Annotated in this window: 40 protein-coding genes and 1 pseudogene; 18 read left to right on the top strand and 23 right to left on the bottom strand. The window is 67.0% G+C overall.

Annotated elements, in window-relative coordinates:
• Positions 1–3: 3 nt before the first annotated feature.
• From minE to AC5P76_RS15395, 4 genes are read right to left on the bottom strand one after another with little or no spacing between them, the layout of a single operon-like run.
• Positions 4–264, bottom strand: coding sequence for a cell division topological specificity factor MinE (gene minE, locus AC5P76_RS15380; protein ID WP_053516176.1), 261 nt, complete (start codon positions 262–264; stop codon positions 4–6).
• 2 nt (positions 265–266) lie between these two features.
• Positions 267–1,076: a septum site-determining protein MinD gene (gene minD / locus AC5P76_RS15385; protein ID WP_053516174.1), complete on the bottom strand. Its 810-nt coding sequence runs from the start codon at positions 1,074–1,076 to the stop codon at positions 267–269.
• Between the two features lie 37 nt (positions 1,077–1,113).
• Positions 1,114–1,962, bottom strand: coding sequence for a septum site-determining protein MinC (gene minC / locus AC5P76_RS15390; protein WP_053516171.1), 849 nt, complete (start codon positions 1,960–1,962; stop codon positions 1,114–1,116).
• Positions 1,908–2,504, bottom strand: a complete 597-nt coding sequence (locus AC5P76_RS15395) for a GNAT family N-acetyltransferase (protein ID WP_053516169.1) — start codon at positions 2,502–2,504, stop codon at positions 1,908–1,910. Before AC5P76_RS15395 ends, minC begins: the two co-directional genes overlap by 55 nt.
• A gap of 138 nt (positions 2,505–2,642) precedes the next feature.
• Between AC5P76_RS15395 and AC5P76_RS15400 the strand changes: the two genes are divergently transcribed.
• From AC5P76_RS15400 to AC5P76_RS15415, 4 genes are all read left to right on the top strand, one after another.
• Complete coding sequence (locus AC5P76_RS15400) at positions 2,643–3,845, top strand: sensor histidine kinase (protein ID WP_053516166.1); 1,203 nt, start codon at positions 2,643–2,645, stop codon at positions 3,843–3,845.
• Positions 3,845–4,486, top strand: a complete 642-nt coding sequence (locus AC5P76_RS15405) for a response regulator (RefSeq protein ID WP_053516165.1) — start codon at positions 3,845–3,847, stop codon at positions 4,484–4,486. The genes AC5P76_RS15400 and AC5P76_RS15405 overlap by 1 nt, the downstream gene beginning before the upstream one ends.
• A 233-nt stretch (positions 4,487–4,719) precedes the next feature.
• On the top strand, positions 4,720–5,793 hold the full coding sequence (locus AC5P76_RS15410; protein WP_053516163.1) for a polyketide cyclase: 1,074 nt from the start codon (positions 4,720–4,722) through the stop codon (positions 5,791–5,793).
• A 108-nt stretch (positions 5,794–5,901) separates the two neighbouring features.
• On the top strand, positions 5,902–6,273 hold the full coding sequence (locus AC5P76_RS15415; RefSeq protein WP_253120459.1) for a DUF423 domain-containing protein: 372 nt from the start codon (positions 5,902–5,904) through the stop codon (positions 6,271–6,273).
• Positions 6,274–6,292: 19 nt separating this feature from the next.
• On the opposite strand, the gene AC5P76_RS15420 is transcribed toward AC5P76_RS15415, so the two are convergent.
• From AC5P76_RS15420 to AC5P76_RS15445, 6 genes are read right to left on the bottom strand one after another with little or no spacing between them, the layout of a single operon-like run.
• Positions 6,293–7,102, bottom strand: a complete 810-nt coding sequence (locus tag AC5P76_RS15420; protein WP_253120462.1) for a M15 family metallopeptidase — start codon at positions 7,100–7,102, stop codon at positions 6,293–6,295.
• A 9-nt stretch (positions 7,103–7,111) separates the two neighbouring features.
• Positions 7,112–7,705: a PH domain-containing protein gene (locus AC5P76_RS15425; protein ID WP_253120465.1), complete on the bottom strand. Its 594-nt coding sequence runs from the start codon at positions 7,703–7,705 to the stop codon at positions 7,112–7,114.
• A complete protein-coding gene (locus AC5P76_RS15430; protein WP_065174601.1) occupies positions 7,702–8,991 on the bottom strand; it encodes an alpha/beta hydrolase in 1,290 nt (429 codons plus the stop codon). The genes AC5P76_RS15425 and AC5P76_RS15430 overlap by 4 nt, the downstream gene beginning before the upstream one ends.
• Positions 8,992–8,993: 2 nt before the next feature.
• Positions 8,994–9,173, bottom strand: a complete 180-nt coding sequence (locus AC5P76_RS15435; protein WP_053516154.1) for a DUF4177 domain-containing protein — start codon at positions 9,171–9,173, stop codon at positions 8,994–8,996.
• Positions 9,170–9,349, bottom strand: coding sequence for a type II toxin-antitoxin system antitoxin (locus AC5P76_RS15440; RefSeq protein ID WP_053516152.1), 180 nt, complete (start codon positions 9,347–9,349; stop codon positions 9,170–9,172). The genes AC5P76_RS15435 and AC5P76_RS15440 overlap by 4 nt, the downstream gene beginning before the upstream one ends.
• Positions 9,350–9,394: 45 nt before the next feature.
• The gene (locus AC5P76_RS15445) at positions 9,395–10,276 is read right to left on the bottom strand and encodes an SPFH domain-containing protein (protein ID WP_053516150.1); all 882 of its coding nucleotides are present in this window, start codon (positions 10,274–10,276) and stop codon (positions 9,395–9,397) included.
• A 130-nt stretch (positions 10,277–10,406) separates the two neighbouring features.
• Between AC5P76_RS15445 and purT the strand changes: the two genes are divergently transcribed.
• Complete coding sequence (gene purT / locus AC5P76_RS15450; protein ID WP_065182365.1) at positions 10,407–11,594, top strand: formate-dependent phosphoribosylglycinamide formyltransferase; 1,188 nt, start codon at positions 10,407–10,409, stop codon at positions 11,592–11,594.
• Positions 11,595–11,660: 66 nt separating this feature from the next.
• On the opposite strand, the gene AC5P76_RS15455 is transcribed toward purT, so the two are convergent.
• Positions 11,661–12,866, bottom strand: a complete 1,206-nt coding sequence (locus tag AC5P76_RS15455; RefSeq protein WP_253120468.1) for an endonuclease/exonuclease/phosphatase family protein — start codon at positions 12,864–12,866, stop codon at positions 11,661–11,663.
• Positions 12,867–12,904: 38 nt separating this feature from the next.
• Positions 12,905–13,660, bottom strand: coding sequence for an arginyltransferase (locus AC5P76_RS15460; protein ID WP_053516144.1), 756 nt, complete (start codon positions 13,658–13,660; stop codon positions 12,905–12,907).
• Between the two features lie 155 nt (positions 13,661–13,815).
• Between AC5P76_RS15460 and AC5P76_RS15465 the strand changes: the two genes are divergently transcribed.
• Positions 13,816–14,379, top strand: a complete 564-nt coding sequence (locus AC5P76_RS15465; protein ID WP_253120472.1) for an EF-hand domain-containing protein — start codon at positions 13,816–13,818, stop codon at positions 14,377–14,379.
• 50 nt (positions 14,380–14,429) lie between these two features.
• On the opposite strand, the gene AC5P76_RS15470 is transcribed toward AC5P76_RS15465, so the two are convergent.
• The 4 genes from AC5P76_RS15470 to AC5P76_RS15485 form a co-directional block, all read right to left on the bottom strand.
• A complete protein-coding gene (locus AC5P76_RS15470) occupies positions 14,430–15,647 on the bottom strand; it encodes an RNA polymerase sigma factor (protein WP_253120475.1) in 1,218 nt (405 codons plus the stop codon).
• A gap of 144 nt (positions 15,648–15,791) precedes the next feature.
• Entirely contained in the window at positions 15,792–16,301 is a 510-nt protein-coding gene (locus AC5P76_RS15475; RefSeq protein ID WP_253120401.1) for a pathogenicity-like protein, read from the bottom strand.
• 4 nt (positions 16,302–16,305) lie between these two features.
• Complete coding sequence (tesB, locus tag AC5P76_RS15480) at positions 16,306–17,226, bottom strand: acyl-CoA thioesterase II (protein ID WP_428993211.1); 921 nt, start codon at positions 17,224–17,226, stop codon at positions 16,306–16,308.
• Between the two features lie 87 nt (positions 17,227–17,313).
• Positions 17,314–18,090: an enoyl-CoA hydratase/isomerase family protein gene (locus tag AC5P76_RS15485; protein ID WP_053516135.1), complete on the bottom strand. Its 777-nt coding sequence runs from the start codon at positions 18,088–18,090 to the stop codon at positions 17,314–17,316.
• Between the two features lie 34 nt (positions 18,091–18,124).
• On the opposite strand from AC5P76_RS15485, the gene AC5P76_RS15490 reads away from it, so the two are divergent.
• Complete coding sequence (locus AC5P76_RS15490; protein WP_053516133.1) at positions 18,125–18,565, top strand: copper chaperone PCu(A)C; 441 nt, start codon at positions 18,125–18,127, stop codon at positions 18,563–18,565.
• Between the two features lie 105 nt (positions 18,566–18,670).
• Here AC5P76_RS15490 and AC5P76_RS15495 read toward each other — a convergent pair whose 3' ends face one another.
• Both AC5P76_RS15495 and uvrA read right to left on the bottom strand, forming a co-directional pair.
• Positions 18,671–19,078 carry an acyl-CoA thioesterase gene (locus AC5P76_RS15495; RefSeq protein WP_053516131.1) on the bottom strand — a complete coding sequence of 136 codons (408 nt, stop codon included), beginning with the start codon at positions 19,076–19,078 and terminating at the stop codon, positions 18,671–18,673.
• Positions 19,078–22,062 (bottom strand): excinuclease ABC subunit UvrA, encoded by a 2,985-nt coding sequence (gene uvrA, locus AC5P76_RS15500; RefSeq protein WP_053516129.1) that lies wholly within the window; start codon positions 22,060–22,062, stop codon positions 19,078–19,080. Before uvrA ends, AC5P76_RS15495 begins: the two co-directional genes overlap by 1 nt.
• 318 nt (positions 22,063–22,380) lie before the next feature.
• Here uvrA and rplU point away from each other — a divergent pair, with 318 nt between their 5' ends.
• The 3 genes from rplU (at position 22,381) to cgtA (ending at position 24,202) form a co-directional block, all read left to right on the top strand.
• Positions 22,381–22,689, top strand: coding sequence for a 50S ribosomal protein L21 (rplU, locus tag AC5P76_RS15505; RefSeq protein WP_006424709.1), 309 nt, complete (start codon positions 22,381–22,383; stop codon positions 22,687–22,689).
• 18 nt (positions 22,690–22,707) lie between these two features.
• A complete protein-coding gene (rpmA, locus tag AC5P76_RS15510) occupies positions 22,708–22,971 on the top strand; it encodes a 50S ribosomal protein L27 (protein ID WP_053516127.1) in 264 nt (87 codons plus the stop codon).
• 178 nt (positions 22,972–23,149) lie between these two features.
• Positions 23,150–24,202 (top strand): Obg family GTPase CgtA, encoded by a 1,053-nt coding sequence (cgtA, locus tag AC5P76_RS15515; RefSeq protein WP_065181115.1) that lies wholly within the window; start codon positions 23,150–23,152, stop codon positions 24,200–24,202.
• A gap of 190 nt (positions 24,203–24,392) precedes the next feature.
• Here cgtA and rpsT read toward each other — a convergent pair whose 3' ends face one another.
• Positions 24,393–24,662: a 30S ribosomal protein S20 gene (gene rpsT, locus AC5P76_RS15520; RefSeq protein ID WP_005408560.1), complete on the bottom strand. Its 270-nt coding sequence runs from the start codon at positions 24,660–24,662 to the stop codon at positions 24,393–24,395.
• A gap of 117 nt (positions 24,663–24,779) precedes the next feature.
• On the opposite strand from rpsT, the gene murJ reads away from it, so the two are divergent.
• The 7 genes from murJ (at position 24,780) to AC5P76_RS15555 (ending at position 34,506) form a co-directional block, all read left to right on the top strand.
• The gene (gene murJ / locus AC5P76_RS15525) at positions 24,780–26,384 is read left to right on the top strand and encodes a murein biosynthesis integral membrane protein MurJ (RefSeq protein WP_197572075.1); all 1,605 of its coding nucleotides are present in this window, start codon (positions 24,780–24,782) and stop codon (positions 26,382–26,384) included.
• A gap of 75 nt (positions 26,385–26,459) precedes the next feature.
• Positions 26,460–27,407, top strand: coding sequence for a bifunctional riboflavin kinase/FAD synthetase (locus AC5P76_RS15530; RefSeq protein ID WP_053516122.1), 948 nt, complete (start codon positions 26,460–26,462; stop codon positions 27,405–27,407).
• Positions 27,404–30,235: an isoleucine--tRNA ligase gene (ileS, locus tag AC5P76_RS15535; protein WP_065181117.1), complete on the top strand. Its 2,832-nt coding sequence runs from the start codon at positions 27,404–27,406 to the stop codon at positions 30,233–30,235. Before AC5P76_RS15530 ends, ileS begins: the two co-directional genes overlap by 4 nt.
• On the top strand, positions 30,235–30,759 hold the full coding sequence (gene lspA / locus AC5P76_RS15540) for a signal peptidase II (RefSeq protein WP_065174616.1): 525 nt from the start codon (positions 30,235–30,237) through the stop codon (positions 30,757–30,759). The genes ileS and lspA overlap by 1 nt, the downstream gene beginning before the upstream one ends.
• 27 nt (positions 30,760–30,786) lie before the next feature.
• On the top strand, positions 30,787–31,737 hold the full coding sequence (gene ispH, locus AC5P76_RS15545) for a 4-hydroxy-3-methylbut-2-enyl diphosphate reductase (RefSeq protein ID WP_065174617.1): 951 nt from the start codon (positions 30,787–30,789) through the stop codon (positions 31,735–31,737).
• A 223-nt stretch (positions 31,738–31,960) separates the two neighbouring features.
• Entirely contained in the window at positions 31,961–33,844 is a 1,884-nt protein-coding gene (locus AC5P76_RS15550) for a M61 family metallopeptidase (protein ID WP_253120403.1), read from the top strand.
• A complete protein-coding gene (locus tag AC5P76_RS15555; RefSeq protein WP_253120406.1) occupies positions 33,841–34,506 on the top strand; it encodes a lysoplasmalogenase in 666 nt (221 codons plus the stop codon). Before AC5P76_RS15550 ends, AC5P76_RS15555 begins: the two co-directional genes overlap by 4 nt.
• Here AC5P76_RS15555 and treA read toward each other — a convergent pair whose 3' ends face one another.
• The 4 genes from treA to AC5P76_RS15575 form a co-directional block, all read right to left on the bottom strand.
• Complete coding sequence (treA, locus tag AC5P76_RS15560) at positions 34,507–36,126, bottom strand: alpha,alpha-trehalase TreA (protein WP_253120409.1); 1,620 nt, start codon at positions 36,124–36,126, stop codon at positions 34,507–34,509.
• A gap of 73 nt (positions 36,127–36,199) precedes the next feature.
• A complete protein-coding gene (locus AC5P76_RS15565; RefSeq protein WP_253120412.1) occupies positions 36,200–38,989 on the bottom strand; it encodes a TonB-dependent receptor plug domain-containing protein in 2,790 nt (929 codons plus the stop codon).
• Between the two features lie 14 nt (positions 38,990–39,003).
• The gene (locus AC5P76_RS15570; RefSeq protein ID WP_253120415.1) at positions 39,004–39,972 is read right to left on the bottom strand and encodes a FecR family protein; all 969 of its coding nucleotides are present in this window, start codon (positions 39,970–39,972) and stop codon (positions 39,004–39,006) included.
• Complete coding sequence (locus tag AC5P76_RS15575) at positions 39,969–40,448, bottom strand: RNA polymerase sigma factor (RefSeq protein ID WP_229765781.1); 480 nt, start codon at positions 40,446–40,448, stop codon at positions 39,969–39,971. Before AC5P76_RS15575 ends, AC5P76_RS15570 begins: the two co-directional genes overlap by 4 nt.
• A 430-nt stretch (positions 40,449–40,878) precedes the next feature.
• Between AC5P76_RS15575 and AC5P76_RS15580 the strand changes: the two are divergent.
• A pseudogene (locus tag AC5P76_RS15580) lies at positions 40,879–42,745 on the top strand (autotransporter outer membrane beta-barrel domain-containing protein); the annotation flags it as partial.

Here is a 42,745-nt window from a genome sequence, read left to right on the forward strand (position 1 = left end):
GGGTCAGGGCTTTTCCGGGCCTTCCGGCAGCGCCACGGAGATGTCCAGCACGTCGTGCTGGCCATCCTTGACCAGGTCGACCTTCACCGCGTCGACGTCGATGTTGACGTACTTCTTGATCACTTCCAGCAGCTCGCGCTGCAGCAGCGGCAGGTAGTCCGGACCACCGCGATGGCTGCGCTCCTGCGCGATGATGATCTGCAGGCGGTTCTTGGCGGTTTCGGCGGTGGTCTTCTTCGCTTTGAGGAAATCAAACAGGCCCATGCTTACCCTCCGAACAGCTTGCTGAAGAAGCCCTTCTTCTCCACGGTGGTGAAGCGCATCGGCCGCTCCTCGCCCAGGATGCGGCTCACCGCATCGTCATACGCCTGGCCAGCGATCGATTCGCCATCGAGGATCACCGGCTCGCCCTTGTTGGAGGCGTTCAGCACGTCACCCGATTCGGGGATCACGCCGATCGCCTTCAGGCCCAGCACTTCCTCCACGTCGACGATGCTCAGCATCTCGCCGGTTTCCACGCGCGACGGGCTGTAGCGGGTCAGCAGCAGGAAGGCCGGCACGTCCTGGCCGGATTCGGCCTTGTGTGTCTTCGAGTCCAGCAGGCCGATGATGCGGTCGGAGTCGCGCACCGAGGACACTTCCGGGTTCACCACCACCACCGCGCGGTCGGCGAAGTACATCGCCAGGAAGGCACCCTTCTCGATACCGGCCGGGGAGTCGCAGATCACGAAGTCGAAACCGTCGGCGGCCAGGTCCTTCAGCACCTTGCCCACGCCCTCCTGGGTCAGCGCGTCCTTGTCGCGGGTCTGCGAGGCAGCCAGCACGTACAGGTTGTCGAAGCGCTTGTCCTTGATCAGGGCCTGCTTGAGGGTAGCCTCGCCGTGCACGACGTTGACGAAGTCGTACACCACGCGGCGTTCGCAGCCCATGATCAGGTCGAGGTTGCGCAGGCCGACGTCGAAGTCGATCACCGCCACCTTCTTGCCGCGCCGTGCCAGGCCGCAGGCCAGGCTCGCGCTGGTAGTGGTCTTGCCGACGCCGCCCTTGCCGGAGGTGACTACGATGATTTCAGCCAAAGGACTTCTCCTGGTTCTGCATGATGTTGGGGCTGCGTCAGTCCAGCGCAGCGATCTTGACCTGGTCCTGTTCCAGCCACACCTGCACGGCCTTGCCGCGCAGGTTGTCCGGGACATCGTCCAGTACCTTGTAGTGGCCGGCAATGGCCACCAGTTCCGCATGGAAATCACGGCAGAAGATGCGTGCCGCGGTGTTGCCCTGGGCACCCGCCAGCGCGCGGCCGCGCAGGGTGCCGTAGATATGGATGCTGCCGTCGGCGATGACCTCGGCACCGGCGCCGACGGTCGCCATGACCGTCAGGTCGCAGTTCTCCGCGTACAGCTGCTGGCCGGAACGTACATTGCCGAGCTGCATGCGGCCCGGTTGCGGTGCCGAGCCCTCGGCCACCCTGGCCACCGGAGCGGCCGGGGCCGGCTTCGGTTCAGCGCGGGCGGCGCGGCGCGGCTCCGGCGCAGGCGCAGGCGGCGGGGCCGGCTCGGTCTCGACACGCTCGTATTGGGCGCGGAACTTGGCCAGCAGCGGCAGGCCGAGCTGCTGCGAGAGCTGGTCGACCGCACTGGTGCCATAGGCCAGCGCCACCGGCAGCACGCCGGCGCTGCGCAGGCCATCGACCAGCGCCTGGGCGGTGGCCACGTCCGGTACCTGGCTGAGGCCGCCGAAGTCCAGGATCACCGCGGCACGGCCGAACAGTTTCGGGGCGCGGGTCACCCGTTCGCGCATTTCCTGCACGAGTCGTTCGACATCGAGGGTCCGCACTCGCAGGTTGGCGATGCCGACCTGGCCGATCTTCAGTTCACCTGCCTGTTCGTAATCGAAATTCACCGCCACGCTCAGGTCCCCGTCGGCCGCTGTGCCTGCGCCGGCAGCTGCCGGTCGCGTGTCCATGCCACATCCGGCAGCTTGCCGCCGTAGGTCTCCTGTACCCACGGGTAGCTGCACAGTTCCTTGGCCAGCATGCTGGCGCGCACATCGACCTGCGGCATGGTGTTCTGGCCCAGCTCGCGGAAGCCGAAGCTGCCGTGGAACAGCAGGGCGGCATCGGCACCATGGTCGAGGAAGACTTCGCAGGTCATCTGCGGGTAGCGCAGCTCGGCGAAGCTCTGCGCATCGGCGTAGAACGCCCGGCCGACGCCACCACCGCGGCGGCGGCTGGCGACCACGATGCGGTCGATATAGAAGAACGGGGTGTCCAGCTGCTGCTTGAACCAGGCGAAGTTGCTGCTGTCGTGCTGGCTGTCGCTGCCGAAGCCGATCAGGAACCCGGCCAGGTTGCCGTCGCGCTCGGCGACGCGGAAGTACTCAGCGGTTTCATAGAACAGGCGCAGGCGTGCGGCATCCAGCGGAAGGATGGCCAGGCCAGCGTTGTTGTTCAAAGCCAGGACGGAATCGAGCTCGTGCTCGCGCACGTCGCGGATGACAATCGACATTGTGACTCCGTGGGGTAACGCGGTTGGTCCTGCAACGGACCCTGCGCACGATTATTGCATGGGTGGCTGGCGGGGGCACGCCCGTCGCCATGACTTCTGCCCGGGGGCAGGAGCGCTGGTTCAGCCTAAGATGCCTCCATGTTGGGATATCTCAGCCAAATCCGAGTCCTGCGCCTGGCCGGCCTGTTCACCTGGGTCATGGTCGGCCTGCCCGTGGTGTATTCCCAGTACGAGTCGATGCTGCGGCACGGCGGCAGCGGTATCGACAGCTGGTCCCTGTGGCTGTTTGCCGCCTACCTGTTCTTCGGCGCCGGCTACTTCTGGCTGACCCGTGGCCTGCGCGACAGCAGCCAGGCCGCCTGGTACGACCGGGTGGTGCTGGTGGTACTGACCGGCTCGGCCCTGGGCGTCAGCTACCTGAGCGGTTCGGGCCTGGGCAGCATCCTGATGATGGTGGCCGCCGGGGTGATCCCGTGGATGCTGCCCGTGCGCAGTGGCGTGATCTGGTTGCTGCTCAGCCAGCTGGCGGTGCTGCCGGTCTACTATCTGATTCTCGACATGCCGTTGTTCGAGGCACTCATGCAGTCGCTGCTGTATGGCGGCTTCTCCATGTTCATGTTCGTGACCAGCCTGGTCGCACGGCAGCAGACCGACGCCCGCGACGAGCAGCGCCGGCTGAATGCGGAGCTGAGGGCAACCCGCGCCCTGCTGGCCGAGAGCGCACGGGTCAACGAGCGCACCCGCATCTCGCGCGAGCTGCATGACCTGCTGGGGCATCAGTTGACCGCGCTGACCCTGAACCTGGAAGTGGCCGGCCATCTCGCCGAAGGCAAGGCGCTGGACCACGTGAAACGGTCGCACACGCTGGCCAAGCTGCTGCTGGGCAATGTGCGCGAAGTGGTCAGCCAACTGCGCGAGACCAGCGCCATCGACCTGGCTGCCGCGCTGCGTCCGCTGACCGAGAATGTGCCCTCGCTGGACATCCAGCTGGACATCGAGGACCCCCTGAACGTGGAGGATCCGCAGCGGGCCCACGTGCTGCTGCGCTGCACCCAGGAGATCATCACCAATACGGTGCGCCACTCCGGGGCCCGCCATCTGTGGATCCGGGTGTACCGTGAGGCGCCGGACCGGGTGGTGGTCGAGGCGCGCGACGACGGTGTCGGCGCGGAAATGGTCAATGTGGGCAATGGCTTGCGCGGGATGCGCGAGCGCCTGCAACAATGCGGTGGCCAGCTGCAGGTGGAAACCCGCCCCGGCGAAGGCTTCTGCCTGCGTGCGACGGTGCCGGCAACCGTGCTGGTGGCCGCCCTTACCAAGGTTCCTGAAGGAGTGCGTTGATGATTCGCGTCTGCCTGGTCGACGACCAAACCCTGGTGCGGCAGGGAATCCGCTCGCTGCTGGCGCTGGACGACGGCATCGAGGTGGTGGCCGAGGCCGGCGACGGCCGGCAGGCGGTCGAACTGGTGCCCCAGGTCCGTCCGGATGTGGTCCTGATGGACATGCGCATGCCGGTGATGTCCGGGCTGGAGGCGCTGCAGGTCCTGTCGCGGCTGGAACAGCTGCCGCCGACCATCATCCTGACCACCTTCGACGACGACCAGCTGGTGCTGGCGGGCCTCAAGGCCGGCGCCAAGGGGTATCTGCTCAAGGACGTGACCCTGGACCAGCTGGTGGGCGCCATCCGCACCGTGGCTGACGGCGGATCGCTGGTGCAGCCGGCGGTGACCCAGCGGCTGCTGTCCGGGCTGGAACACATGCGCAATGATTTTGTCAGCCTGGACCGGCCGGACCCGCTGACCGACCGCGAGACGGAGATCCTGCGGCTGATGGCCAGCGGCTTCTCCAACAAGGAGATCGCCAATTCGCTGGGCGTGGCCGAGGGCACCATCAAGAACCATGTGTCCAACATCCTGTCCAAGCTGGGCGTGCGCGACCGTACGCGGGCCGTCCTGAAGGCGTTCGAACTGCAGCTGGTCTGACGAAAAGCCTTTTGCGGCAAAGGTTTGGCCGGCATTCCCGGGCCCCGGGGCGGGTTGCCCCCTACATGCGGGGCGGCCGGATGCGCTACCCTGCCAATCCTTTGTCCATACAAATACGCAGCCGGCAGGGAAACCGGTGCGCCAATCGCGATAAACAATGCCCGCGAAGCCTGCTAGGATTGGCGCTTCGCTTCAATCAACCCGGCCGTGGGATCGGCCCCGGAGACTCCTGAATGACCCGTATTATCGAGTTCCTGATCGCCTTGGGGATCGTGGCTGGCCTGTTCGTCATCATTGGCGTATGTCTGCCGGGCGAGCGCCACATCACCGAAAGCATCGAGACCAACCGCAAGATGACGATCGTGTACGACACGGTCAGCAGCCTGCGCCGCTTCAAGGACTGGAACCCGCTGGTACTGCGCGATCCCGCCGTTGAACTGAAGCTGTCCGGCCCGGCCTCCGGCGTCGGTGCCACCCTCGACTTCTCCTCCAAGGACCTGGGCAACGGTTCCTGGAAGGTGACCGAGGCCGAAGAGAACAAGCGTGTTGTGATCGCCATCGAAGACCCGACCAAGGGTCACGACAAGGTCACCACCTTCAATCTGGAGCCGACCGGCAAGGGCGGTCGCAACGTCAAGATCACCCAGGACTACTCGGTGAAGTACGGCTTCGACCTGTTCGGTCGCTACGCCGGCCTGTATGTCAGCCGCCAGATCGGCGACGACATCAAGCTGGGCCTGTCGCGCATGGCGAACATGCTGGCCACCGTGCCGAACGTCGACTACCGCACCCCGGAAGCGCCGCTGACCGATCTGGGTATCGTGCAGGTGCCGGCCGAAGACCTGCTGGTCGTCAACGCCGGCAACGTCGACCGCGGCCAGGACACCATCACCAAGTCCATCAAGGACAACCAGGAGTGGATCAAGCGCGTGATGGAGGCCAATGGCCTTGAAGCCGCCGGTCCGTTCCGCATCATCACCACCGATTTCGGTGCCGAGAAGTACGCCTTCGACATCGCACAGCCGGTGAAGAAGAAGGGTACCGAAGGTGCCACCGGTGAGGAGCTGACCGTCAAGATCGACGGTGGTGCCCCGGTCAAGTACGTGCATGTCGCCCCGCACCGTTCGGCGCATGCGGCCTACACCGGTCACATGGCCGGCCTGGACGTGGCCCGCAACGGCCTGCGTGCGTGGGCAGTGACCTCGGGCAACGAAGTCATCGACCGTCCGTACGAATCGTGGAAGGACGGCGTGGACAAGTCGTTCACCCAGGAAGGCACCTACGACATCTACTGGGCCGTCAAGTAAGCGCTGGCTGACCCATGTAGTGTTGGACACGAAAACGCGCCGCTTCCTGCGGCGCGTTTTTTTTCATCCCGCGTCCGCCGCCGGGCGGGCGCCGCGCAAGGAGCAGTCATGTTCAATCTGGAACGACGTGCGCGTAAGCCCTCGCTGCTGGCCTGCATCGGTGCGCTGTTGGCGGCCGCTTCGATCGGCCTGTCGGCCTATGCCTCGCATGGCGTGTCCGATCCGCAGGCGCAGCAGCATCTGAACATGGCGGCGCTGTATGCGTTCGCCCATGGTGCCGTGCTGGTTGCAGTGGGACGGCGCGCGCAGGGCGTGATCGCACATCTGGCGCTGTACGTGCTGCTGCTGGGCGTCGGGCTGTTCTCCGGCAGCCTGGTGGGCAGCGCGCTCTGGCAGTGGCCTACCCGGCTGGCGCCTGTGGGCGGCACCAGCCTGATGATGGGATGGGTGCTGCTGGCGATCGACGCCCTGCGGCGGTGAGGGCAGTGCGGGGAGGGGCTCAGCCGTTGGCCGGTCTCCAGCACCAGTGCCAGGGCTCGTAGACGATCCCGTGCGGGTTGCCGCGCGGGTAGCTCAGGTGGAATCCATGCCCGCGGGCGTGCGCCTGCAGCCACGCGAACGCATCGGTACGCTCGAACGATTCCTCTGCAGGTGCATCGCCCGGGGTGCCGATATCCAGTGCGTGCCCGCTGTGGTGTTCGCTGAAGCCCGGCGCGGCGTTGACCTTCAGGATCTCCGCCACGCTCAGGCCGCGGCCGCGCTTCCGCTCGAAGATTCCCAACTGGTACGCATGGCTGCGGAAGCCGGAAATGGCATCCAGGGCAACGCCATCGCGGGCCGCGTGCAGGCGCATCCGCCGCCACCCCTGCGCCGCGTCGCGGCGTAACCACAGGGGCCGCGAAAAGCGATCGCGGCCGGCGAAATGCAGCAGGCACGGCTCGGCTTCCAGCGGCAGCCCGGTGTCATCCGCGTAACCCTGCGCATCCAGGCCAAGGTGCTGCAGGCGTTGCTGCAAGCGCGCCAGGGGCAGCCATCGCTGCTCCAGTGCCGCAGCGAAAGGGCGTGACGCGCGGGCATCCAGCAGTGCCAGCGCCTCCTCCACGCCAGGCTCGTGCGGCAGGCGCGGCACCAGCGAATGAACGCCCTGCGTCAGCACGGCGGCCAGATAGCGGCCATCGCGCTTGCGCCGCAGCACCCAGCGGGCCCGCGCCAGCAGGCGTGCATCGAGGTTGCTGCGCGCGCGCAGCAGATCGGCCGGCCACAGTTCGATGGCCTCGGTGTTCAGCAGCAGCAGCGGTCGGCGATGCATGTCCGCAGCTTACTGCCGTGGCGCGGCTGCGGCCACCTTGCGCAGGGCGTCAAGCAATGCCTGTGGGCGTTCCATGCTCAGCAGCAGGGTGCTGCCGCCGCGCACCGGGATCGCCAGCGTGCGGTGACGGTCGGTGACCAGGGCGAAGCCCTTGCCGCCGCCGTGCAGCCGCATATGCCCGGAATAGAAGCCGGGCATCGAGTAGCCGTTGGTCTTGAAGCGGATGCCATAGCGGCGGTCCTGCGCCAGGTCCACCACCTCGGCCTGGTCCAGCAGCATGTCGCGCACCGGTGTACGCCGCCGGTACAGCGTCGAGCGCACATCCAGCACGCCACCCACCAGCTCCACGCGGCGGCGGAAGAACGAAGTGCCCAGGCCCAGGCCGATCAGCACCAGCACGGCGATGCTCCATGCCGCGCTGCCGTTCATCAGGAAGAACGGCGGCGACAGGGTGACTTCCATCCATGGTGCAGGCGCACGCGTGCGGCTGAACTGCACGTACACGCTGATGACCAGCACGGCCAGCACCGGCAACAGCACCCACAGCACGCGCAGGGGTGAACTGCCAGCCAGCTCGAACGGACGGGCTTCATTGGGGCTCATCGTTGTGCCTCCACCCATCGGGCGATGTCATCGATCAACCCCGCATCGACATGGCCGGGCCGGGTGTACTCCTTCAACGAACTCGGGCCGCTGCCAGCGATGCCGATGTGGTTCAGCGCCGGATAGGTCCGCCACTGCACATCGTCGCGCCGGGCGAGGGCCTTCTGCCAGAGTGCCCAGTCGGCATCGGGAACCTGGAAATCGCGCCCTCCATGCAGCATCAGCAGCGGTGCGCGCAGCCGCTGTGCATCGGCGCGGGCATCTACGGCTTCGATGCTCTTCCAGAAGGACTGCGGAACGCCGAGTGGCAGTTCGCTGGCGGGTACCGGCGTGCTGCCACGTGCTGCGGCGATCTGGCTGTCCAGTTTGTCCAGCAGCGCCTGACCGGCCGCGCTGATGTCGCCGTCCAGGCTCAGCAGGTAGCGGTTCTGTTCCGGCAGCAGGTCCAGCAGCGTGCGCGCGGGAGCGGCCCACAGGATGGCGCCACGCGCCTGTGGCCAGCGGCTGGCGATGCGTGGCGCAAGCATGCCGCCCTGGCTGTGGCCGAGCACGAACACGCGGCGGCCGTCGATGCGCGGGTCGCTGGCGACGGCCTCCAGTGCCGCCACCGCATCGTCGGTGGATTCGTCATCGACAGTGAAGGTGCCGCTCTGGAAATCCTGGGGCCGGGCGAGAGTGCGCTTGTCGTAGCGCAGTACCGCGATTCCGTGCGCGGCGAGGCCACGGGCGATATCGAGGAAGGGACGGTTGCCGCCGATGGTTTCGTCACGGTCCTGCGGGCCCGAGCCGTGCACCAGCACCACTGCCGGGAACGGGCCTTTGCCCTTGGGCAGCGCCAGCGTGCCGGGCAGCGCACCGCGTGTCTGCGGCACACTGAAATCAACTTCGCTGTAGGTCGCATCGGCCGGCGGCGGCGGTGCCTTGGCCGCGGGGGCGGGGCGCAGCAGCAGGCCGGCGACCTTGTCCTGTGCATCCACGGCCACCTGCGCGATCACCGCGCCACCGGTGAACTGCAGCGGCACTTCCACCAGGTGCAGGCCCTGCTGCTCGCTGCTGCGGGCCTGGCCCCGCTGCTGCAGTTCGCCCAGGGACCGCCACACGCTGTCGAGCTTCTCGGCGGGAACGGCACGGGCCATCTGCGGGGTCAGCATCGCCTCTGCATCGGCGATGCGGCCGGCCTGCAGGTGGTCCAGCAAGCGGGCGGCAACCTGCTGCGGTTCGGCGGCGAATGCGCCACCGCTCAGCAGCGCCAGTGACAGGGCGAACAGCGAACGGCGGGTCTTCATGGTCAGAGCTCCTTCTTGAAGACCAGCACCGCTGCGCTCATCGGCGCGGGGATCACGATGTTGACCAGCTCCCAGCCAAGCTGGCCCTGCTTGTTCAACGCCTCCTGCACGGCTTCGGTCTTCATGCTGCCCATCAGCGTCGAGGGCACTTCCAGGGTCTGGTACGTCCAGCGCTTGCTCATTCCTTCTCCTCCTGAGGTGGCTTGGGATGCGGCAGCCTGCCGGCCTTGCGCAGCGCGTCGCGCAGCAGGTACTCGATCTGCGCGTTGAGGCTGCGCAGTTCGTCGTCGGCCCAGCGCTGCGCCGCGGCCAGGACGTCGGCGTTGATGCGCAGTGGATAGGCTTTCTTCTCGCTCATGGATGCTCCTGGCGGGGCGGTGGGGCGCCCCGTTGCGAGGGTGATTCAGTACAGCGAACCGGCGTTGACGATCGGCTGCGTGCCCCGGTCCGAACACAGCACGGTCAACAGGTTGCTGACCATGTGCGCCTTGCGTTCCTCGTCCAGCTGCACCACGCCGTTCTTCTGCAGTTCGCCCAGGGCCATCTCGACCATGCCGACCGCACCGGCAACGATGCGCGTGCGTGCCGCGATCACCGCGTTGGCCTGCTGGCGCTGCAGCATGGCCTGGGCGATTTCGGCAGCATAGGCCAGGTGGCTGATGCGTGCGTCGATCACCTGCACGCCGGCGTCGGCCAGGCGCTCGGCCAACTCGTTCTTCAGGTGCTGGGAGATCTCGCTGGCGTGGCTGCGCAGCGCCAGCTGGCCCTCTTCATGCTGGTCGTAGGGATAGCTGGTGGCCATCGCGCGCAGCGCCGATTCGGACTGGATGTGCACGAAGCTCTCGTAGTCGTCCACGTTGTAGACCGCTTCGGAGGCATCGACCACCTGCCAGACGATCACTGCGGCGATCTCGATCGGGCTGCCATCGAGCTCGTTGACCTTCAGCTTGCCGCTTTCGAAATTGCGCACGCGCTGGCTGACGTGGCGCTTGCTGTAGAAGGGGTTGTTCCAGCGCAGGCCATTGTCTTTCACGGTGCCGACGTACTTGCCGAACAGGCTCACCACCGCGGCCTGGTTCGGCTGCACGGTGTACAGGCCCGCCAGCGCGAACAGCGCCACCACCGCGACCAGCGCGCCAACCAGCATCATCAGCAGGTTGGGGGAGCCGGTCGACGCCTTGGCGGCGATGCCCAGCACGAACAGCACACCGCCGAAGACGGCGACGAGCAATGCGCCCGCCAGAGTGCCCAGGCCGTTGAGGGAGGACAGCGACTTCTCTTTCATGGCAGTACGTCCTTGAGGGTTCGAGGCGACGATATCAAATTGATATCAGATGGCGACTACCGTTCGTCGGGAACCGCCGCTGGACCGGCTAGAATGCCCACCCGCCTTCACATCACTGCCGGACCCTTCCATGGCCAAGCTCGGAACCCCCCTCTCGCCCTCCGCCACCCGTGTGCTGCTGCTGGGCTCGGGCGAACTCGGCAAGGAAGTGGCCATCGAGCTGCAGCGGCTGGGCGTGGAGGTGATCGCCGCCGACCGCTACGCCGATGCGCCCGCCATGCAGGTCGCGCATCGTTCGCACGTGATCGACATGCTGGATGCGATGGCGCTGCGTGCGCTGATCGCCCAGGAACAGCCTCATCTGGTGGTGCCGGAGATCGAGGCGATCCACACCGAGACGCTGGTACAGCTGGAACAGGAGCAGGGCCTGCGGGTGATCCCCACCGCGCGTGCCGCACGCCTGACCATGGACCGTGAGGGCATCCGCCGCCTGGCCGCCGAGACGCTGGGCCTGCCAACCTCGCCCTACCGCTTTGTCGATACCGAGGCGGAGTACCGCGCCGCCGTGGCCGCCATCGGCCTGCCGTGCGTGGTCAAGCCGGTGATGTCCTCCTCGGGCAAGGGACAGAGCACGCTGCGCAGCGAAGCGGACATCGCGCCGGCCTGGGAGTATGCGCAGACCGGCGGCCGCGCGGGCGCCGGCCGCTGCATCGTCGAGGGATTCATCGATTTCGACTACGAGATCACTCTGCTGACCGTGCGCCACGCGGCAGGCACCTCGTTCTGCGCGCCGATCGGTCATCTGCAGAAGGACGGCGATTACCGCGAGAGCTGGCAGCCGCAGCCGATGTCGGACAAGGCGCTGGCGCGCGCGGAGGAGATCTCGCGTGCGATCACCGATGACCTGGGTGGCTGGGGCCTGTTCGGCGTGGAGCTGTTCGTGAAGGGCGATGAAGTGTGGTTCAGCGAAGTGTCGCCGCGCCCGCACGACACCGGCCTGGTGACGCTGGTATCGCAGGAGCTGAGCGAGTTCGCGCTGCACGCACGCGCCATCCTGGGCCTGCCGGTTCCGGTGATCCGCCAGAGTGGTCCGTCGGCATCCTGTGCATTGCTGGCGCAGGGCGAAGGCGTGCCGTACTTCAACAACGTCGCGGCCGCACTGCAGGTGCCGGATACGGCCGTGCGCCTGTTCGGCAAGCCGAGCGTGCACGGTCAGCGCCGTGTCGGCGTCACCCTGGCGCGCGCCGACACCGTCGACGAGGCGCGCTCGATCGCCCGTGATGCCGCCGACGCCATCGGCGTCGAACTGCGCCCGTAAGCCGGTAGCGCCGGGCCGCGCCCGGCGGCTATCTTCAAGGCAGAGCAGCGCGCCTGGCGCCTGGGGTCACTTCACATCCACCCACACCAGGTGATGGTCGCTGCCGTCGGCAATCTTCGCTTCAGGGCTGTTGCTGGCTGGCCAGAACACGCCGCTGCCCACGTACTCGAACCCGGTGGAAGGCAGCACGTAATCCAGTCGCAGGGTGCCGGACTTCGGGCCAAAGTCGCCGGTGGCGTGGGAGGGCGCACCCTTGCGCACGATGCCCTTGGCGGTATAGGCGAGGCTGGTTTGCTCACCCCCCGCGCTGCGCGGGGTGGGGTAGCGCAATACGCGTGCGTTCTCGATCAGTTCGACGATCGCCTCGTGGCGGCCATCGCCGTCGACCGGGTCGTTGTTGAGATCGCCGAGGATCACGAAGCGTGCATCCTGCGCCAGACCTCCGCACTGGCCCTTGTCGTCGCACAGCCAGGGCTTGTCACCCGCGGTGAGATACTCCTGCCACAGGCGCAGTTCGTCGTGGTTGCGCGCCGCGTTGCGCTTTTCCGGGCCGTCGAACACCGGCGGCGTCGGGTGCGAGACCAGCGCATGCACCACGCCTGCCGGGGTCTGCACCGGTACATCCCAGTGCGACTTCGACGACAGGCGCAGCTGCGACCACACGGCGTCGCTGTAGAAGCTCTGCCCGCTGCGCGGATCGACCGGACGGATCGCGCCCGGCATCGTGCTCCACTTCAGCAACTGGAAGCTGCGTACCCTGGCTTCATCGATCGGGTAGCGCGACAGCACCAGCATGCCGTACTGGCCCGGGTGCAGGCCGTAGCCCCAGGCATCGTTGCCACGGCTGCGACCTTCGCCGCCGACCACGCCGTTGTTGTCCAGGTCCAGGCCACTGGGCACGCCGGTGTTGACCGGGGCCAGGTAGCGGTAGGCGAAGTGCAGCGGCGCGCCGCCGCCCGGCTGCGCCACTTCCAGGTAGCGTTTCTGGAACAGGTCGGCGGCGCGATGGGCGTCGTCGAAATCGAATTCGTTCAGCAGCACCAGGTCCGGGCGCACCTGCTGCAGCACGGCGGCAATCTTGCGCGCATGCGCGCTGTCGCCTTCAAGCTCCCTGATCAGGCCGCCGGCCTCATCGGAGTACAGCGACGTGTTGTAGGTGGCCAGGCGCAGCGATGCGGACGGTGTTTCGGTCATCGCAGGGGTCCTGGCAAGAGCAGGGGCCGCAGCGCCACACAGCAGGGCCAGGGCAAGGATCAGGGGTTGGGCGTTCATGCCGCCTATTGTGCACCCCGCCCGGTGTCAGCGGTTTGTCAGCGGCCGTCCAGATCGCGGTCGAAATCGTGCCAGCGACGGCCATCGTAGGCCTCCAGCGGACGGAAGCGGCGCTTGTAGTCCATTTTCTGGTGTTCACGGATCCAGTAGCCCAGATAGACGTGCGGCAGTCCTTCGCGACGCGCCCATTCGATCTGCTGCAGGATGGCGAACGTGCCCAGTCCCCGCGCTGCGTGGTCTGGATCGAAGAAGGTATAGACCGCCGAAAGGCCGTGCTCGGTGACATCGGTGACGGCCACTCCGAGCAGCTGGCTGGGCCGGCCATCGTGGCCCGGCAGGCGCATCTCCAGGAAGCGGGTGTGCGACCAGCTGCCGATCAGGAACTGCTCGAACTCATGCGGGCCATGATCGTCCATGCCGCCGTTGGCGTGGCGGTGCACCAGATAGCGGTGGTAGAGGGCAAACAGATCCTCGCGCGCAGTGGCGGCGGTGATCCGCACCTCCAGGTCGGCGTTGCGGGTGGCGCAGCGACGCTGGCTGCGGTCCGGCGCGAACCGGGCCACCGGAATCCGTACCGCCACGCAGGCATGGCACTGCGCGCAGTGGGGCCGATAGACCAGGTCGCCGCTGCGGCGGAAGCCCCAGCTGAGTGCGAGTGGATACAGGCCGCCCAGGCGACGGTCGTGGGGATCCATCACCAGGTCGCGCGCCACCCGGTCCGGCCAGTACCCGCAGGGGTGCTCGCCGGTCTGGAACAGCCGCAGTTCGTCGTCTCTGTCGCCGTGGATCGCCATGGCCACAGCATAGCCCCAGCGTGTCGCAATGAACGCGACTGTCCGCCGGATGAACGGAACTGGCGACCGCGTCAACCGCCGTCGCGGCCGGGCGTTGTTGTCATTCGAGGGTGAACTGATCACCCCGACGCAACCTCATCCCCAGGAGTGACCTCATGATCCGTACCCCCCTGCTGCTGGCCCTGCTGCTTGCCACGTCCGCCTCCGGTGTCGCGCTGGCGGCGACTCCCCCGACCGCACCGGCACAGCGTCCGGCCAAGCTGGACACCAACGGTGACGGTGTCATCGACCGCAGCGAGGCCGCTGCCAACCCACGTCTGGCGGCCAAGTTCGACGAACTGGACCGCAACAAGGACGGCAGGCTGTCGCGCGATGAAATGCCGCGCTGGCAGCATGGTCGTCGTGGCGGCCATGGCGGCGAGCGCTGGGCCAGGCTGGACACCGACAAGGACGGCCGCATCAGCCGCGAAGAGGCCAAGGCCGATGCGCGCCTGGCGGCACGTTTCGACCAGCTCGATCTCAACAAGGACGGCTATCTGGACAAGGCTGATCGCGAGCTGCGCATGAAGCAGCATCGCGACGCCTGGTTCGCCGCTGCCGACACCAACAAGGACGGCCAGTTGAGCAAGGCCGAATTCGATGCGGCGAAGGGCCCGATGCATGGCGGCCCGCGCCACGGGGGCCCGCGTGACGGCGCCGCACCGAAGCCGCAGCGCTGATCACGGCGCAACGTTCAACGACGACGCCGGCAGACTGCCGGCGTCGTCCGTTACAGGCGACCGCTGTCGAGCAGCGTATAGGCCACCAGGGCGATCACCAGCAGGTTCATCGCGATGATGGCGCTGCGGCCGTACATCGCTTCGTACTTCCAGTTGATGCCCTGCCGCCCGCGCCGCGCTGCGTCGCGCACGATCAAGGGCCGCATCAGGCGCTGCAGCGGTCCCAGGCACTGGTAGTTGACCGCACCCAGGCCGATGGCCATGACCACCAGGTGTACCCATACCGGCGTCTGCAGCAGCACGACCAGCAGTATGGACAGGCAGCAGGCCATCACGGTCCAGGTGTTGAGATGGACGAAGCGTCGGACCTGGGTCCGCTCCGGTTCCGTTTCGGCGTAGGACAGCAGGAAGCGACCGCCCAGGTAGCTGCCCAGCACGCCGCCCAGCACGGCACCGGCGATCGCTGCCCAGTTGTGGGCCGGGACCAGATGCAGGTGCCCCAGCGCCGCTGTCAGCGATCCCATCGCGGTACCGCCGGCTGCGCTGGCGCCGCCCAACCCCAGCTTGCTGCCGCCAATGCCCACACCGGTGCCGAGCAGGATCGCGGCACTGGCCGTGCCGGGCGCAGCGATCAGCACCATCGAGACCACGGTGGTTGCGAAGGCAGCGCTGGGTGCGCTGCTGCGCGCGAATTCGCCGAAGCGCTGCAGCAGTCCCTCGCGGACCTGCGCGCGGGCCCGCGACAGGCGCTTGCGCACCGCCGCATCACTCAGGCCCAGCAGGTCCGCCACCTGCTGCGAGCGCTGACCTTCCCGGTAGTAAAGCAGCAGGACTTCGCGGCTGTCGGTGGGCAGCGCCGAGATGATGTCCTCGGCGGCAACCTCCTCTTCCAGTCGCTGCAGGCGGTCGGCGGCAGTCGGCGAGGGGTCGGCCGCCATGCCCAGCGCAACTTCGGCGGCTTCGCCGCTCAGGGGCCTGCCGCGCTGCGCACGCAGCCAGTCGCGCGCGAGGTTGCGGGTGATCTGCCGCAGCCAGGGCAGGAAGCTGGTGGAACTGCGCAGCTGGTGCAGCTGCTGCCAGCCCTTCACGAACGCTTCCTGCGCGATGTCCTCGCTGGCCTGGCGATCGCCGGTAATGGCCAGGGCGATGGCGGTCACGGTGTTCTGGCAGGCGAGCACGATGCGCCCGTACGCCTGCTGGCAGCCGCTGCTGGCGGCTGGCAGTTCACGTTCCAGGGTCTGGTCGATGCTGGCGGCGAACGTCGTCATGGCAGCGGCTCCTGCAGGGATTGTGTCCCATGACGGGGCCGCGTGCCGAATGTGACCGGTTCGCGCCCCGGTAGCGCCGGGCCATGCCCGGCGGCTTTTCTGTCCGCTGCGCTCGCCGGGCATGGCCCGGCGCTACCGGTGTCGTTACGTCGACGGATGGATGCGGACGCGGACTTCTTCCTCTTCCTGCGGCGCCTGCGGGGCCGGCTGCGTCTGCTGCGGCTGGGCCTGTGGGGCGGGGGCGGGTGCTGCGGGGGCCGGGCCACCGCGGTGGCGCAGGCCGATCACCAGCGCCACGCCAGCGATCACCACCAGCAGTGCGATGCGGATCCGCCAGGCCCAGCTGCGCCCGCCGCTGCCGGCATCCGGCGTGTCGCGGAACGCGAACTCGGCCGTGGGATGGTCGCGGCGGGTGGTATCGAGCAGGCGTGCATCGCGCAGGATGTCGCGCGCACGTGGCTGGTCGTCGGCGCGCACGATCCAGACCGCTGGATAGCCCTGCGTATTGCCCAGGTCGGTATAGCTGAACTGGCCGCGCCGCCGGGTCTTGTACGAGCGACCATTGGTCACCTTCACTTCGATGCCATGGCTGCGCAGGAGCTCGGCCACGCCCTCGACGGTTTCCACACGCTGGCTGCTGAAGATCTGACGCATCGGATCAGTCCTTGGCCGGCACGGCGGCCACAGCAGTCTGGTCGGGAACCACGCGGATCAGGCCCTCCTGTGCCGTGCTGGCCACCAGCACGCCATTGCGGGTGAAGAACTGGCCGCGGGCGAGGCCGCGCGAATCCTGCGCACTGGGGCTGTCCAGCGAATAGAGCAGCCAGTCGTCGGCGCGGAACGGGCGGTGGAACCAGATCGCGTGGTCGAGCGAGGCCATCTGCACGTGCGGATGGTAGTAGCTGATACCGTGCGGGAAGGTCGCCGTGCCCAGCAGATGGAAGTCGGACGCGTAGGCCAGCAGCGCCTGGTGCAGCTCGGGGGCATCGCCGACCGGTTCGCTCAACCGCATCCAGACCTGGTGATAGGGCGGGCGCTTGGGCGGATTCAGTTCGTCGCGGGGATAGACGTGGCGGAACTCGAACGGGCCACCGCGCGAGAGCCAGCGCTGCACTTTGATCGGCAGCCGCTCCAGCACTTCGGCCGGCAACGGGCGGTTCGGCTCGATGTCTTCCGGTTGAGGCACTTCGGGCATCTTGTGCTGATGCTCGGCACCGGTCTCCGCCTGCTGGAACGAGGCAGCACAGAAGAAGATCACCTTGCCATGCTGGATCGCGGTCACCCGGCGCACGGAGAAGCTGCCGCCATCGCGGGTGCGGTCCACGTCGTAGACGATCGGATGGTCGATGTTGCCGGCCCGCAGGAAATACGCGTGCAGCGAATGCACATGGCGCCCGTTGTCGACCGTGGCCTGGGCGGCGGCCAGCGCCTGGCCCAGCACCTGCCCGCCGAACACGTACTTGGTGCCGATGTCGCGGCTTTGTCCGCGGAACAGGTTGTCCTCCAGCCGCTCCAGGGTGAGCAGGTCGATCAGCTCGGAGACGACGGGTTCGGGCGTGTCGTTCAAGGGGGCGGCCACAACAATGAAGAGGCCTTGATTATACCGGTCCGGGGTCGGATCCCTTTCGCATTGCAGAAGGGGGCTGACCCCAGAGCGCGGAGACCGTTACTTGCCCAGCCGCGCCACCAGCGCCTGCAGGGCATTCTGTGCGTCCGGGGCGAACCAGGCCTCTACGAACCGGTCCAGCTGGATCAGGTCCGGGTGCAGCGCTTCGTGCAGGTCATTGCGGGCCACGGCGCGGGTCAGCAGCATCGGCTGCCGCGGCTGCCTGAGCAGGTTCTGCAGCCAGGCCACGGCGCGGGCGACCACCAGATCGCCCTCGGCCAGTTCGTCGACCAGGCCGATCTGCAGCGCCTGCTCGGCCGGCACCAGGGCACCGGTGGTGAGCAGCACCCCCGCGCGGTGCACGCCGACGGTACGGCGCAGCAGGCGCTGGATGCCTTCCGGTGCGATCAGGCCGACCTGCACCTCGTTCAGTCCGATGGCATACGGGCGTGCCGGGTCGGCGCTGCGCGCCATCACCCGGTAATCGCAGCACAGGGCGAGCACGCAACCGCCGGCAGGGGCGTGGCCGGTGATCGCGGCGACCACCGGGATGCGGCTCTCGGCCAGCGTACGTACCGCGCCGAAGAAGGCATTCCAGGTATCCAGCAGCTTGTGCTTGTCATCGCCGTGGGAGAGCAGGTGCGGCACGTCCATGCCGCCGGTGAACACGCGCTCGCTGCCGGACAGCACGATGCCGTGCGCATCGTCGGCCATGGCCTGCTCGACGGCGTGGATCAGCTGCCGGCACAGGTCGGTGTCCAGCGCATTGACCGGCGGCCGCGCCAGGCGCAGTTCGCGGATGGGACCATGGTTGATCACCTCGATGAGCGTCGTCATGCTGCGGTCTCGTTGCGAAGAAGGAACGTGGGCGATGATAACCAAACCATTCGTTGGCGTACTGTTGCTTCTGTGTGCGTCCGCAGCAGCGGCGGCGGAATCACGCTGTGTGACGGTGGAGCAGGGCTGGGTGCGCCTGCCGCCGAACCCGGCCATGCCGATGACGGCGGGTTACGGGACGATCGTGAACCGCTGCGCAGCGCCGGTAACGGTGGTGGGCGCGGGCAGCAGGGCCTTCGGCGACGTGTCACTGCACGAGACCACCGTGGTCGACGGTGTCAGCCGGATGCGCGAAGTCGAACGGCTGCCGATTGCAGCCGGGGCGCGCACCGAGCTCAAGCCCGGTGGCCTGCACCTGATGCTGATGGAAGGCGAGGGAGCTTTGAAGGAAGGGCAGGTCGTGCCGCTGCAGTTGCAGCTGGAGGGCGGTGGCACCGCCAGCGCAACGCTGACGGTACGCAAGGCCGCTCCATGATGCAGCGCCCGTTCCGCCGGGTATCAGGGTCGGACTGGCGTCGGTAGCGCCGGGCCATGCCCGGCGGGGTGGGGCCGACCCGGGCCGGCACCCACCCGCAGTCCATCAGCTCGATGCGCTGCGGATCGCGTCCGGCAGCGGCGCGCTTTTGCCGGTCTGGGTATCCATCCAGACCACCACCACGTTGCCATCGGAGTACAGCTTCGACTCGTCCTGCTGGTCGACGATGCGATGACCGATGGTGACGCTGCTGTTGCCCAGGCGCTCGACGAACAGTTCGACCAGGATGTCGTTGGGCCACACGATCGGCAGCCGGTAGTTGACGTTGGTCGCGGCCACCACCGGCGCGATGCGGTCGGTCATCGACACGCCTTCCACGCCCAGCATCCAGCGCACGCGCGCTTCCTCCAGGTAGGAGATGTACTTGGCGTTGTTCACATGGCCCATGCTGTCCATGTCGCGCCAGCGCACGCTGATCGGGATGCGGGCCAGGATCTTGTGTTCGCTGCTCATCAGGCGTCCTTCTTCTTGGTCGTGCTCTTGCTGGCCTTGCCGGTGCTCTTGGCGGCCACGGCCTTCTTCGCCACCTTCTCCGGCTTCACCTTGCGCGGCGGCCGGGCGTCGGGCTTGTTGGCCACGGCGGCCGGCTGCTCCGGGCGCGCACTGGTGGACGGCAGCATGCGTGCCAGGAACTGCCCGGTGTACGACTGCGGGCAGGCGGCCACGTCTTCCGGCGTGCCGGTGACCAGGATGGTGCCACCCCGGTGGCCGCCTTCCGGCCCCAGGTCGACGATCCAGTCGGCGGTCTTGATCACATCGAGGTTGTGCTCGATCACCACCACCGTGTTGCCTTCGTCGCGCAGCTTGTGCAGCACGCCCAGCAGCGCTTCGATGTCGTGGAAGTGCAGGCCGGTGGTCGGTTCATCGAGGATGTACAGGGTGCGGCCGGTATCGCGGCGCGACAGCTCCTTGGACAGCTTCACGCGCTGCGCTTCACCACCGGACAGCGTGGTCGCGCTCTGTCCCAGCTTGATGTAGCTCAGGCCGACATCCACCAGCGTTTCCAGCTTGCGCGCGATCGACGGCACGGGCTCGAACAGCTTCAGCGCATCTTCGACGGTCATTTCCAGCACATCGTTGATGTTGAAGCCCTTGTACAGGATCTCCAGCGTTTCGCGGTTGTAGCGCTTGCCGTGGCAGACATCGCAGGGCACGTACACGTCCGGCAGGAAGTGCATCTCGACCTTGATCAGGCCATCACCCTGGCACGCCTCGCAGCGTCCGCCACGCACGTTGAAGCTGAAACGACCCGGTGAATAACCACGCGCACGCGCTTCGGGCACCTGTGCGAACAGCTCGCGCAGCGGGGTGAACAGGCCGGTGTAGGTGGCCGGGTTCGAGCGCGGGGTGCGGCCGATCGGCGATTGGTCGATGTCCACGACCTTGTCGAACAGGTCCAGGCCATCGATCTCCTTGTACGGGGCGACAGGGTGCGAGGAGCCGTTGATCTCGTTGGCGGCCAGCGAGAACAGGGTGTCATTGATCAGCGTCGACTTGCCCGAGCCGGACACGCCGGTCACGCAGGTCAGCAGGCCCGAGGGAATCGACAGGTCCACCCCCTTCAGGTTGTTGCCGCTGGCGCCGCGCAGATGCAGGGTCATCTTCGGATTCGGCCGGTGCCGGCGCGCCGGAATCTCGATCGAGCGCTTGCCGGACAGGTACTGGCCCGTCAGCGAACGGGGCGCATCCAGGATGTCCTGCAGGGTGCCCTGGCCGACGATCTCGCCACCGTGCACGCCCGCGCCCGGGCCGATGTCCAGCACGTAGTCGGCCAGGCGGATCGCATCTTCGTCATGCTCGACCACGATCACCGTGTTGCCGAGGTCGCGCAGGCGGGTGAGGGTGCCCAGCAGGCGTTCGTTGTCGCGCTGGTGCAGGCCGATCGACGGCTCGTCGAGCACGTACATCACGCCGACCAGGCCGGCACCGATCTGGCTGGCCAGGCGGATGCGCTGTGCCTCGCCACCGGAGAGGGTATCGGCCTTGCGCTCCAGAGTGAGGTAGTCCAGCCCCACGTCGACCAGGAAGCCCAGGCGTTCGCCGATCTCCTTGACGATCTTCGAGGCGATCTCGCCGCGCCAGCCCGGCAGGCTCAGTTCGCTGAAGAACTTCAGGGCTTCGTCGATCGGCAGCACCACCAGGTCCGGCAGCGGCCGGTCGGCCACGAACACGTTGCGCGCAGCCTTGTTCAGGCGGGCACCGTTGCACTCGGGGCAGGCGCGCTCGCTGATGTACTTGCCGAGCTCCTCCTGCACGGCCGCCGACTCGGTTTCCTTGTAGCGGCGTTCCAGGTTGGGAATGATGCCCTCGAAGCGGTGCTTGCGCTGGGTGCGGCCGCCGGCTTCGGTGAAGTAGGTGAACGTGATTGCGTCCTCGCCGCTGCCATACAGCACCGCCTGCTGCACCTTGGCCGGCAGCGAGTTCCAGGCGGCATCGACGTCGAACTTGTAGTGACGTGCCAGCGAGGCGATCAGCTGGAAATAGTACGCATTGCGACGGTCCCAGCCACGCACTGCGCCGGCGGCCAGGGACAGCTCGGGATGCACGACCACGCGCGAGGGATCGAAGAATTCGGCCATGCCCAGGCCATCACAACCGGGGCAGGCGCCCATCGGCGCGTTGAACGAGAACAGGCGCGGTTCCAGCTCCGGCAGCGAGTAATCGCAGACCGGGCAGGAGTATTTGGAGGAGAACAGGGTCGGCGCGCTGGCGGTGTTGTCCAGGCTCTGCACCGAGGCCATGCCGTCGCCGAGTTTCAGCGCGGTCTCGAAGCTCTCGGCCAGGCGCTGCTTGATGTCCTCGCGCGGGCGGAAGCGGTCGATCACCGCCTCGATGGTGTGCTTCTGGCGCAGCGCCAGCGGCGGCACCGCGTCGATCTCATGCAGCTCGCCATCCACGCGCACGCGCACGAAGCCCTGTGCGCGCAGCTGGTCGAATACCTGCGCGTGTTCGCCCTTGCGGTCGCGGATCACCGGGGCCAGCAGCATGTAGCGCTGTTCCGGGTCCAGCGTCAGCACCTGGTCGACCATCTGGCTGACCGTCTGCGCTTCCAGCGGATAGCCGTGGTCGGGGCAGCGCGGCGTGCCGACGCGGGCATACAGCAGGCGCAGGTAGTCGTAGATCTCGGTGATCGTGCCGACCGTCGAGCGCGGGTTGTGCGACGTCGACTTCTGCTCGATCGAGATCGCCGGAGACAGGCCCTCGATGTGGTCCAGGTCCGGCTTCTCCATCACGCTCAGGAACTGCCGGGCGTAGGCCGACAGCGACTCGACGTAGCGACGCTGGCCTTCGGCGTAGATCGTGTCGAAAGCCAGCGACGACTTGCCCGAGCCGGACAGGCCGGTGATCACGATCAGCTTGTCGCGGGGCAGGTCGAGGTCGAGGTTCTTCAGGTTGTGCGTCCGCGCGCCGCGGATGCGGATGAAATCCATCGCCATGGGGAATCCGGTTGTGGGGGCGTTGGCTGGGTGCCGGGCCAGCAGGGAACGGCAATCGGTCAGCCTACCGAGGTGACCAGATGGGGGCAATGGGCGACAATGCCAGCCCGGTGTCTCACCTTTTGAGACAGGCCGACAGGTGGGGGTCAGATCCCCTTCTCACGTTGTGAAAAGGGATCCGACCCCGTTCCGGCCGGGCCCCCCAGCCCGTTCAGGGGTTGACTTGACCCGCGGCCGTTGATCTGCGTACAATTCCGCTCCTGTCCGCCCTCGATGGCGGCAGCTCAGACCACAATAACTACAGAGGAAGGCCTGGTCATGTACGCAGTACTGGTCACCGGCGGTAAGCAATACCGCGTGGCGCAGGGCGAAAAGCTCCGCGTTGAAAAGCTCGAAGTCGAAGTCGGCAGCGAGATCAAGTTCGACAACATCCTGATGCTGGGCGACAGCGATGGCGTGAAGCTGGGCGATGCGCTGAAGGGCGCCGCCGTCACCGCCAAGGTTCTGTCCCAGGGTCGTGCTGACAAGGTCCGGATCATCAAGTTCCGTCGCCGCAAGCACCACATGAAGCGCCAGGGTCACCGTCAGTACTACACCGAAATCGAGATCACCGGCATCGCCGGCTAAGCATCAGGAGAAGCAGTCATGGCACATAAAAAGGGCGTAGGCTCCTCGCGCAACGGTCGCGACTCCAACCCGAAGTACCTCGGCGTCAAGATCTTCGGCGGCCAGGCCATCGAAGCAGGCAACATCATCGTGCGCCAGCGCGGCACCCAGTTCCACCCGGGTTCCGGCGTCGGCCTGGGCCGTGACCACACCCTGTTCGCCCTCGTGGACGGCAAGGTGGAGTTCTCGGTCAAGGGTCCGAAGAAGCGTCGCACCGTCAGCATCGTCTCGGCCGAAGCCTGATCCAGGCATCCGCCGGCACCCGTGCCCCGGCATGGGAATGCTGCATGAAGAGCCCCGCTTCGGCGGGGCTTTTCGTTAGAGTAAAAGCAAGACCGGCTGCGCCGGGTTGCCCGCCATCGGCTGGCATTACATTCAAGGCGACGGCAGGTTGGCCGCGCCCATCGCAGGCATCGAAACAATGAAACTGGTAGACGAAGCAGAAATCGAAGTGTTCGCCGGCAACGGCGGCAACGGCTGCATTGGCTTCCGTCGCGAGAAGTTCATTCCGCTCGGCGGCCCGGACGGCGGCGACGGCGGTGCGGGCGGCAGCGTGTACATCCGCGCCGACGAAAACCTGAACACCCTGGTCGACTTCCGCCATGACCGCATCTTCAGGGCGCAGCGCGGCGAGAACGGCATGGGTCGCCAGGCCTACGGCAAGGGTGGCGAAGATCTGACCATCACCGTGCCGGTCGGCACCGTGGTCATCAACGTCGCCACCGATGAAATCATCGGCGACCTGACCCAGCACAACGACCGCCTGCTGGTGGCCAAGGGCGGCAGGGGCGGCCTGGGCAACATGCACTTCAAGAGCTCGACCAACCGTTCGCCGCGCCAGGCGCTGCCGGGCGAGCCGGGCGAAGAGCGCACGCTGAAGCTGGAACTGAAGCTGCTGGCCGACGTCGGCCTGCTGGGCTTCCCCAATGCCGGCAAGAGCACCCTGATCCGCGCTGTCTCGGCGGCGACGCCGAAGGTGGCCGACTACCCGTTCACCACGCTGTACCCGAATCTGGGCGTGGTGAAGGTCGAGAACTACCGCAGCTTCGTGATCGCCGATATTCCGGGCCTGATCGAGGGTGCGGCCGACGGTGCCGGCCTGGGCGCGCAGTTCCTGCGCCACCTGCAGCGCACCCGCCTGCTGCTGCACCTGGTGGACATCTCGCCGATGGAGGGTGGCGTGGAGGGCATCTCCCCGGTCGAGCAGGTGCGCGCGATCGAGCGCGAGCTGGAAAAGCACGATCCGGAACTGCTGCAAAAGCCGCGCTGGCTGGTGCTGAACAAGGCTGACCTGATGTTCGAGGACGAGGCCAAGGCGGCGGCCGAACAGATCGTGGCCGAGCTGGGCTGGAAGGAGCCCTGGTTCCTGGTGTCCGCCCTGGGGCGCGAAGGTACCTTCCCGATCATGAGCCGGATCATGGCCTTCTTCGATCGGCAGAAGGAAGAGGAGCTGGAGGCCCGCAACGCGCAGTAAGGGCGTTGTGGCTCCCGCCAGAAAAGCCCGGCTTCGGCCGGGTTTTTTTTGTTGGTTGCGATGCAGGCAGCAGCCGAGCATGGGCTCGGCTCTACGGAAAGCGGGCAGGGCCCGGAGTGCAGGCAACAAAAAACCCGGCCGGAGCCGGGCTTTTGCGTGTCGCCGGGAGGCAGCCCCGGCGGCAACCGGATCAGGCGGCCTTGAGGGCCTTGATGCGGTCGTTCAGGCGGCTCTTGTGGCGAGCAGCCTTGTTCTTGTGGATCAGGCCACGCGCGCTGAAGCGATCCAGGATCGGCTGGGCAACGGCGAAGGCGGCTTCGGCGCCGGCGGCATCGTTGGCGTCCAGCGCCTTGATCACTTTCTTGACAGCGGTGCGCAGCATCGAGCGCTGAGCCACGTTGCGCGCGTTGCGCACGACGGTCTGCTTGGCGCGCTTCTTGGCGGACTTGATATTGGCCACGGTGGTGGTTTCCTGAAAAAATCGGTGTTATGGGAACAGCAAGCTGGCTAGTATGATGGCGCGGGAAATGTACGTCAAGTCGATTGTCAAGAGGGACGTTGAGTGAGTTCACCGAAGATGTTGCGGGGCCTGCTGTCGTTCAGCAGCATGACCATGGTCTCGCGGGTGCTCGGACTTGTCCGGGACCAGGTGATCACCACCACGTTCGGCACCAATGCGGTCACCGATGCGTTCTGGGTGGCGTTCAGGGTACCCAATTTCCTGCGTCGCCTGTTCGCCGAAGGCTCCTTCGCCACCGCCTTCGTGCCGGTGTTCACCGAGGTGAAGGAGACCCGCAGCCACACCGAACTGCGCGAACTGATGTCACGCGTGGCGGGCACCTTGGGCGGGACGCTGCTGGTGGTCACCGCGCTGGCGTTGATCTTCGCTCCCCAGCTGGCGGTGGTGTTCTCAAGTGGCGCTGATACCGACCCGGTCAAACAGACCCTGCTGGTCGATCTGTTCCGCCTGACCTTCCCGTTCCTGCTGTTCGTCTCGCTCACCGCGCTGGCCGGCGGGGCGCTGAACAGCTTCCAGCGCTTCGCGATGCCGGCGCTGACCCCGGTCATCCTCAACCTGTGCATGATCGCCGGCGCGCTGTGGTTGGCGCCGCAACTCGGCGGCACCCCGGAAAAGCAGATCCTGGCGCTGGGCTGGGCCGTGCTGGCGGCCGGTATCCTGCAGCTGCTGTTCCAGCTGCCCTCGCTCAAGGGCATCAATCTGCTGACCCTGCCGCGCTGGGGCTGGAACCACCCGGGTGTGCGCAAGGTGCTGACCCTGATGGTGCCGACCCTGTTCGGTTCCTCGGTGGCGCAGATCAACCTGCTGCTGGACACCCTGATCGCGGCCAAGCTGACGGATGGCTCGCAGTCCTGGCTGTCCCTGGCCGACCGCTTCCTGGAGTTGCCGCTGGGGGTGTTCGGCGTGGCCCTGGGCACGGTGATCCTGCCGGCGTTGGCCCGCCACCACGTCAGCACCGACCGCGAGGGCTTCTCGCGCTCGCTCGACTGGGGCCTGCGCATGACCCTGCTGATTTCGGTGCCGGCCATGCTGGGCCTGGTGCTGCTGGCTGAACCGCTGATCGCCACGCTGTTCCAGTACCGCCAGTTCACCGCCTTCGACACCCGCATGACCGCGCTGTCGGTGTATGGCCTGAGTTTCGGCCTGCCCGCGTTCGCCCTGTTGAAGGTGGTCCTGCCGGCCTTCTATGCCCGCCAGGACACCCGCACCCCGGTGCGTGCCGGCGTGGCCGCGCTGGTGGCCAACATGGTGTTCAACTTCGTCCTGCTGGCCGTGCTGTATCAGGTGATGGTGCCGGACGCGCTGAAGGCGCAGGGTGTGATGACCGCCATCGGCAAGCAGCCCGGCCTGCATCTGGCGCTGGGCATTGCCAGTGCGTTGTCCAGTTACCTGAACCTGGGCCTGCTGTGGTACTGGCTGGGCAAGACCGATGTCTACCAGCGCCTGCCGGGCTGGGGCAGCTACCTCGTGCGGCTGCTGGTGGCCTGCGCGTGCATGGTCGGCGTGCTGCTGGCCCTGCTGTACTGGATGCCGGCCTTCACCGGGATGGACAAATGGCACCGGATCGGCGGCCTGATCCTGCTGGTGGGGGGCGGTGGCCTGACCTATCTGCTGGCGATGCTGGCCATGGGCTTCCGCCCGCGCGACCTGCGCGGGCATTGATCGTCGCCTGCGGCGGCTATACTTCAGGGTTACACCATTGAAGCGGCGGCCCCGGGTGGGCCGGAACGGGAGTTGATGAGCAGGCTGTTCAGAAGCGTCGAGGGCGGGGAGCTGTTCCCCAACGGAAGCGTGGTCTGCATCGGTGCATTCGACGGCCTCCATCTGGGGCATCGTGCACTGGTGCGGCATGCCGTTGCGCGCGCGCGCGCCTTGGGCGTGGCTGCGGTGGCCGTGGCGTTCGAACCGTTGCCCCGTGAGTTCTTCGCCCAGGGCACACCACCACCGCGCCTGACGCTGGCACGCAGCAAGGTCGAGATGCTGCGCGAGCTGGGGGTGGACGCGGTGGGGCTGCTGCGCTTCGATGCAGCGATGGCGGCGATGCCGGCCGAAACCTTCGTCCGCCAACTGCTGGTGCGGCGACTGAATGCCCGCGAAGTGTGGATCGGGCCGGAGTTCTGCTTTGGCAACCGTCGCCGCGGTGATCTGGCCCTGCTGCAGAAGCTGGGTGGCGAGCTGGGCTTCAGCGCGGGCGAGATCGAGGCGGTCGACCTGCACGGCGAGCGCATTTCCAGTACCCGCATCCGCCAGCTGCTGCAGTCCGGCGATTTCGCCCGGGCCGGCGATCTGCTCGGTCGCCCCTACGCGATCAGCGGGCGCGTGGTGCGTGGTCGCCAGCTCGGCCGCACGCTGGGCTTCCCGACCGCCAACCTGCGTTTCCCCAAGACCCCGGCGTTGTCGGGCATCTACGCGACCTGGGTGCACGGTGTGTTCGACCAGCCCTGGCCGTCGGTGTCCAGCTTCGGCACGCGGCCGACGGTGGAGGGCGTGGAGCCGCTGCTGGAAGCCCACCTGTTCGATTTCCAGGGTGACCTGTACGGTCGCCACATCGACGTTGAATTCGTCGCCAAGCTGCGTGACGAAGAGAAGTTCAATGATCTGGCGGCACTGACCGACCAGATGCACCGCGACGCCGAGCAGGCGCGCGCCATCCTTTCCGAACATAGATTGCGAGCCACTGCGTGAGCCAGGACTACAAGACCACCCTGAACCTGCCAGCCACCGATTTCCCGATGCGCGGCGACCTGCCCAAGCGCGAGCCGGGCATTCTGGCGCGGTGGGAGGAGCAGGGGCTCTACCAGCAGTTGCGCGACAACGCCGCCGGCCGCCCGCTGTTCGTGCTGCACGACGGCCCGCCGTATGCCAACGGCCGCATCCACCTGGGCCACGCGGTCAACAAGATCCTGAAGGACATCATCGTCAAGTCGCGCTACCTGGCCGGTTTCGATGCGCCCTACGTGCCCGGCTGGGACTGCCACGGCCTGCCGATCGAGATCGCGGTGGAAAAGAAGTGGGGCAAGGTCGGCGTGAAGCTCGATGCGGTTGAATTCCGGCAGAAGTGCCGTGAGTTCGCCGAGGAGCAGATCGACATCCAGCGCGTGGACTTCAAGCGTCTGGGCGTGACCGGTGACTGGGACAACCCGTACAAGACCCTGAGCTTCGACTTCGAGGCCAACGAGATCCGCGCACTGGCCAAGGTGGTGGCCAATGGCCACCTGGTGCGGGGTGCCAAGCCGGTGTACTGGTGCTTCGACTGCGGTTCGGCGCTGGCCGAAGCCGAGATCGAATACCAGGAAAAGGAATCGCCGGCGATCGACGTGGCATACCCCGCGCGTGATCCGCAGGCCATCGGCCAGGCATTCGGCGTGAGCGTGCCGGCCGATGTGGACGTGGCGGTGCCGATCTGGACCACCACGCCGTGGACGCTGCCGGCGTCGCTGGCCGTGTCGCTGGGTGCGGACATCCGTTACGTGCTGGCCGAAGGTCCGGCGCACAACGGCAAGCGCCGCTGGCTGGTGCTTGCCGCTGCGCTGGCTGGACGTGCGCTGCAGCGCTACGGCGTCGAGGAGGTGGTACTGCACGGCGAAACCACGGGCGCTGCACTGGAAAACCAGCTGCTGTCGCATCCGTTCTATGCCGGGCGCGCGATCCCGCTGCTCAACGGCGACCATGTGTCCGACGAAGACGGTACCGGTGCGGTGCACACCGCTCCCGGACATGGCCAGGAAGACTACGTGGTCAGCCAGAAGTACGGCCTGCTCGACACGTACAACGCCGGCCAGGTGACGCCGATCGATGGCCGTGGCGTGTACCTGGAATCGACGCCGCCGGCCGGTGACGTGGTACTGGCCGGCCAGCACCTGTGGAAGGCGCAGGAGGCCATCATCGGCGTGCTGCGCGACAACGGCACGCTGCTGGCCTTCCACCCGATCCGCCACAGCTATCCGCACTGCTGGCGCCACAAGACGCCGGTGGTGTTCCGTGCCACCCCGCAGTGGTTCATCTCGATGGACAAGGCCAACCTGCGCAGCGATGCGCTGGCCGCGATCGACACCGTCGGCTGGTTCCCGGCCTGGGGCAAGGCGCGCATCCAGAGCATGGTCGATGGCCGTCCGGACTGGACGATCTCGCGCCAGCGCACCTGGGGCGTGCCGATCGCACTGTTCACCCATCGCCAGACCGGCGAGATCCACCCGCGCTCGGTGGAGCTGATGCAGCAGGTTGCCGACCGTGTCGAAGCCGAGGGCATCGACGTGTGGTACTCGCTGGATGCAACCGAACTGCTGGGCGCAGAAGCGGCCGACTACGAGAAGGTCACCGACATCCTCGACGTCTGGTTCGACTCGGGTGTCACCCATGAAGGCGTGCTGGCCGCGCGTGGCTTCGGCAAGCCGGCCGACCTGTACCTGGAAGGCTCGGACCAGCACCGCGGCTGGTTCCAGTCGTCGCTGCTGACCGGCGTGGCAATCGACAGGCGCGCGCCCTACAAGCAGTGCCTCACCCACGGTTTCACCGTGGACGAGCACGGTCGCAAGATGTCCAAGTCGCTGGGCAACGGCATCGAGCCGCAGGACATCATGAACAAGCTGGGCGCGGACATCCTGCGCCTGTGGATCGCCTCGGCCGACTACAGCAACGAGATGTCGCTGTCGCAGGAAATCCTCAAGCGCAATGCCGACGCCTACCGTCGCCTGCGCAACACCGCGCGCTTCCTGCTCGGCAACCTGGACGGTTTCGATCCGGCCCGGGACCTGCGCCCGCTCGACCAGATGGTCGCGCTGGACCGCTGGATCGTGCATCGCGCGTGGGAACTGCAGGAGAAGATCAAGGCGGCCTACGACGGCTACAACATGGCCGAGATCGTGCAGCTGCTGCTGAACTTCTGCAGCGTGGACCTGGGCTCGCTGTACCTGGACGTCACCAAGGACCGCCTGTACACGATGCCGACCGACTCGCACGGTCGCCGTTCGGCGCAGAGCGCGATGTATCACATCGCCGAGGCGTTCACCCGCTGGGTGGCACCGATCCTGACCTTCACCGCCGACGAGCTGTGGGGCTACCTGCCGGGCACGCGCACCGGCCACGTGCTGTTCACCACCTGGTACGAGGGCCTGGCGCCGCTGCCGGCGGATGCCCAGCTCAACGCTGCCGATTTCGACCAGCTGCTGGCCGTGCGCGAGCAGGTGGCCAAGGTGCTCGAGCCGATGCGTGCCAACGGCGCGATCGGCGCCGCCCTGGAGGCCGAGATCACCGTGGCCGCCAGCGAAGAGCAGGCGGCGCGCTGGCAGCCGCTGGCCGACGAACTGCGCTTCCTGTTCATCAGCGGTGACGTGCAGGTGCGTCCGGCAACCACCGACGAGGTGTTCGTCAGTGCCCAGCCGACCACCAAGGCCAAGTGTGTGCGCTGCTGGCATCACCGCGCCGACGTCGGCAGTCATGCCGATCACCCGGAACTGTGCGGCCGTTGCGTGAGCAACATCGACGGCGCTGGCGAAGTTCGGAGCTGGTTCTGATGAGCGCCGCCCGTCCGCATCCCAACGCTCTGGTCTGGCTGCTGCTGTCGGCGGCCATCATCGGCCTGGACCAGTGGTCGAAGGCCTGGGTCCTGTCGAGCCTGCCGGAGTTCCAGCCGGTGGTGGTCATCGATGGCTTCTGGAACTGGTATCGCACCTACAACACCGGTGCCGCATTCAGTTTCCTCAGCGACGCCGGTGGCTGGCAGAAGTATTTCTTCACGGCGCTGGCGATCGCCATCAGCGGCCTGATGGCATGGTGGCTGCGTGGCACCGCCCGTGGCAACTGGAAGGCCGCCGTTCCCTATGCGCTGATCATCGGCGGGGCGATCGGCAACGTGATCGACCGCCAGGTGCACGGTCATGTCGTCGATTTCATCCAGTGGTACGTTGGCAGCTATACCTGGCCGGCGTTCAACATCGCCGACTCGGCCATCGTGGTCGGTGCCATCGGCATCGCCCTGACCGGCCTGTTCGACGGCAGGTCCGCCAAAAAGGCGGATAATGCCACTCCGAAACCGTAAGCCGGCCGCTGCCGGGAGATTGAACTGATGGATGTGCTGCTCGCCAACCCGCGTGGTTTCTGTGCCGGTGTCGATCGTGCGATCGAGATCGTGAAGCGCGCGATCGAAACGCTCGGCGCGCCCATCTACGTCCGTCATGAGGTGGTGCACAACCGCTTCGTGGTCGATGATCTGAAGCAGCGCGGTGCGATCTTCGTCGAGGAACTGGACGAGGTGCCGGACAACAACACCGTCATCTTCAGTGCCCACGGTGTATCGCAGGCAGTGCGCCTGGAAGCGGAGCGTCGTGGCCTGAAGGTATTCGATGCCACCTGTCCGCTGGTCACCAAGGTCCACTTCGAAGTGGCGCGCCATTGCCGTGCGGGCCGCGACGTGGTGCTGATCGGCCACGCGGGCCATCCGGAAGTGGAAGGCACGATGGGGCAGTGGAACCAGGAAGCCGGTACCGGCCAGATCTACCTGGTGGAGGATGTGGAGCAGGTCGCCACGCTGCAGATCAACCAGCCCGAGAACTTCGCCTACACCACCCAGACCACGCTGTCCGTGGACGATACGCGCGGCATCATCGACGCCCTGCGCGAGCGCTTCCCGGCCATGCAGGGGCCGAAGAACGACGATATCTGCTACGCCACGCAGAACCGGCAGGACGCGGTACGTGACCTGGCCAAGCGCTGCGATCTGGTGCTGGTGGTCGGGTCCCCGAACAGCTCCAATTCCAACCGGCTGAGCGAGCTGGCACGGCGCGAAGGCGTCGAGAGCTACCTGATCGACGGCGCCCATGAGATCAACCCGGCCTGGGTGCAGGGCAAGCAGCACGTCGGCGTCACCGCCGGTGCGTCGGCACCGCAGGTGCTGGTCGATGGCGTGCTTGCGCGCCTGGCCGAACTGGGCGCCGGCAGTGTGTCCGAGCTTGATGGCGAGCCGGAATCGATGGTGTTCGCGCTGCCGAAGGAACTGCGCCTGCGCCTGATCGACTGACCGGGAAAGGCCTCATCCACGCATGGCGTGGATCTACTGAAACCGCTCTGGTGGGTGCAAAAACCGCTCTGGTGGGTGCAAACCAGCACAAGGTGGGTGCGAACCTTGGTTCGCACGCTTTTGGGCATGCGCGGATGGGCAGCCCGCCCATGACCTTTGGCCATGGGGCCGCGCACCACACAGGCCTAGCATCGGAGGATTCTCCGCTGTTGGAAGCCGCCCGATGAAGACCCGTGCCCTGGTGATGTCCGTGCTGTTCGCGCTGGCGGCCACACCCGCGCTGGCGCAGAGCCCGCCGCCGGCCGATGCCGCTGCGCACGGCCTGCTGCGCATCGACGTGGACGCGCGCGATCTGGCCCGGCGCATCTTCAAGGTGACCGCCACCGTGCCGGCAAAACCCGGCCCGATGACCCTGCTGTACCCGCAGTGGATTCCCGGCAATCATTCGCCCACCGGCCCGATCGACAAGCTCGCTGGCCTGCGCGTCACGGCCAATGGCAGGCCGCTGGCCTGGCAGCGCGACCAGTACAACGTCTATGCGTTCAAGGTCGATGTGCCGGAGGGCGTCAGCGAGATCGTGGCGCAGTTCGATTTCCTGTCCTCGCAGGGCGGCAACCAGGGCCGCGTGGTGATGACGCCGGAAATGCTCAACCTGCAGTGGAACGCCAACGCGCTGTATCCGGCCGGGGTCGATGCACGCCATCTGCAGGCCCAGGCCAGCGTGACCCTGCCGAAGGGCTGGAGCTATGCCACCGCGCTCGAAACAGTCCGGCGCGACGGTGACACGGTGGTGTTCAAGCCGATCACTTTCGACCATCTGGTCGATTCGCCGCTGTTCGCCGGTGAGCATTACCAGCGCATCGATCTGGACCCGGGCGCCAAGGCGCCGGTGCACCTGAACGTGTTCGCCGATGAAGCGAAGTCGCTGAAGCCGACCGAGGCACAGATCAAGGCGCACCGCGCCCTGGTGCAGCAGGCTGACCGCTTGTACGGCGCGCGCCACTACGACCATTACGAGTTCCTGCTGGCATTGACCGACCGACTGGGCGGCATCGGGCTGGAGCATCATCGCTCCAGCGAGAACAGCGCTGCGCCGGGCTACTTCACCGAGTGGGATGACTCGGCATGGATGCGTGACCTGCTGCCGCACGAGTACACGCATTCCTGGAACGGCAAGTATCGCCGTGGCGCGGACCTGGCAACCGACAACTTCAACGTTCCGATGGGTGACAGCCTGCTGTGGGTGTACGAAGGCCAGACCCAGTTCTGGGGCCAGGTGCTGGCCGCCCGCTCGGGGTTGTGGTCCACCGATCAGGCGCGCGACATGCTGGCCAATGTTGCGGCGACCTATGATCGCGGTCGCCCGGGACTGGCCTGGCGGCCACTGCAGGACACCACCAACGACCCGACCATCGCCCAGCGGCGCACACTGCCGTATCGCAATTACCAGATGAGCGAGGACTACTACTCCGGCGGCCAGATGCTGTGGCTGGAAGTGGAGGGCAGGCTGCGCGCGCTGACCGGAAACCGGCGCAGTCTGGATGATTTTGCCCGTGCCTTCTTTGGCGTAGGCAACGGTGACTGGGACGTCAATCCGTATACGTTCGACGACGTGGTGGCGACCTTGAACGCCATTGCTCCGTACGACTGGGCCGGCTTCCTGCGGCAGCGCCTGGACGGCCACGGATCGCTGACCGGCGGTCTGGAACTGGCCGGCTGGAAGCTGGTCTACCGCGACGCGCCGAACGATGCCTACAAGGCACAGGAAAAACGCGCCAAGGCGGCGCTGCTGGCGTACTCGCTCGGTGCGACGGTGATGGACAGCGGTGTGGTCGGCGACGTGATCTGGGACAGTCCCGCCTTCAATGCAGGCCTGGCGCCGGGCATGAAGGTGATCGCCATCGGTGACCGCGAGTACAGCAGCGAGCGGTTGAAGGACGCGGTTGCCGTTGCCGCCACCAACAAGGCGCCGATCACTCTGCTGGTCAAGCAGTTCGACCGCATCGTGCCGATCCGGATCGACTATCACGGTGGCCTGCAGTATCCGGTGCTGGAGCGCATTCCCGGCCGCCCGGATCAGCTGGCCGAGCTGTGGAAGCCGCGATGAGACCACGCCTGGGCGGCAGTGCGGTCCTGCTGCTGGCGGTGCTGGCCATTGTCGGTGCATTCCTGCCCGGCGAAGGCCGATGGCTGCACTGGCTGGCAAAGCCGGCAGCGACCCTGCTGATCGCGGCGATGGTATGGCAGACGCGTCCTGCTGGATCACCGTCGTACCGTCGCGCGGTGCTGGCGGGCATGCTGCTCTCGTGCGCAGGCGACATCGCGCTCATGCTGCCGATGGATGCCTTCGTCCCCGGCCTGCTGGCGTTCCTGCTGGCCCACCTCTGCTACATCGTCGCGTTCCGCGATGGTCTGCGCGTAGGCCGTGGGCTGCTCGCCGCCGCCGTGTTGCTGGGCGCAGTCGCCGTGCTCAACGTGATGGGGCTGTGGCCACATCTGCCGGCGCCGATGCGCACCCCGGTGATGGCATACGTGGTGGTGCTCGCGTCGATGGCGGTGTTGGCGCTTGCACGCGTATGGGCGCGCCCCCAAGCGGCGGAGCCGGAACCGTGCAGCGCACGCTGGGCAGCGGCCGGTGCCCTGCTGTTCGTCGCCAGCGATTCACTGCTGGCCTGGGACCGCTTCGCCGGTGGCCTGCCGCTGGCAAGCCTGCTGGTGCTGTCCACCTACTACGCGGCGCAGTACACGATCGCACGATCAGTGCGCTAGCTACTCGACGTCGCCCGCGTTCTCGCAGGTCCGCTGCCGCGGGCACAGGCGATCCAGCAGTGCCAGTGTCACCCCGTTGCTCCAGCCGAAGCCATCCTGCAGCGGATACTCGCCGCCACCCCCTCCGCCCGCGGAGCCATCGACCACGTACTTCTCCACCAGCTTGCCTTGCCGATCGTAGACGGACTGCACGGTGCGCAGGAAGCGCACTCCCAGCTGCCGCGCCAGGCGCTCCTGACCGTAGTGCTGCAGGCCATCGACGGCCACCCACTGCAGCGGTGCCCACCCGTTCGGCGCGTCCCACTGCTGGCCGCTGACGAGGGTGGTGGTCAGCAGGCCGCCCTCACGCATCAATTGTGCTTCGGCCGCGTCGGCGCTGCGTCGCGCCTGCTCATCGGTGGCGATCTTCAACCACAACGGATACAGCGCGGCAGCGGTCAGGGCAGGGCGCAGCTGTCCGCTGCGCAGATCATGATCGGCATACCAGCCCTGCGCCGCATCCCACAGCAGGCGATTGATGGCCGTGCGTCGGGCCTCGGCCCGGGCCGAGTAGTCGCGGGCCGATGCGCGGTCGCCGGCCACGCGGCTGGCCCGGGCGATGGTCTGCTCGAGGTGGTACAGCAGACTGTTCAGGTCGACTGGAACGATCGACGTGGTCTGGATGCTGGACAGTGCACTGGGGTCGTCCATCCATCGCGAGCTGAAATCCCAGCCGGATTCGGCGCCGGCGCGAAGGTCGCGGTACACCTGTGAGGGTGCCCGCTGCGGTGCCTGTGCCGCCGTCGCCAGATCGTCCGTCCACGATTCGCTACGCGGCACCGCGCGAGCATCCCAGTAGCGGTTGAGCAGGTCGCCATTAGGCATGCGCACCACGCGCTCGCGTGCCTGGCCGGGCGCAAGGCCATCGGCGCCCCGCATCCAGAAGTCGTGCTCGGTGCGCAGCTGTGTCAGATAGCGGCGGTACGCCTGATCGCCTTCGTGCGCGGCCAGCAGGGTCACCATCAGGCTGAAGAACGGCGGCTGCGAGCGGCTCAGGTAGTAACTGCGGTTGCCGTTGGGAATGTGCCCGTACTGGTCGAGCTGCCACGCGAAGTTGTCGACCATCGCGCGGACCTGGGGCCAGCGGCCACTGGAGGCCAGTCCCAGCATCGTGAAGTAGCTGTCCCAGTAATACACCTCGCGGAAGCGCCCACCGGGCACCACATACGCGTGCGGCAGCGGCAGCAGCGAGCCATGGGGATCGACCGCCGTGGACTGCCGGGTCAGCACGGGCCACAGGCCTTCGATATGCGCGCGCAGGCTCTGGCCGGCGGGTGAGACGTAGGGCGCAGGTCCATCGGGCAGGTCGAAGGCCCTGTCGACGAAGGCCTGCAGCGTGTAGCCAGGCTCTCGCTGCGCGCGCTGCCAGTCAGCCAGCAGTGCAGCCGGCGACTGCCGCGGCACAGCATCGGCAAAGGTCTTCTGGTCGGGGAACAGATGTGCGCGCTGGACCTGCTGGAAAAGCGGCTGCCAGGCCTGGTCCGGCGGCGCAGGGGTCGAAGCGGGCGAGTCGGCGCATGCCGCGCCGGTACTGAGCAACAGGGCCAGTACGCAGACGACCGGGCGGATCGAAGGACGCATGACGTACCTCACGGTGGGCGTGGCCCCACCCTAGCGCGCCGCCCGTGTCACCCGCGTGTGGATGCCAGCGGCCTCAACGGAACTGCAGGGTCAGCAGGAAATAGCGGCCCAGCGGATCATCCAAGCCCGGCAACTGTCCGCCGTTGCCGACCAGATAGTTCACCGGCTGCCGGTCAAGCACGTTGTGCACGTCCAGCGCGGCGATCACCCGCGGCCCCAACCTGCGCGCCATGTGCAGGTTCCAGCGCAGCTGCCGTGGATTCATGCAATGGTTCATCTCGCGCTGGTCATCGGGGCATTCCGCACCGGGCAGCCAGGCGCGCGTGCGTCCCACCTGGTTGCCGCGCAATGCCACGTCCCATGCCGTGTTCTGCCATTGCACGGTGAGGATCGCGGCCATTGCCGGCGTGGCATGGCCGCGAAGATCCACGCTGCCATCCTGCCCTCGTTCGCGGCGCAGCGCCTGCTGTTTCAGCGCGTCCAGTGAGAAAAGCCACTGGCCGGTGTCATCGGTGTCGACGCGGTATTCGCCGCGCATTACCCAATTGCGCGACGTCGTGCGGCCGATGTTGTCGAATGACAGGCGAAGACTGCTCAGCCGCCCTTCGTCATCCAGCTCCCACGTGCTGCGGTTCCATGCCGCGTCGGTGGGCCGCAGGGCAAGGATCTCGTTGCGCAGCTCGACGATGTTGTGGGTCAGTGACAGCGAGAACACGTCGTTGGGCGTCCACGTGGCTGCCAGCGAATGGCTGCGTGAACGCTCTGCCTTCAGCGCGTCGTTCTCGGCGACCTCCACGTTGACCAGGCAGCTGCCGTCGATCGCGGGCTGTGCGCAGGGCGGCAGGCCCGGCGAGGCCGGCAGCGCGACCAGGCCGAAGTAGCCAGGGGGGCGTCGCTGCTCGAACAGGCTGGGCGCACGGTAGCCTTGTCCGCTGGTCAGCAGGAACGACCAGTGGGGCGTTGGACTCCAACGCAGTCCCGCGCGTGGCGAGAACGCCAGGTAATCGCCATCGCGGTCCCAGCGTGCGGCCACGTCCATGCGCAGCGAGCGGCTGAGCGGCAGGCCGACCTCGGCATAGGTGGCTCCGCTGCGACGTGACAGGCGTCGCTGCTGCTGGGGCAGGCCCAGTGCCAGATCGCCCTGGATCAACAACGGATCGGGTAACGAGGCCCATGCTTCGTAGCGCAGATCGACGCCGGTGGCCAGCTGGGCCGGCCCTCCAGGCAACTGCATCAGTTGCCGCTGCATGCCCCACCAGCCCTGCCACTGGTCAGTGCGTCCACGATTGCGGATCGACGGGAACAGCTGTTGCGCTTTGTCCGCACGCAGCGAGGTAAAGCCGGGAAGGTAGTCCAGTGTCTCGGCGGCGTGCAGCAGCGGTTCGGTGCGCACGGTGCCCGGCGTGACCAGGGTGACCTGGCTGCGTTGCGCGCTGATGCCCGCATCCCAGCTGCGTGACTGCTGCTCGCGACCGATACCCAGGGTGATGTCGGCATCGCTGGCGCGCACGTGCGGGCGCACGCTTCCGGCCTCGCGCAGGACGCTGTTGAACGTGATGCCGTACAGGCCGATGGCAACGGCGGTCGGCCCCAGGTCGAAACGCTGCCGATTGTGACTGCCACGTGCTTCCAGATAGGCGTAGCGTCCTTCGCCACGCTCGTGCCGGTAACGCAGGTAGGCCGAGGCAGTATCCGACGCGGGCTGCAGCGAGCGCGGCCGCGCGCTGTCGAACCAGCAGCCATCCTCACGCTGCATCAAGGGACCTTCGCAGAGTTCGGCGGGGATGTACGCGCCGTCGTAGAACGCGCCGATCGGATACAACGACGTTTCCGCATGCCACGCGCGGCGATCGCCGGCCACGTGCTCGATGCGATGCAGGTCCAGGCCGGCGAACCAGCGGTCTCCCCCTTCGCGCACGCCGCCGTTGGCGATCTGCAGGCGATTCTGCTGCGCGTCGCCGCGGCTGCTGATGCCCGATTGCACCGTCGCCTCCGGGCCTTCGGCCTGTTCGCGCAGGATGATGTTGACCACACCGGACATCGCGTCGGCACCATAGATGGCCGACGCGCCTCCGCGCACCAGCTCGATGCGTTCGATGAAACTCAGGGGAATGCCGCCCAGATCGGTGAGCCCGCCCTGTTCCAGCGACACCATCGGATAGCGTGGCAGCCGCCGGCCGTTGACCAGGAACAGGGTCGCACGCGGCCCCATGCCATCCAGGCTGGTGGTGGCGGCAGCGCCCACCGGCAGGTACTGCGAATCGCCGCCGCGCGACGTGGTCATCGCCGGGTGGCCGTTCATGCCGGGAAGGTGCCGCAACAGGTCGAACAGGCTGCCGTAACCACTGCGCAGGATGTCTTCGCGATCGATGATCGTCATCGGCAGCGTCGTCTGCACGGAGGTGCGCGGCAGGCGGCTGCCGGTGACGTGTACCGGTGCCAGTTCCACCTGCGCGGGGGCCAGTGCGACGGGCGGCGGCGGCTTGGGCGACGTCACGGTCGGGGCACGTGCAGGGGGCGCGGCAGAAGCAGCGACGCGGCGGATGACGAACGCCCCCGAGGGCGTGCGCAGGATGTTCACCGGCATCCCGGAGACCAGCTGCTTGAGAGCGATCGCCGGTGCCTGCCGGCCGTCGGCGCCGGGGGTGTGCAGGCCCGTCAGCTCGCGGGCGTCGAAGACCAGGGCGATGCCGCTCTGGCGTGCCCATTGCTGCAGTGCCGGTGCCAGCGGGCCGGGTGCGATGTGGTAGTCGACATTGGCGGGTTGCTCGCGGGCGTGGGCCGGCGCGGCGCTGGCAGCGCCGAACATGACCCACAGCAGCCCCCGGAGCAGCCCCCACTGCAGCGCGCCCGGTCCTGCCATCACCGCCTTTCTCCTCAGTAGGTACGCCGCAGTTCCAGCGCGCCATCCGGGCGCGCCTGGCCGGCAACCGACCATCCCAGCTCCAGCGCAGACAGCAGTTCCTCTGCGTCGCCTGCACGGAAGGTGCCGCTGACCGCGAGACTGGCGATCTCCGGATCGGCGATCACCATCTGCGTGCGGCCGTAGCGGTTCATGCGTTCGACCACGGTCGCCAGGGGAGTGGCATCGAACACCAGCCGTCCCTGCAGCCAGGCCTCAGCCGCTTCGGTCGAGGCGAGCGCAGGGCCCGGCTGGATCCGCCCGGAGGGCAGTACCTGCAGCTGCTGGCCCGGGGCCAGCGTGTGCTGCGCGCTGCCGCTGGTGACCTCCACTGCGCCTTCCAGCAGGGCGACCTCGACATGGCCGTCGCGCAGGCGCTCCACCTGGAAGGTGGTTCCGATATCGCGGATCGAACTGTTGCCTGCCTGCACGCGCAGGGCCTTGCGCGACGGTGCCACCTGCAGTTGCAGCCGACCCTGCTCCAGGACCAGTTCCCGATGGCGCCAGCCCATGCGCACGGTCAACGTGGTCCCTGCGTCCAGGATGGCGGAGCTGCCATCGGCCAGCGTCTGTTGGCGGGGAGCAAGGCTGTCGTTGGCATAGATGCGGGGCGTGGGATTGCCATCGGTGGCGACCATCCAGCCCATGCCGATGGCAAGACAAAGCGCCGCCGCAGCAGCGACGTCGGGCAGCCAGCGGCGCCGGGCCGGACGCGCGGCGCGCGCCGCCGCCGTGCGCAGCCACGGATCCTGGGCCAGGCCCGCACTCTGCTGATAGAGCGTTTCGGCCTGTACCCACGCCTTGACGTGGCGGGTGTCCTGCGCCAGCCAGTCTTCGAAGCGCTCGCGTTCCTCGGGCGTGCAGTCGTGTGCCTCCAGGCGCGCCACCCAGGCGCTGGCGCGCTCGAACACTCCCGCCTCTTCCGTGTGCCGGGTGCTGATCATTCGTTGTCCCTGTCGTTGTGCAGCGGGTGTGGCCCCAGCTCCTGACGAAGGCCCTGCAGTGCACGGGCGATGTGTTTTTCCACGGTCTTGGCGGTGATGCCACAGTGCTGCGCGATCTGCGTGTAGCTCATCCCGGTGATCCGGTTGAGCAGGTACACCTCGCGCGCGCGCTCCGGCAGTTTGAACAGGGCCTGCCGGAGCAGGGCGAGCATCTGCCCGGATTCGGCCTGGCGCAGCGGGTCGGCTGACGTGCTGGAGGGCTCGTCGCTGCCATCGCGCTCGGCCAGCGACAGATGCGGTCTCGCCTGCGGCGAGCGGCCGCGGTCTGCCAGGCGGTTGCGGGCGATACGATACAGCAGCAGGCGCAGTTCCTCGGTGCCGTGCGCGCGATAGCGGATCAACCGTTCCATGCAGTCCTGGGCGATGTCCTCCGCATCCTCCGGGCCCACCCCACGGGTACGCAGGAAAGTGCACAACGGCGCGCGCTCTTCCCTTACGAACGTGATGAAGGCGTCCGGAGGCCCAGGCGGATCCGGTGCGCGATGGATCAGGGGGGACGAAGCGGACAGGGCTGGCCTCGGGCAACGATGAGGGGGGGGCGTCACCGAGTTTTACGCGACGATGACCGGATGGGGAAGAGCCGCCGGCCTGCACGTGTCGATCATGAATTCGTTCACCTTTCACTCGGATGGCCACTGGGGGTGTTACCGCCCTTTCTGCGTTTTTAACTTTGCCGGAGGCTGTATTTCTCCTGTAAAAGCGTTCAAGAGCGCTAACTCAGCCACAGTTTTGACTGCCAACTTGATCTGAATCCGTTCATTCTTTTCCATGGCATGCAGCGGGGGAGGGCCTCCCGCTCTGACGTTTAGCTTCCCGTCCGCGTGTTGCGGGGGGAGAGAGAACGGTATGAAGCAGTCCAAGTTGAGTCTGGCCCTGGCCGGCCTGATTGGTGTTGGCGTCATGGTCAAGGCTGATGACGCCATGGCAATGAACTATCACGTGCAGGGAGACCGCATCTTCCTCAGCGGTGGCGTCACCTTCGCCGACGTCGTTTCGCTGCCGGCGCTGCTGGCCAAGGCGCAGGCCGAGGGGCGGCCGATCCGGGAGGTGGTGCTGCGTACCTCCAACGGTGGCGCGCTGATCGCCGGCGAGTGGCTGCAGGGGGTGATCCGCACGTCCGGCCTGAACACCATCGTATCGGGCCACTGCATCTCGTCCTGCTCGATCATGCAGTCCGGGGGCGTGGAGCGCTATCTTGCCGGTGATCTGCCGATTGTCGATTCGGTGGAGATCCATGCGGCCAACAACGGCAGCAATGTGATCTACGAGCCGTCGCCGCGCATGACCCAGATCTACACCGGCAACTATGGCGGCGGCATGGATGCTGGGCTGCTGCACAAGGCGATGTACGAAGTGGTCAAGCCCAACGGCCTGCTGGTGTTCCGCGATCCTGCGCGCACCCCCGGTACGTCGGTCACGTTCGATCCGGATGGCAGCGGCAGCGCGCTGGAGTCGTTCCCTGGGCAGGACATTCACAGCAACCGGATCATCACCGCAACCGGCTATCGTGATCCGGGCGATACGTTGAATGTCACTGCGGACGTCACCGGTGACATCAATCCGGGCTACCTGCGGTCGGGACGCCAGCTGCAGACCTTCGTCGATGATGACTTCGCGCGCTGGAGCACCGACCGGCCGTCGGCGTACTTTTCCTACGCACTGACCATCTACAACCTTTCCAGCACGGGTCCGCAGGGCATCGGCGCTGGTTCGGTGCAGGATTATCTGAGCGATCCCGGCGTGCAGGCCCTGCTGCTGTCCAAGCTTCGGCTGGGCGATCTGGACGCGTCCACGCTGGACGATTCGATGGGCGTGATCCGGATTGCCAATGGCGCTGTCTGGCGCTCGTCCGCAACCACCGGTGCGGACTTCATGCTGGTCGACAATGGCACCATCGCCCTGGAAGGTGGCGCCCTGCGTGCCCCGGAAGTGCGTGTGCTCGGTGCGGGCATGCTGGTCGGCCACGGCGACGTGGCGGGCACGGCGATGGACAGCACTGCATTGCTGGGTGGCACCGGCCCGTCCTGGCGCGAGGATGGCTTCAACCGCCTGCGCGTGTTCGGCACGCTGATGCCGCGCGGAGGTGATCTGGTCACCCATGGCTACGTCAACATCATGCCCGGCGGCAAAGTGCTGTTCGACGTGACCGAGAGCGGCGGCAGTGCCGGTGGTCGCGTGCGCGTGGGTAATTTCTTCGACCCGTCCACCAACAAAGTGCTCAATGGCGCGCTGGTGATCTCCAAGGGCGCCTTCCTTGAACTGAACGTGGCGCAGGGCTATTACAGCAAGGACTTCCGTCGCGATCTGGTTGAAGGCCCGATCTACCAGGATGGCTTCCAGGAGGTCGTGCGGCTGGGCGACACTGGCTACCGCGCCAGCATCAGCGGCGGTGAGGTGTTCCGTCCGCGCCACAACTCGCTGTTGAGTTTCAATGTCAGGCAGACGGCCGACGGTCTGTGGCTGACCGCCAACCCGGGCTTCGACCAGTGGGATCTGTTCGCCAACGGCCCGTCCGGTGATGACCTGGGGCGTGTGCTGGGAGCTGCATCCGATCGCCAGGACAGTGGCCTGAAGCCGCTGCTGGGCGCATTGCAGTTTGCCGACCGCGACGTGGTCGCGCAGCAGGCCGGTGCGCTGCGTGGCGATGCGCATGCCACCCTGCGCCTGGCCGACAACGCCCTGCTGGGCAGCATCGGCAACGTGGTCCAGCAGC

The organism is Stenotrophomonas sp. YJH_SMC_36 (assembly GCF_059369935.1).

Coding starts and splice junctions, on each gene's coding strand:
- AC5P76_RS15455 (WP_253120468.1), bottom strand. CDS start 12,866: ATGAACGCCCAACCCCTGATCCTTGCCCTGGCCCTGCTGTGTGGCGCT.
- AC5P76_RS15420 (WP_253120462.1), bottom strand. CDS start 7,102: ATGCATCGCCGACCGCTGCTGCTGCTGAACACCGAGGCCATCGAACTG.
- AC5P76_RS15430 (WP_065174601.1), bottom strand. CDS start 8,991: ATGAAGACCCGCCGTTCGCTGTTCGCCCTGTCACTGGCGCTGCTGAGC.
- ispH (WP_065174617.1), top strand. CDS start 30,787: ATGGATGTGCTGCTCGCCAACCCGCGTGGTTTCTGTGCCGGTGTCGAT.
- AC5P76_RS15465 (WP_253120472.1), top strand. CDS start 13,816: ATGATCCGTACCCCCCTGCTGCTGGCCCTGCTGCTTGCCACGTCCGCC.
- AC5P76_RS15565 (WP_253120412.1), bottom strand. CDS start 38,989: ATGGCAGGACCGGGCGCGCTGCAGTGGGGGCTGCTCCGGGGGCTGCTG.
- AC5P76_RS15400 (WP_053516166.1), top strand. CDS start 2,643: ATGTTGGGATATCTCAGCCAAATCCGAGTCCTGCGCCTGGCCGGCCTG.
- murJ (WP_197572075.1), top strand. CDS start 24,780: ATGTTGCGGGGCCTGCTGTCGTTCAGCAGCATGACCATGGTCTCGCGG.
- AC5P76_RS15555 (WP_253120406.1), top strand. CDS start 33,841: ATGAGACCACGCCTGGGCGGCAGTGCGGTCCTGCTGCTGGCGGTGCTG.
- AC5P76_RS15445 (WP_053516150.1), bottom strand. CDS start 10,276: ATGAAAGAGAAGTCGCTGTCCTCCCTCAACGGCCTGGGCACTCTGGCG.
- cgtA (WP_065181115.1), top strand. CDS start 23,150: ATGAAACTGGTAGACGAAGCAGAAATCGAAGTGTTCGCCGGCAACGGC.
- AC5P76_RS15530 (WP_053516122.1), top strand. CDS start 26,460: ATGAGCAGGCTGTTCAGAAGCGTCGAGGGCGGGGAGCTGTTCCCCAAC.
- lspA (WP_065174616.1), top strand. CDS start 30,235: ATGAGCGCCGCCCGTCCGCATCCCAACGCTCTGGTCTGGCTGCTGCTG.
- AC5P76_RS15425 (WP_253120465.1), bottom strand. CDS start 7,705: ATGAGCCCCAATGAAGCCCGTCCGTTCGAGCTGGCTGGCAGTTCACCC.
- AC5P76_RS15395 (WP_053516169.1), bottom strand. CDS start 2,504: ATGTCGATTGTCATCCGCGACGTGCGCGAGCACGAGCTCGATTCCGTC.
- AC5P76_RS15470 (WP_253120475.1), bottom strand. CDS start 15,647: ATGACGACGTTCGCCGCCAGCATCGACCAGACCCTGGAACGTGAACTG.
- AC5P76_RS15475 (WP_253120401.1), bottom strand. CDS start 16,301: ATGCGTCAGATCTTCAGCAGCCAGCGTGTGGAAACCGTCGAGGGCGTG.
- AC5P76_RS15550 (WP_253120403.1), top strand. CDS start 31,961: ATGAAGACCCGTGCCCTGGTGATGTCCGTGCTGTTCGCGCTGGCGGCC.
- purT (WP_065182365.1), top strand. CDS start 10,407: ATGGCCAAGCTCGGAACCCCCCTCTCGCCCTCCGCCACCCGTGTGCTG.
- AC5P76_RS15570 (WP_253120415.1), bottom strand. CDS start 39,972: ATGATCAGCACCCGGCACACGGAAGAGGCGGGAGTGTTCGAGCGCGCC.
- AC5P76_RS15440 (WP_053516152.1), bottom strand. CDS start 9,349: ATGAGCGAGAAGAAAGCCTATCCACTGCGCATCAACGCCGACGTCCTG.
- minC (WP_053516171.1), bottom strand. CDS start 1,962: ATGGACACGCGACCGGCAGCTGCCGGCGCAGGCACAGCGGCCGACGGG.
- AC5P76_RS15490 (WP_053516133.1), top strand. CDS start 18,125: ATGATAACCAAACCATTCGTTGGCGTACTGTTGCTTCTGTGTGCGTCC.
- AC5P76_RS15485 (WP_053516135.1), bottom strand. CDS start 18,090: ATGACGACGCTCATCGAGGTGATCAACCATGGTCCCATCCGCGAACTG.
- AC5P76_RS15495 (WP_053516131.1), bottom strand. CDS start 19,078: ATGAGCAGCGAACACAAGATCCTGGCCCGCATCCCGATCAGCGTGCGC.
- AC5P76_RS15410 (WP_053516163.1), top strand. CDS start 4,720: ATGACCCGTATTATCGAGTTCCTGATCGCCTTGGGGATCGTGGCTGGC.
- treA (WP_253120409.1), bottom strand. CDS start 36,126: ATGCGTCCTTCGATCCGCCCGGTCGTCTGCGTACTGGCCCTGTTGCTC.
- AC5P76_RS15460 (WP_053516144.1), bottom strand. CDS start 13,660: ATGGCGATCCACGGCGACAGAGACGACGAACTGCGGCTGTTCCAGACC.
- rplU (WP_006424709.1), top strand. CDS start 22,381: ATGTACGCAGTACTGGTCACCGGCGGTAAGCAATACCGCGTGGCGCAG.
- rpmA (WP_053516127.1), top strand. CDS start 22,708: ATGGCACATAAAAAGGGCGTAGGCTCCTCGCGCAACGGTCGCGACTCC.
- AC5P76_RS15415 (WP_253120459.1), top strand. CDS start 5,902: ATGTTCAATCTGGAACGACGTGCGCGTAAGCCCTCGCTGCTGGCCTGC.
- AC5P76_RS15405 (WP_053516165.1), top strand. CDS start 3,845: ATGATTCGCGTCTGCCTGGTCGACGACCAAACCCTGGTGCGGCAGGGA.
- AC5P76_RS15435 (WP_053516154.1), bottom strand. CDS start 9,173: ATGAGCAAGCGCTGGACGTACCAGACCCTGGAAGTGCCCTCGACGCTG.
- uvrA (WP_053516129.1), bottom strand. CDS start 22,062: ATGGCGATGGATTTCATCCGCATCCGCGGCGCGCGGACGCACAACCTG.
- minE (WP_053516176.1), bottom strand. CDS start 264: ATGGGCCTGTTTGATTTCCTCAAAGCGAAGAAGACCACCGCCGAAACC.